General features: G+C 71.3%; 53 protein-coding genes (1 of these 53 only partly in view). 18 read left to right on the top strand and 35 right to left on the bottom strand.

Annotation, left to right across the window (positions count from 1 at the left end):
- Positions 1-79: 79 nt before the first annotated feature.
- The 7 genes from ABZ434_RS26950 to ABZ434_RS26980 all read right to left on the bottom strand — a co-directional run bounded on the left by ABZ434_RS26950 (position 80) and on the right by ABZ434_RS26980 (position 9031).
- On the bottom strand, positions 80-2437 hold the full coding sequence (locus ABZ434_RS26950; protein WP_359142000.1) for a phosphoketolase family protein: 2358 nt from the start codon (positions 2435-2437) through the stop codon (positions 80-82).
- 35 nt (positions 2438-2472) lie between these two features.
- Positions 2473-3885, bottom strand: coding sequence for an NADP-dependent succinic semialdehyde dehydrogenase (locus ABZ434_RS26955; RefSeq protein WP_359142002.1), 1413 nt, complete (start codon positions 3883-3885; stop codon positions 2473-2475).
- A 178-nt stretch (positions 3886-4063) separates the two neighbouring features.
- Positions 4064-4567: an ATP-binding protein gene (locus tag ABZ434_RS26960; RefSeq protein WP_359142004.1), complete on the bottom strand. Its 504-nt coding sequence runs from the start codon at positions 4565-4567 to the stop codon at positions 4064-4066.
- Between the two features lie 190 nt (positions 4568-4757).
- The gene (locus ABZ434_RS26965) at positions 4758-6857 is read right to left on the bottom strand and encodes a xanthine dehydrogenase family protein molybdopterin-binding subunit (protein WP_359142006.1); all 2100 of its coding nucleotides are present in this window, start codon (positions 6855-6857) and stop codon (positions 4758-4760) included.
- Positions 6858-6977: 120 nt separating this feature from the next.
- Positions 6978-7979, bottom strand: coding sequence for a xanthine dehydrogenase family protein subunit M (locus ABZ434_RS26970; RefSeq protein ID WP_359142008.1), 1002 nt, complete (start codon positions 7977-7979; stop codon positions 6978-6980).
- Positions 7976-8542, bottom strand: coding sequence for a 2Fe-2S iron-sulfur cluster-binding protein (locus ABZ434_RS26975; protein ID WP_359142010.1), 567 nt, complete (start codon positions 8540-8542; stop codon positions 7976-7978). The genes ABZ434_RS26970 and ABZ434_RS26975 overlap by 4 nt, the downstream gene beginning before the upstream one ends.
- A 96-nt stretch (positions 8543-8638) precedes the next feature.
- A complete protein-coding gene (locus ABZ434_RS26980; protein WP_359142012.1) occupies positions 8639-9031 on the bottom strand; it encodes a hypothetical protein in 393 nt (130 codons plus the stop codon).
- Positions 9032-9230: 199 nt separating this feature from the next.
- On the opposite strand from ABZ434_RS26980, the gene ABZ434_RS26985 reads away from it, so the two are divergent.
- Positions 9231-9563, top strand: coding sequence for a DUF6479 family protein (locus ABZ434_RS26985; RefSeq protein ID WP_359142013.1), 333 nt, complete (start codon positions 9231-9233; stop codon positions 9561-9563).
- A gap of 167 nt (positions 9564-9730) precedes the next feature.
- Positions 9731-10558, top strand: a complete 828-nt coding sequence (locus tag ABZ434_RS26990; RefSeq protein WP_359142015.1) for a VOC family protein — start codon at positions 9731-9733, stop codon at positions 10556-10558.
- Between the two features lie 12 nt (positions 10559-10570).
- Here the strand turns inward: ABZ434_RS26990 and ABZ434_RS26995 are convergent, their stop codons facing one another.
- The 3 genes from ABZ434_RS26995 to ABZ434_RS27005 all read right to left on the bottom strand — a co-directional run bounded on the left by ABZ434_RS26995 (position 10571) and on the right by ABZ434_RS27005 (position 12159).
- Positions 10571-11086, bottom strand: coding sequence for a DUF6328 family protein (locus tag ABZ434_RS26995; RefSeq protein WP_359142017.1), 516 nt, complete (start codon positions 11084-11086; stop codon positions 10571-10573).
- Positions 11087-11213: 127 nt separating this feature from the next.
- On the bottom strand, positions 11214-11705 hold the full coding sequence (locus tag ABZ434_RS27000; protein ID WP_359142019.1) for a GNAT family N-acetyltransferase: 492 nt from the start codon (positions 11703-11705) through the stop codon (positions 11214-11216).
- A gap of 52 nt (positions 11706-11757) precedes the next feature.
- On the bottom strand, positions 11758-12159 hold the full coding sequence (locus ABZ434_RS27005; protein ID WP_359142021.1) for a DUF1992 domain-containing protein: 402 nt from the start codon (positions 12157-12159) through the stop codon (positions 11758-11760).
- A 238-nt stretch (positions 12160-12397) separates the two neighbouring features.
- Between ABZ434_RS27005 and ABZ434_RS27010 the strand changes: the two genes are divergently transcribed.
- Positions 12398-12973 (top strand): hypothetical protein, encoded by a 576-nt coding sequence (locus ABZ434_RS27010; protein ID WP_359142023.1) that lies wholly within the window; start codon positions 12398-12400, stop codon positions 12971-12973.
- Positions 12970-13536, top strand: coding sequence for a hypothetical protein (locus ABZ434_RS27015; RefSeq protein ID WP_359142025.1), 567 nt, complete (start codon positions 12970-12972; stop codon positions 13534-13536). The genes ABZ434_RS27010 and ABZ434_RS27015 overlap by 4 nt, the downstream gene beginning before the upstream one ends.
- Before the next feature lie 155 nt (positions 13537-13691).
- Here ABZ434_RS27015 and ABZ434_RS27020 read toward each other — a convergent pair whose 3' ends face one another.
- From ABZ434_RS27020 to modA, 4 genes are all read right to left on the bottom strand, one after another.
- Positions 13692-14489: a tyrosine-protein phosphatase gene (locus ABZ434_RS27020; protein WP_359142027.1), complete on the bottom strand. Its 798-nt coding sequence runs from the start codon at positions 14487-14489 to the stop codon at positions 13692-13694.
- A gap of 413 nt (positions 14490-14902) precedes the next feature.
- A complete protein-coding gene (locus ABZ434_RS27025; RefSeq protein WP_359142029.1) occupies positions 14903-15211 on the bottom strand; it encodes an SHOCT domain-containing protein in 309 nt (102 codons plus the stop codon).
- 53 nt (positions 15212-15264) lie between these two features.
- Positions 15265-15693 carry a DUF6325 family protein gene (locus ABZ434_RS27030; protein WP_359142030.1) on the bottom strand — a complete coding sequence of 143 codons (429 nt, stop codon included), beginning with the start codon at positions 15691-15693 and terminating at the stop codon, positions 15265-15267.
- A gap of 100 nt (positions 15694-15793) precedes the next feature.
- Positions 15794-16594, bottom strand: a complete 801-nt coding sequence (gene modA, locus ABZ434_RS27035) for a molybdate ABC transporter substrate-binding protein (RefSeq protein WP_359142032.1) — start codon at positions 16592-16594, stop codon at positions 15794-15796.
- 317 nt (positions 16595-16911) lie between these two features.
- Here modA and mutA point away from each other — a divergent pair, with 317 nt between their 5' ends.
- From mutA to meaB, 3 genes are read left to right on the top strand one after another with little or no spacing between them, the layout of a single operon-like run.
- A complete protein-coding gene (gene mutA, locus ABZ434_RS27040; protein WP_359142034.1) occupies positions 16912-18768 on the top strand; it encodes a methylmalonyl-CoA mutase small subunit in 1857 nt (618 codons plus the stop codon).
- Positions 18768-20969 (top strand): methylmalonyl-CoA mutase, encoded by a 2202-nt coding sequence (scpA, locus tag ABZ434_RS27045; protein WP_359142036.1) that lies wholly within the window; start codon positions 18768-18770, stop codon positions 20967-20969. Before mutA ends, scpA begins: the two co-directional genes overlap by 1 nt.
- A gap of 12 nt (positions 20970-20981) precedes the next feature.
- Positions 20982-21986 (top strand): methylmalonyl Co-A mutase-associated GTPase MeaB, encoded by a 1005-nt coding sequence (meaB, locus tag ABZ434_RS27050; RefSeq protein WP_359142038.1) that lies wholly within the window; start codon positions 20982-20984, stop codon positions 21984-21986.
- 6 nt (positions 21987-21992) lie between these two features.
- Here meaB and ABZ434_RS27055 read toward each other — a convergent pair whose 3' ends face one another.
- A complete protein-coding gene (locus tag ABZ434_RS27055; protein ID WP_359142040.1) occupies positions 21993-22874 on the bottom strand; it encodes a GNAT family N-acetyltransferase in 882 nt (293 codons plus the stop codon).
- Between the two features lie 370 nt (positions 22875-23244).
- Between ABZ434_RS27055 and rho the strand changes: the two genes are divergently transcribed.
- A complete protein-coding gene (rho, locus tag ABZ434_RS27060; protein ID WP_359142042.1) occupies positions 23245-24393 on the top strand; it encodes a transcription termination factor Rho in 1149 nt (382 codons plus the stop codon).
- A 17-nt stretch (positions 24394-24410) separates the two neighbouring features.
- Here rho and ABZ434_RS27065 read toward each other — a convergent pair whose 3' ends face one another.
- The 6 genes from ABZ434_RS27065 to ABZ434_RS27090 form a co-directional block, all read right to left on the bottom strand.
- Complete coding sequence (locus ABZ434_RS27065) at positions 24411-25775, bottom strand: NAD(P)/FAD-dependent oxidoreductase (protein ID WP_359142044.1); 1365 nt, start codon at positions 25773-25775, stop codon at positions 24411-24413.
- A gap of 133 nt (positions 25776-25908) precedes the next feature.
- Positions 25909-26208 (bottom strand): hypothetical protein, encoded by a 300-nt coding sequence (locus ABZ434_RS27070; protein ID WP_359142135.1) that lies wholly within the window; start codon positions 26206-26208, stop codon positions 25909-25911.
- A gap of 74 nt (positions 26209-26282) precedes the next feature.
- Positions 26283-28013, bottom strand: coding sequence for a cytochrome c oxidase subunit I (gene ctaD / locus ABZ434_RS27075; protein WP_359142046.1), 1731 nt, complete (start codon positions 28011-28013; stop codon positions 26283-26285).
- A 332-nt stretch (positions 28014-28345) separates the two neighbouring features.
- Positions 28346-30568 (bottom strand): NADP-dependent isocitrate dehydrogenase, encoded by a 2223-nt coding sequence (locus tag ABZ434_RS27080; RefSeq protein WP_359142047.1) that lies wholly within the window; start codon positions 30566-30568, stop codon positions 28346-28348.
- Positions 30569-30677: 109 nt separating this feature from the next.
- On the bottom strand, positions 30678-31709 hold the full coding sequence (locus tag ABZ434_RS27085) for a glutathione S-transferase C-terminal domain-containing protein (protein ID WP_359142049.1): 1032 nt from the start codon (positions 31707-31709) through the stop codon (positions 30678-30680).
- Between the two features lie 9 nt (positions 31710-31718).
- Positions 31719-33224, bottom strand: coding sequence for an MFS transporter (locus ABZ434_RS27090; protein WP_359142051.1), 1506 nt, complete (start codon positions 33222-33224; stop codon positions 31719-31721).
- A 143-nt stretch (positions 33225-33367) separates the two neighbouring features.
- Here ABZ434_RS27090 and ABZ434_RS27095 point away from each other — a divergent pair, with 143 nt between their 5' ends.
- Entirely contained in the window at positions 33368-33763 is a 396-nt protein-coding gene (locus tag ABZ434_RS27095) for a helix-turn-helix transcriptional regulator (RefSeq protein ID WP_359142053.1), read from the top strand.
- Between the two features lie 83 nt (positions 33764-33846).
- On the top strand, positions 33847-35775 hold the full coding sequence (locus ABZ434_RS27100) for an ABC transporter permease (protein ID WP_359142055.1): 1929 nt from the start codon (positions 33847-33849) through the stop codon (positions 35773-35775).
- 29 nt (positions 35776-35804) lie between these two features.
- Here ABZ434_RS27100 and ABZ434_RS27105 read toward each other — a convergent pair whose 3' ends face one another.
- A complete protein-coding gene (locus tag ABZ434_RS27105) occupies positions 35805-36818 on the bottom strand; it encodes a LacI family DNA-binding transcriptional regulator (RefSeq protein ID WP_359142057.1) in 1014 nt (337 codons plus the stop codon).
- A 186-nt stretch (positions 36819-37004) separates the two neighbouring features.
- Between ABZ434_RS27105 and ABZ434_RS27110 the strand changes: the two genes are divergently transcribed.
- Complete coding sequence (locus tag ABZ434_RS27110) at positions 37005-38942, top strand: discoidin domain-containing protein (protein WP_359142059.1); 1938 nt, start codon at positions 37005-37007, stop codon at positions 38940-38942.
- Positions 38943-38952: 10 nt separating this feature from the next.
- On the opposite strand, the gene ABZ434_RS27115 is transcribed toward ABZ434_RS27110, so the two are convergent.
- Positions 38953-40341: an NAD(P)-binding domain-containing protein gene (locus ABZ434_RS27115; RefSeq protein ID WP_359142061.1), complete on the bottom strand. Its 1389-nt coding sequence runs from the start codon at positions 40339-40341 to the stop codon at positions 38953-38955.
- A gap of 104 nt (positions 40342-40445) precedes the next feature.
- Between ABZ434_RS27115 and ABZ434_RS27120 the strand changes: the two genes are divergently transcribed.
- Complete coding sequence (locus ABZ434_RS27120; protein ID WP_359142063.1) at positions 40446-40811, top strand: metalloregulator ArsR/SmtB family transcription factor; 366 nt, start codon at positions 40446-40448, stop codon at positions 40809-40811.
- A gap of 50 nt (positions 40812-40861) precedes the next feature.
- On the opposite strand, the gene arsB is transcribed toward ABZ434_RS27120, so the two are convergent.
- Entirely contained in the window at positions 40862-41974 is a 1113-nt protein-coding gene (gene arsB / locus ABZ434_RS27125; RefSeq protein WP_359142065.1) for an ACR3 family arsenite efflux transporter, read from the bottom strand.
- Positions 41971-42279: a metalloregulator ArsR/SmtB family transcription factor gene (locus ABZ434_RS27130; RefSeq protein WP_359142067.1), complete on the bottom strand. Its 309-nt coding sequence runs from the start codon at positions 42277-42279 to the stop codon at positions 41971-41973. The genes arsB and ABZ434_RS27130 overlap by 4 nt, the downstream gene beginning before the upstream one ends.
- Positions 42280-42371: 92 nt before the next feature.
- Here ABZ434_RS27130 and ABZ434_RS27135 point away from each other — a divergent pair, with 92 nt between their 5' ends.
- On the top strand, positions 42372-42794 hold the full coding sequence (locus ABZ434_RS27135) for an arsenate reductase ArsC (RefSeq protein ID WP_359142069.1): 423 nt from the start codon (positions 42372-42374) through the stop codon (positions 42792-42794).
- Positions 42795-42805: 11 nt separating this feature from the next.
- Here the strand turns inward: ABZ434_RS27135 and ABZ434_RS27140 are convergent, their stop codons facing one another.
- Positions 42806-43351 (bottom strand): DUF1697 domain-containing protein, encoded by a 546-nt coding sequence (locus tag ABZ434_RS27140; protein ID WP_359142071.1) that lies wholly within the window; start codon positions 43349-43351, stop codon positions 42806-42808.
- A 277-nt stretch (positions 43352-43628) separates the two neighbouring features.
- Here ABZ434_RS27140 and dhaK point away from each other — a divergent pair, with 277 nt between their 5' ends.
- Genes dhaK through ABZ434_RS27160 form a run of 4 tightly spaced genes read left to right on the top strand, consistent with a single transcriptional unit; the run spans position 43629 to position 46261 of the window.
- Complete coding sequence (dhaK, locus tag ABZ434_RS27145) at positions 43629-44621, top strand: dihydroxyacetone kinase subunit DhaK (protein ID WP_359142073.1); 993 nt, start codon at positions 43629-43631, stop codon at positions 44619-44621.
- Between the two features lie 52 nt (positions 44622-44673).
- Positions 44674-45288 carry a dihydroxyacetone kinase subunit DhaL gene (gene dhaL / locus ABZ434_RS27150; RefSeq protein WP_359142075.1) on the top strand — a complete coding sequence of 205 codons (615 nt, stop codon included), beginning with the start codon at positions 44674-44676 and terminating at the stop codon, positions 45286-45288.
- On the top strand, positions 45285-45695 hold the full coding sequence (locus tag ABZ434_RS27155) for a PTS fructose transporter subunit IIA (protein WP_359142077.1): 411 nt from the start codon (positions 45285-45287) through the stop codon (positions 45693-45695). Before dhaL ends, ABZ434_RS27155 begins: the two co-directional genes overlap by 4 nt.
- Positions 45696-45745: 50 nt before the next feature.
- Complete coding sequence (locus ABZ434_RS27160; protein ID WP_359142079.1) at positions 45746-46261, top strand: NUDIX domain-containing protein; 516 nt, start codon at positions 45746-45748, stop codon at positions 46259-46261.
- 111 nt (positions 46262-46372) lie between these two features.
- Here ABZ434_RS27160 and abc-f read toward each other — a convergent pair whose 3' ends face one another.
- The 9 genes from abc-f to ABZ434_RS27205 form a co-directional block, all read right to left on the bottom strand.
- The gene (gene abc-f / locus ABZ434_RS27165; protein ID WP_359142081.1) at positions 46373-48016 is read right to left on the bottom strand and encodes a ribosomal protection-like ABC-F family protein; all 1644 of its coding nucleotides are present in this window, start codon (positions 48014-48016) and stop codon (positions 46373-46375) included.
- A gap of 246 nt (positions 48017-48262) precedes the next feature.
- Positions 48263-48394, bottom strand: a complete 132-nt coding sequence (locus tag ABZ434_RS27170) for a hypothetical protein (RefSeq protein WP_359142083.1) — start codon at positions 48392-48394, stop codon at positions 48263-48265.
- Between the two features lie 28 nt (positions 48395-48422).
- Entirely contained in the window at positions 48423-48737 is a 315-nt protein-coding gene (locus tag ABZ434_RS27175; RefSeq protein WP_359142085.1) for a DUF6191 domain-containing protein, read from the bottom strand.
- A 106-nt stretch (positions 48738-48843) separates the two neighbouring features.
- Positions 48844-49884, bottom strand: coding sequence for an NAD(P)-dependent alcohol dehydrogenase (locus tag ABZ434_RS27180; RefSeq protein WP_359142087.1), 1041 nt, complete (start codon positions 49882-49884; stop codon positions 48844-48846).
- A gap of 62 nt (positions 49885-49946) precedes the next feature.
- Positions 49947-50714 carry an SDR family NAD(P)-dependent oxidoreductase gene (locus ABZ434_RS27185; protein ID WP_359142089.1) on the bottom strand — a complete coding sequence of 256 codons (768 nt, stop codon included), beginning with the start codon at positions 50712-50714 and terminating at the stop codon, positions 49947-49949.
- Positions 50711-51379 (bottom strand): TetR family transcriptional regulator, encoded by a 669-nt coding sequence (locus ABZ434_RS27190; RefSeq protein WP_359142091.1) that lies wholly within the window; start codon positions 51377-51379, stop codon positions 50711-50713. The genes ABZ434_RS27185 and ABZ434_RS27190 overlap by 4 nt, the downstream gene beginning before the upstream one ends.
- Positions 51380-51479: 100 nt before the next feature.
- Positions 51480-52694, bottom strand: coding sequence for a PP2C family protein-serine/threonine phosphatase (locus ABZ434_RS27195; RefSeq protein WP_359142093.1), 1215 nt, complete (start codon positions 52692-52694; stop codon positions 51480-51482).
- Between the two features lie 208 nt (positions 52695-52902).
- A complete protein-coding gene (locus ABZ434_RS27200) occupies positions 52903-53667 on the bottom strand; it encodes a GNAT family N-acetyltransferase (protein ID WP_359142095.1) in 765 nt (254 codons plus the stop codon).
- Positions 53664-54584 carry an NADP-dependent oxidoreductase gene (locus tag ABZ434_RS27205; RefSeq protein ID WP_359142097.1) on the bottom strand — a complete coding sequence of 307 codons (921 nt, stop codon included), beginning with the start codon at positions 54582-54584 and terminating at the stop codon, positions 53664-53666. Before ABZ434_RS27205 ends, ABZ434_RS27200 begins: the two co-directional genes overlap by 4 nt.
- A 613-nt stretch (positions 54585-55197) precedes the next feature.
- Here ABZ434_RS27205 and ABZ434_RS27210 point away from each other — a divergent pair.
- Positions 55198-56496: the 5' portion of an ABC transporter substrate-binding protein gene (locus ABZ434_RS27210; protein ID WP_359142099.1), read on the top strand. Its footprint extends 354 nt past the window's final position; 1299 of the gene's 1653 nt are visible here — the first part of the coding sequence; it begins with the start codon at positions 55198-55200; its stop codon lies beyond the right edge, outside the window.

The following is a 56496-nucleotide window of genomic DNA, read 5'->3' on the forward strand; positions in this document are numbered from 1 at the left end:
GACGCACCGACAAATCCCAAACAAGACAGTCGAAGACGTCAGTCAGTCGGCGAGTCAGACGCATCAGCAGAACCACCACTCACATCATCACTGTCCAGTCGGACACCTCGGGCAGATCCGTCCCGTGGGCGCGGATCCAGTCGTGGTGGCGGGCCCGGGTGTCCGCCATCGCCTGGCGCACCGCCACCGCACGGACACCCAGGCCCGGGACGCGGTCGATGACATCCATGACGAGGCGGTAGCGGTCGAGGTCGTTGCGGACCACCATGTCGAAGGGCGTGGTGGTCGTGCCCTCCTCCTTGTAGCCCCTGACGTGCAGCTGGGCGTGTCCGGTGCGGCGGTAGGCCAGCCGGTGGATCAGCCAGGGGTAGCCGTGGTAGGCGAAGATCACCGGCTTGTCGCGGGTGAACAGGGCGTCGTACTCGGAGTCCGGCATCCCGTGCGGATGCTCGCCATGGGGCATGAGACGCGCCATGTCGACGACGTTCACCACCCGCACGGACAGCTCCGGCAGGTGCCGACGCAGCAGACCGGCGGCCGCCAGGGTCTCCAGGGTGGGTACGTCTCCGGCGCAGGCGAGCACGACATCGGGTTCACGGCTGCCGTCCTCGGTGCCCGCCCACTCCCAGACGCCCGCACCGCGTGCGCAGTGCGCCCGGGCCTGATCGAGGGTGAGCCAGTCGAAGCCGGGCTGCTTGCCCGCCACGATCACGTTCACGTAGTCCCGGCTGCGCAGTGCGTGGTCGGCCACGGAGAGCAGGACGACCTCGGGGCTCTTGTTCAGGATGTGGTCGACGAAGCCCGGGTCCTGGTGCGAGAAGCCGTTGTGGTCCTGGCGCCAGACGTGTGAGGTGAGCAGGTAGTTGAGGGAGGCGATGGGGCGGCGCCAGGGCAGCCGCCTGGAGGTCCGCAGCCACTTGATGTGCTGGTTGACCATGGAGTCGACGATGTGGGCGAAGGCCTCGTAGCAGGAGAAGAGTCCGTGCCGGCCGGTGAGCAGATAGCCCTCCAGCCAGCCCTGGCACAGGTGCTCGGAGAGGACCTCCATCACACGGCCGTCGCGGGCGAGATGCTCGTCCGTCGGGAGCGTGCCGGCCTGCCAGGCCTTGCCGGTGGCCTCGTAGAGGTCGTCGAGGCGGTTGGACGCCGTCTCGTCCGGGCCGACGACCCGGAAGTCCCGCCGGTCGGCGGTGGCGGCCATGACGGCCTCCAGCAGGCCGCCGAGGATCCGGGTGGGTTCGTGGGTGCCGGCTCCGGGCCTGTCCACCTGGACGGCGTGCGCCTCGAGGTCCGGAACCGGCAGATCGCGCAGGAGCAGGCCGCCGTTGGCGTACGGGGTGGCGCCGAGCCGCGCCTCGCCTCGTGGCACGCAGGCGAGGACCTGCTCCGTGGGACGGCCCCCGGCGTCGAAGAGTTCCTCCGGCCGGTAGGAGCGCAGCCACCGCTCCAGCTGACGCAGGTGCTCGGGATTGTCACGGACCCCGGGCAGCGGGACCTGGTGGGCCCGCCAGGTGCCCTCGACGGGCAATCCGTCGACGTCGGCGGGTCCGGTCCAGCCCTTCGGCGTCCGCAGCACGATCATCGGCCACTGCGGGCGCCCGGTGTCGCGGCCCGTCCGGGCGGCTCCCTGGAGCTCCCGGATGCGGTCGACGGCACGGTCCATGGCGGCGGCCATCGCCCGGTGCACGGTGAGGGGGTCGTCCCCCGCCACGTACAGCGGTTCGTGCCCGTAGCCGCGCAGCAGCGCGTCGAGTTCCGCCTCGGGGAGGCGGGCGAGCACGGTCGGGTTGGCGATCTTGTACCCGTTGAGGTGGAGGATGGGAAGGACGGCCCCGTCATGGACGGGATCCAGGAACTTGTTGGCGTGCCAGGAGCCCGCCAGCGGTCCAGTCTCCGCCTCGCCGTCGCCGATGACACAGGTGACCAGCAGGTCCGGATGGTCGAGTGCGGCGCCGTAGGCGTGGGCCAGGGCGTAGCCCAGTTCGCCGCCCTCGTGGATGGAGCCCGGGGTCTCAGGCGCTACGTGGCTGGGCACGCCGCCGGGGAAGGAAAACTGCTTGAACAGCAGCTCCATGCCGGCCTCGTCCCTGCTGACGTCGGGGTACGTCTGCGAGTAGCTGCCCTCCAGCCAGGAGTTGGCGAGGACGGCGGGACCGCCGTGTCCGGGGCCCCAGACACACAGCGCGTCGGTCCCGCGCGAGGCGATGACGCGGTTGAGGTGCGTGTACACGAGGTTGAGCCCCGGCGAGGTTCCCCAGTGGCCGAGGAGTCTGGGCTTGATGTCCTCGGGGACGAGCGGCCGGGTGAGCAGCGGATTGCGCATCAGGTAGATCTGGCCGACAGCCAGATAGTTGGCGGCCCGCCAGTGCGCGTCGAGCGCGGCGATCTCTTCGTCGGTCGGGCCGGTCGTCGACGAGGACGGCGGGGCGTCGCTCATGGTCACCTCTCAGCGGACGGGTGCAGTGGGGCCGGCTACCGCGGGTCGGGGCCGTACCAGACGGTCGTGGCGTTGCAGAACTCGCGGATGCCATGACCGGCGAGCTCACGTCCGTATCCGGAGCGCTTCACCCCGCCGAACGGCAGCGCCGGGTGCGAGGCCGTCATGCCGTTGAAGAACACGCCGCCCGCCTCCAGGTCCCTGATGCAGCGGCGGCTCTCCTCGGGATCGCGGGTCCAGACGTTGGAACTGAGGCCGAACGGCGTGTCGTTCGCCAGTTCCAGGGCCTCGTCGAGGCTCTCGGCCCGGTAGAGGGTGGCCACGGGGCCGAACGTCTCCTCCTGGTGGATGCGCATGGCGGGAGTGATCCCGGACAGGACGGTCGGCGCATAGAACCAGCCCCGCTCCAGTCCGCCGGTGAGCCCCTCGGGCCGGCCGCCGCCGCACAGGGCGGTGGCACCCTGCCGCACGGCGTCGTCGACGAGTTCCTCCAGGTCGGTGCGCCCCTGTTCGCTGGCGAGGGGACCGATGTCGGTGGTCTCCTCCAGCGGGTCTCCGACGGTCAGGTCGCGCATCCCCACGGTGAAGCGTTCGGAGAACTCCTCGTACACCTCCGTGTGCACGATGAACCGCTTGGCCGCGATGCAGGACTGCCCGTTGTTCTGGACCCGGGCGGTGACGGCGGTGCGGGCCGCCTTGGCGACGTCGGCCGAGGGCAGAACGAGGTAGGGGTCGCTGCCGCCGAGTTCCAGGACGGTGTGCTTGACCTCGTCCCCGGCCACGGCCGCCACCGCGCGTCCGGCCGGTTCGCTGCCGGTCAGGGTGGCCGCGGCCACCCGGCGGTCGCGCAGGATCGCCTCGACGGCTCCCGAGCCCACCAGCAGGGTCTGGAAGCAGCCGGCCGGGAATCCGGCCCGGTGGAAGAGGTCGCCCAGGTACAGCGCGGTCTGCGGCACGTTGGATGCGTGCTTCAGCAGACCGGTGTTGCCGGCCATGAGCGCGGGGGCCGCGAACCGCACGACCTGCCAGAGGGGGAAGTTCCACGGCATCACGGCGAGCACGGTGCCCAGCGGCCGGTAATGGACGTAGGCGCGGGACGCACCGGAGTCCTCGACGTCCGCGGGCGAGGGGTGCTCGTCACCGAGGAGTTCCTCGGCATGGGCCGCGTACCAGCGCATGGCCCTGGCGCACTTCGCCGCCTCGGCCCTGGAGGCCTTGAGGGGCTTGCCCATCTCCAGGGTCATCGTGCGGGCGATGTCCTGCTGGTCCTCGTCGAGGAGGTCGGCGGCCCGGTTCAGCAGCCTGGACCGTTCGCCGAACGTGGTGGTGCGGTACTCCCGGAAGGCGGCGTCCGCGGCGGCTAGCCGCCGCTCGATCTCGTCCGCCCCCTGGGCGTCGAACGTTCTGAGGGTCTCGCCGTTCGCGGGGTTGACCGTCGCGATGGGCATGACTGTGGCCTCCTTGCCTCGGTACTTCGACCGTGCCGCGCCGCGAGCGGCGGCGCAACGCGGGCCCCGCCTCCCGCATACCCGACCGGCGCGGACCATGCATGCAAGTGGCATGCGATCCGCGCCGGAAGGGGCAGTGGGGGTGGTACGGGTGCCTGGGGCCGATCCGTGCCGCGCCTCAGACGAGGGCAGGGGCGTCGGTCCGGGCCGGGGGGGCCGTGGGCAGCTCGGCGGCCAGCGCCGGCGTCCGGCGGAACTCGCGGACTCCGGGCAGCGGGGGCAGCGGCACCAGTTCGATGTGCTGGGGCTCCTGCGCGTACCGGGTGAACCAGACGACCTTGCCCTCGGCGGTCCGGCAGGTGCCCCAGCTGTCGCTGAGGGCCATGACCCGGCTCAGGCCGCCGCCCTCGTGGAGCAGCCGCGGCATATCGGATCCGTTGTCGGCGACGGAGACCGTGAGGTGCCGTCCTGACCAGCGGAGTTCGAGGACACAGGTGTTGTCGTCACCGACGTGCCGCTGGACGTTGGTCAGCAGCTCCTCCACAGCGCGGCACACGGGCCGGACGTGGAGTTCGAGACTCCAGTGGCGCAGATGTGCGGCGACTATGCGTCGCAGCTGGGACACACGTTCTGCCGATACCTGGAGTTCGACCAGATAGTGCCGGTCGAGTGGAACGGTCATCGTCGAGGCTCCTCACATCGAGGCCCACATGCTTCGCCCCGTTGAACGAACGACCCCCGAATACGAAGAGTGAGCAGATGTCACTTCTGGGTCACTCCTCAGGGTGAGGCCACAGGGCCGGTTGCGCAACACATCCGGCCGCGCACCCCCGGTGACCGGCCGATATGCGGTCCGGGCAGGTCCACCGGCGTCAGCGCAGGGCGGACAGCAGCCGGTCCGGGGTGAGCGGGAGGGTGCGCAGCCGGATTCCGGTGGCGTGATGGACCGCGTTCCCGAGGGCCGCGGCCGCGCCGACGATGCCGATCTCGCCGATGCCCTTGCTGCCCATGGGGTTGAGGTGCGGGTCGTCCTCGTCGATCCAGTACGCCTCCAGGCCGGTCACATCGGCGCAGGCCGGCACGTGGTAGGAGGCGAGGTCACTCTCGGTGAAGTCGCCGAACTCCGGGTCGAGGGAGCTGCCCTCGGTCAGGGCCATGCCGAGTCCCATGGTCATGCCACCGATGAACTGGGAACGTGCGGTGCGGGCGTTGAGGATGTGACCGGCGGCGAAGACCCCGAGCATCCGCCGCACCCGGACCTCACCGGTCCGGGAGTCGACCGCGACCTCCGCGAAGTGGGCCCCGAACGCGTGCCGTGCACAGGGCGACTCGGCCGCCGTCTCCTCGGTCGTGTCCGCCGTCACGGTCACCCCGCCGGCCGGCAGCGGTCCGGAATGCTCGCCCATCCGCTCCACGAGGGCCTCGGCCGCCTTGTGCACGGACCAGCCCCAGGACGCGGTGCCCGAGGAGCCGCCGGCCAGCGGGGCGTCCGGCAGGTCGCTGTCGCCGATGTCGACCGTCACGTTCTCCACCGGCGTCTCCAGCACGCGTGCCGCGATCTGCGCCAGGACGGTCCGCGCGCCGGTGCCGATGTCGGTGGCGTTGACGGCGATGCGGTAGGAGCCGTCGGGGGCCGCGTGCGCCGAGGCGTGGGAGGCGCTCGCATAGACGGGGTACGTGGCGGCGGCGACGCCCGTACCGAGCAGCAGGGTGCCTTCCCGGCGCACTCCCGGACGTGGGTCCCGGCCGTCCCAGCCGAAGCGTGCCGCACCGTCCCGGAGGCAGGCGGCCAGTCCGCGGGTACTGAAGGGCTTACCGGAGTCGGGCTCGGCGGCAGGATCGTTGCGCAGCCGCAGTTCGACAGGGTCGAGCCGGAGCTCCGAGGCGAGTTCGTCGACGGCTGACTCGAGGGCGTACATTCCGGGCGCCTCGCCCGGGGCGCGCATCCATGACGGGCTCGGGACGTCGAGCGCGGTGACCCGGTGGACGGTCCGGCTGTGCTCGGATCCGTACATCACGCGGGCCGGGACGGCGGCCTGTTCCACGAACTCCTTGACGGTGGAGGTGTGGGTGACGACCTCGTGGGCCACGGCGGTGAGGGTCCCGTCGTTCTCCGCACCGAGGCGGACCCGCTGCACGGTGGGTGCCCGGTGGCCGACGACAGCGGCCATGTGCCGCCGTGGCATGGCCAGTTCCACGGGGTGTCCCGTGTGGAGCGCGGCCATGGCGGCGAGCACGGCCTGGGGGCGTGGAGTGCCCTTGCTGCCGAACCCGCCGCCGACGTGGTGCGACACCACGGTGACCTGGTCCGGCCGGAGCCCGAACACGGTGGCGAGACTGTCGCGCACCTTGGTGGCGCCCTGGCTGGAGTCGTACAGCGTGAGGTGCCCGTCCTGCGACCAGTGGGCGGTCGAGGCGTGCGGCTCCATGGGGTGGTTGTGGAGCGGCCCGGTCGTGTACGTGGCGTCCACCTGTACGGGCGCCGCAGCGAAGGCGCGGTCGAAATCGCCGCGTTCACGCACCGCCGGGTAGCCGCCGTTGGCGGTCTCCGGCGTGTACAGGCCTGCGTGGTCCCCGGTGAGGACGACGTCGTGCTCTTCGGTGGCGTAGGAGATCCGGAGTGCTTCGGCACCTGCCCGCGCGCCTTCGAGGGTGTCGGCCACCACCAGGGCGATCTGCCAGCCCCGGTGCGGCACGTGGTCGTTCTGGAGGACGGCGAGGATCGGGTCGTCCGGCTCGTTGGTCCGCGGCGCGTTCTCGTGGGTGAGGACGGCGCGGACACCGGGGAGGGCGAGGGCGTCGGCGGTTCGGATCGCGGTGACCCGGCCGCGGGGCACGGTGGCGGGCACCGGCCAGGCGTACAGACAGCCGGGCAGATGGCGCTCGGCGGCGTAGCGCGCGACGCCGGTCACCTTGTCCCGGCCCTCGCGGCGGACGACGGGGGCGCCGAGCGGCTGGGGTGCGTGGCTCATGACGGGGTCCTCGGCTCTTCGGGGGCGGTTTCTTCAGGGGCCGGCACTTTCGGAGGCTGCCGTCTTCAGGAGCCGGCAGCCCCAGGCGCCTGGGGCTGCACGGTCGGCGTCCTGAGGGACTCAGGAGCCGTCCTCTTCAGGAGCGTCAGCGAGCGCGGCCAGGGCGTCGACGGCCAGGTGGCGGGCCAGCACCACCTTGAACGCGTTGTCGCGCAGCGGGCGGGCCGCCGCGAGTTCGGCGTCCACCGCGCTCAGGTACACGGCGTCGGCGGCCGGCGCGCCGCGCAGCGCCTCCTCGGCGGTGCGGGCCCGCCACGGCCGGTGGGCGAGCCCGCCGAACGCCAGCGCCGCGTGCTCGATCCTCCCGTCGCGTACGCGCAGGACGGCTGCCACGGAGGCCAGGGCGAATGCGAACGAGGCGCGGTCGCGTGCCTTGCGGTACAGGGAGACGGTGCCGTCGGGGAGCGGAGGCAGGACCACCTCGGTGATCATTTCGTCCGGCCGGATCACGGTGTCCGTGCTCGGGTCGTCCCCGGGCAGCCGGTGGAAATCCGTGACGGCCACACTCCGTTCGCCGTCCGGTCCGTGCAGGAGGACCACGGCGTCGAGGGCGGCGAGCGCCACGGCCATGTCCGAAGGGTGGGTGGCGACGCACTCGGACGAGTGACCGATGACGGCGAGGTCGCGGTGGGCGCCCTCCCTGGCCGGGCAGCCGCTGCCGGGGTCCCGCTTGTTGCAGGGCTTCGACGTGTCCTGGAAGTACGGGCAGCGGGTGCGCTGGAGCAGATTGCCGCCGGTGGTGGCGGTGTTGCGCAGTTGCCCCGAGGCTCCGGCCAGCAGTGCCTGCGAGAGGGCGGGATAGCGCGTGCGCACCGCGGGATGGGCGGCCAGATCGCTGTTGCGGACGGTGGCCCCGATGCGCAGTCCGCCGTCGGCGGTGTCCGTCACCCGGTCCAGGGGCAGCCGGCTGACGTCGATGAGGAGGCCGGGGCTCTCCACACCGAGCTTCATGAGGTCGACCAGATTGGTGCCGCCGCCGAGGAACCGGGAACCGGGACGGTCGGCGCTCTCGCGGACCGCTTCGGCGACCGAGGCTGCGCGCAGATACGCGAAGGGCTTCACGAGGCGACATCCCCGATCGCCTCGACGATACGGGGGTAGGCCCCGCACCGGCACAGGTTGCCGCTCATCCGTTCACGGATCTCCGCGTCGTCGAGGACCACCGGGCCGGCGACGGGCGCGGTGTGCGCCGTGGCGTGGGACGGGAAACCGTCCTGCGCCTCCCCGAGGACGCCGACGGCCGAGCAGATCTGCCCGGGCGTGCAGTAGCCGCACTGGAGCGCGTCACGCTCCAGGAAGGCTTCCTGGAGCGGATGCAGCCGGTCGCCGTCGCCCAATCCCTCGATCGTGGTGATCCGGGCCCCGTCCTGGGCGACGGCCAGAAGCAGGCAACTGTTGGCCCGTCGGCCGTCCACGAGCACGGTGCAGGCGCCGCACTGCCCGTGGTCGCAGCCCTTCTTGGCCCCGGTCAGGCCCAGGTGCAGGCGCAGGGCGTCCAGGACGGTGGTGCGGTGGTCGAGCGTCAGGGTGTGCTCGGTTCCGTTGATGGTCAGGGTGAGGGTGGAATGGTGGCCGGTTGCCCGTCCCTCCCCCTCGCCGCCCCTCCCCCGGCTGGTCGGGTCCACGTGACGGCACCTTTCGAGAGGTAGTTTTGTCTGCTTTCTACCAGTCGGACAACGGCTCCGCGTCATGAAGGGCGGGCAGCCGGCGTAGCGTTCGGCCTACTTGTTCTCCAGCCGTAGCCGGACCTCCTCCTCCTGGTCACCGGAGACGGTGCCGACGACCCGCACGGTGAAGGCACCCGTGAGGCTCTTCCGGAGCCGGTCGACCGCCCAGTAGCCGCCCTGTACGTCAGCGGTGACGGGCTCACCGAGTCGTACCGGGACGGACACCACCCGGGCCTCGGTGACATCGACGGTGACGACCCAGGCCGTGGGCCGCTTCCCGCTGACGTCCTGGGGGACGTCGACCGAGGCCCGGTCGGTGGCGAAGGCGGCCCGCAGCACGTCGAAGACCGTGCGCGCATCGTCCTTCCCGCACCCGCTGATCACGACCGACACCTCGCGGCCGTCCCGGCTTTCCTCGGACTGCTGCTTCTCCTGTGTGCTGTTCACCGCGGTTCCTTCCCAAGGGGTCCCTTCCAGGCTCGCCCCGCAGGCGGTCGCCTGCGACACGGGCGGCCCGGAAGCCCTGCGGGTACCCGTGGAGGGACAGCCCATGTCCTTCCAAACATTTTCGACGGCTATATCCACTTAAAACATGAATTCGATGTCAGAGCTGCGTGAGGTCCTCGCCCTGGGGTATCCGGCAAGCATGGATGTATCGAATGGAGCCCTGAATTCCCTGGCCATCACCCTCGCGGACGGACGGGGCGCGACCGGGGCGGTGATGGGCGTTGTCGGCGTGGTCCTGGTGGCTGTGCTGATCGGCGCCTTCTGGCTGGGCAAGCGGCGGCGCGACCAGGAGCTGCCGCCACCGCGGCCCGAGGAACAGCCGTCGGCGCCGGACCACCGCACACACGTGGAGGAGCGCAACGTCCACGGTGACGACGAATTCCCCGCCGACGGCCGGGGGCTCTCGCCCTACGAACTCGGCGATCACGGGAGCGAGACCATTCACCGGGACAACGACGAGCGTCGCGACTGAACGGCCCCACCGGTTTCCGGAACGGCCTGCCACCGTTCCGGAGACCCCGGGCCCCCGCGGCCGCGTAGCCGCGTGTTGCGGGAGCGGCCCGGCGCGGAGAGGCTGGTGGAGGCCACCGCGGGCCACCGGCACACAGCTGCCGCACCCCCCATGAAGGCAGTAGGACCATGACCGGAAGCACCTCTGGTACGGCATCCGCGCGCGCGCCGCTGACCGGGCCCGCGGCGCCCTGCTGGGTCAATCTGATGACCCGGGACCTGGAGTCCGCCCAGGCGTTCTACGGCCCCGTGATGGGCTGGGCGTTCCGGCCCGGCAAGCTCGGCCAGGAGTTCTCCGTCGCCCGCCGCGAGGACGTGCCCGTGGCCGGGATCGGCGCCGTGGCGACCACCTTCCACGTCGCGGTGGCGTGGACCCCCTACTTCGCCGTCCAGGACGCCGATGCGACCGCCGCCCGGATCCGCGAGCGCAGCGGCACCGTGGCGGTCGGCCCGCTGGCGCTGGGCAAAGGGCGCGGCGCACTCGCCGCCGACCGCGACGGCGCGGGGTTCGGCATCTGGGAACGGACCGCGCCCGCGACGTCGCCACCCGCCCCCGACGGCCATTCGCACGCCTGGCTGCGGCTGCGTACCCGCAATGCCTTCGACGCCGCGATCTTCTACGGCGAGGTCCTGGACTGGGCGAGCGGACGGCCCGGTTCCTGCGAGGTGGGGTACGCGACGGACGAGGTCATCGTGCAGTGCGGCGGGCGTCAGCTGGCCCGGATCAGTTCGGGTGCGGTCGAGGCGGCCCCCGACCCGTTGGTCCGTCCGCACTGGCAGGTGAACTTCCCGGTGGAGGACGTCACCGCCGCTGTCGCGTCCGCGCAGGAGCGCGGCGGTTCCCTGGTCGAGGAGGTGACCCGTCCCGAGGGGCGCGAGGCAACACTGGTCGACCCGGACGGCGGGCTCTTCACGCTCACGGATGTCCACGACGCCGGGGCCGTCGGCAGGCTGTGACTCCGGGTGCCGTCACCTCTCCCCCCGCCGGCCGTGGGAGCGGGCCAGCGCCAGGGCCGGGAAGACGAACCAGCAGACGAGGAACCACAGTGCTATCCCGCCGACCAGCCAGAGGGCGAGGGCGTTGTGCAGTGCCACCCGCAGGATCAGCAGGAGCGCCGAGCACATCGTGCAGAACAGCAGGACCAGCCCGATCACGGTCAGGCGTGAAGCCCAGGTGACCGTCTGGGGCTTCATCCGCCGCCCCGTGAGCAGCCGGTGGTACGACACCGGGCCGATGAGCGCGCCCGCTGTGGCGGAGCCGAACATCACCGTGATCACGTAGATCGTGCGATCGGTGTCGGAGAGGTCCGTGAAGCGCGGCTGGAAGACGACGGCGAGCAGGAAGCCGAAGAGGATCTGCACGCCGGTCTGGGCGACGCGCAGTTCCTGGAGCAGATCGGTCCACCGGCGGTCCGCCCGCTCCTCCTCCGTCTCCTTGCGCCCCCATCCGCGGTCCCTGCCGTGCTCCTCCTCGGATGAGCTCACCGTGGGCCTCCGTCCGGATACGGGCAGTTCCTGTACGTGACGTGCCCTTTCCACACCGTAGACCGGCTGCCGGGCCGGGGCCCCTCCAGCGAGCGGGACGGCTGCCGCGGTGCGCCGGCTCCGCCTCTCAGCCGACCGGCAGCACCAGTTCGGGCCGGTCCCACATCACCGCGGGAGGTGCGGCCCGCACGGTTCCGGTCCGGCGGGCGCCCACACTCGTGTAGAAACCCTCGGCCGGCGGATGCGACACGATGCGCACCTCTGTGAGGCCGGCCCCGTGGGCTTCGCCCACCAGGTGCCCGATGAGCAGACGGCCGATCCCGGCGCCCTGCGCCTCGTCGGCGACGAACATGAGATCCAGCTCGGGCGGTGCGAGGAGCAGGGAGTAGAAGCCGAGCACCCGGCCGGTGGTCGCGCCGACGGCCGCGAAGACCCTGTGGGTCTCGACGTAGTCGTGACCCACCCGGTATCCGGCGACCATGGGTGCGTACGGCCCCTCGTAGGCACGGGAGGTCCGGACCAGGCGGGTCAGGCGCTTCGCGTCCCGTGCACCGGCCCGCCTGATCCCGATGTCTTCCCCCAGCGCCCGGCGCGCGCGCGACGTAATGCCTGATCTCATGTACCGAGTATTACGTACCCGGAAGCGGGCCAAGCACCCACCGCCGGGGGCTTCAGGCAGAGCGGGCCGTCCGCCACTCCTCGACGACGGCCTCGACGTCGAACGGCCGGAGGTTCAGGAGTGGTCCCGGCAGTGGCCGCCTGACAGCCGCGGCGATCTTCTCGTTCACCGCGTCCAGCATCCGCCGCACCTCGGCCTCGGTCCGCGTCCGGGGCACGGCGGCCAGGGTGTCCTCCGCCTCCTTGCGCAGGGCCAGCGACGGCGGGAGCACCGACATGCCCTCACGCTGCATCTTCGCCTTGATCCACCACGCCTCGTCGTACGGACGGTCGAGCCCTTCGAGGGGCTTCCCGAATCCGGGCAGCTGGGAGACGTCACCGCGTTGCTCGGATTCCCGGATCTGTTTGTCGACCCACGATTCGAAGCTGACGTCCGGGGGTTTGCGCTCGGTCACCGTGATGCCCCTCTCGCAGATGCGCGTGATGCAGCCCTTCCACGATACCGAGAGGCCGTGCGGCAGCGGCCGGAGCCCGTCCGGAACAGACCGGCGGCAAAGCTCCGCGCCTTGGATGCCGATGGCGGGGTACACGAGCAGCACGCCCCGGCCGATACGGCGCCGGGGACGATCCGAAGGGGATGGTGAGAGTGGAGCACAGCGACTTGCGGACCGGGAACCGGAAGGAGTGGTGACCATGACGACCGTAGTGATCATCGTCGCGATCGCCCTGGTGGCGGTCTGCGCACTGGCCTTCCTCTACGCACGACGGAGCGGTGGGCAGGGGATGCGGCGCCGCTTCGGGCCGGAGTACGACCGGACCGTCGCGCACCACCACGGCGACGCGAAGGCCGCCGAACGCGAACTGCAGGAGCGGCTGAAGCGGCACCGCTCCCTGCACGAGCGCCCGTTGACGCCCGAGGCGCGCGCACAGTACGCGGACCGCTGGCAGCGGATCGAGGGCGGCTTCGTGGACGCGCCGCAGCAGGCAGTCGCCGACGCGGACGCACTGCTGGCCGAACTGGCCGGCGATCTGGGCTTCCCCGACGGCCGGGACTTCGGCGAGCAGAGCGCTGCGCTCTCCGTCCACCACGCCGAACACGTCAACGGCTATCGCCGGGTGCACGACGCCAAACAGGGCGACGGCGGTACGGAGGACTTGCGGGAGGCACTCCTGGAGGCCCGCGGCCTGTTCAACGTCCTCGTCTCGAACGGCACCGACCGGCCGGTTCACCGGCACCCGCACCACGCGGAAGGAAGTGGCAAGGCATGACACGCGACACCGGATCCATTCCCCGTATGCCCACCGAGGTCCCCGAGGTGGCGAAGAAGCCCCGGGCCGCCGCCCCCGGCCGCACCTCCGACCACCACGTGACGGACTCCCTCGCGGTGGACGCCGGCCCCACGGGCGCCGGAGCAACAGGTACCGGGCGGAAGCCCGACGACCCCCCGGCAGGGCAGCCACACACGAAGACCCCCGCTGCCGCCCCCCTGCCCGGCGACGGCATTCCGGCGGCCCCCGCATCCGACCGCCGGCCGTCCGGGGGAGGCACGCCTGGCGCAACGCGCCCCCTCTTCCCCGGCGACGCCCACGACCGCCTCTCCGAGCGGCTCCAGCACGCGGTGAGCGAGTTCGTCGAGAGCCCCACCCGGGCTGTCGAGGAGGCCGAGAGGACGTTCGACACCGTGGTGGCCGGCCTCACGGAAGCACTCGAGGAGCACCGGCGCTCGCTCGGCACCGCCGGACGGGACGGTGATCCCGCCCTGCGGACCGAGGAGTTGCGGGTGACCCTGCAGCACTACCGCGACCTCACGGAGCGACTGCTGAACGTGTGAGGCGCGCAGTCGCCCACGCAGGCTCACGGGCGGACCTCCACGCAGGGTTACACCCTTCGGCTCTGCCGCAGGCTTCCCTTCTGCCGTCGGCGCACACGCGCGGGCGGCAGAAGGCATGCCGTGATCAGCGCAGACTCCGGCCGCTCGGGCTCAGCTCACCGGGCGGACACCACGAGTTCGCGCAGCCGTAGCAGCGCGGCTTCGGGGATGCGCAGCCCGTCGCGCGCGTACCCCTGGATCCCTCCCCACCGCTCGTCCATGGCGTCCAGCGCCGTATCGAGGTAGCGGGGCCGGACCTCGATGATCGCGGAGGCGATCTCCGGGTCGCCGCCCGCGTCGAGATAGCTCTGCACGGACGGCCGGAAGGCAACCCGCATCACCGGGTTCACCGCGAGGAACTCCTCCCTCACCGCATCACGTGACGCGCCGAGGAGAAGGAGCAGCAGAGCCGCCGCCCAGCCCGCGCGGTCCTTGCCCGTCGTGCAGTGGAAGAGCACGGGGCGCGCGGCATCGTCCGCGGCCGTCTCGAGGAACGCCCGGTAGGCGGCCGCCGCTCGTGGCGAGAGCACCACCTGCCGGTATGTCTCCGCGAACATCTCCTCGGCTTTCCCGCCCCCGAGGAGCCGCTCGGTCTCGACCGGATCCGCGAGCAGCGCACGCAGCCTGGCCGGAGCCACGCCCGGGTCGTCCCCGAGGACGTCGGCGACGAACAGCCGAGCGCCCGGCGGCAGGCGGTCGGGAACCGAGGCCCGCTCGTCCGCGGTCCGCAGATCGACGACGGTACGGATACCGAGCGCTGCCACCGCCGCGTCGTGCACCGGGTCGTGGCCGCCGAGCTGACCGGACCGCAGCACCACGCCCCGCCGCACCTGCCGGCCGGACCCCAGAGCGATGCCGCCCAGATCCCGCAGATTGAGAACAGAGGCTGCCGGGACGGCCCTGGCGGTTTGCACGATGACATTCCTCTTTTCCCGACACGTATCCGAATTGATTTCGGCCTGGCCGGATCAAAAGTCGCATGATGTCGGGAAATCGACAAAGTAAAACGCCGGTGATCATCGAACGGGGGCGGGGCACGCCGAAGGGGAACGCCATGAGAGGCGCACAAGGCATCCGGCCTGATCGCCGCCCCTCCGTACGAGGATGCGGGCCGGGCCCGGCGGACGCCCTGCGGTCCTGCCGTCAGCAGGGGAAACGGGGCCGCACCGACGCGCTGCGGGGAATCCGTCGCCGCAATCCCGGGTATTCATGCGGCGCGGCACGTTCGGCTCGGCGGCGGGGAGGAATCGGCGGGAAGAACGCGACCGGGGAGAATCACGTTCGCATCACCGTTTCCGGGCGGGGCAGGCAGCCCGCCCGGCGAGCATCACTCCGCGAGGAGCTTTGCCTTCTGGGACTCGAACTCGGCATCGGTCAGGATGCCCTGCTTCTTCAGCTCGGCCAGCCGTTCCAGCCGGCTGATCAGATCGTCGGCGGGCGGCTGGGCGGCCTGCTGCCCGGACGCCTGCATCTGCATCTGCTGACGCATCTGCTCGTCGGCCATCTGCTCGGCGTCGTCCTCGGCGAACCTCGCCTGCTGACGTCGCTGGACGCGGCCGCTGACCGCCGAGGCGGTCCCCGCGACGACGGCCGTGCGCGCGGCAGCCCCGAGCAGACCGGGCCCGCGGCGGTTCATTCCAGGTCCTCGAAAGATCGGCATGTCGTACGCCTTTCCGATGCGGTGCGTTGTCAGCGTGCGGAAGCGGCGGCCGCCACTGCGGCCTCCGCGACCTCTGCGGGAATCCGCTCATGGGCGACGAGCTGACCACCCGAAGCGCGGACCGCCTCGGTGAGGGGCAGCGCCCAGAGGTCCTCCCACACGATCAGCGCCGCGGAACTGCCCGGCGGCACGCTCTCCCCGAGGGTCCTGATGTCGTCACTGTTCAGCATGCCGCCGACCTCTCCTTCGACCGGCTGGAAGGAGACGAGGTCGTCCGGGTCGAGGTCGTCCAGTTCGAGGATCTCGATCGCACCGTCCTCGGACCGGTACACGAAGGTGAGGTCAATGATGCGCACCGCCTTCGACGCCACCGCTTCGGCGAGCGCCGGTGCGATGGCTCCGGTGAACCGGCTGCCGGGGAAGGCGACGACGAGGTACTCCACAGGTCCCACAGCCACGGGCGTGTCCTCTCCGGAAGGATGAATTGCCAGCAGCATAACTTCGGACATTTACTGCCGCACTGTGGCAATTGAGAACCGACTGAAGGAGGCGCAGGGGTTACGGCTGCTGGAAACCGGCCTTCGTGAGGATCCTCCGGGCTTCGGGGGTGGTCAGCCACTCGACGAACGCGGCCGCCGCCCGGCTGTTGCCGGAGCTCTTGAGTGTGGCAGCCGGGTAGGAGGCGAGGGCGTTCTGCCCGTCGGGGATGTCCACCGCGTCCACCTTGTCCGTGGCCGTGGCCGCGTCCGTCCGGTAGACGATGCCGGCGTCGGCCTCACCGAGTTCGACCTTGCTGAGGACCGCCCGGACGTCGGGCTCCTCGGAAACCGGCTCGACCGTGAGCTTCTGGGCGTCGAGCACCTGCTTGCTGTAGCGGCCGACCGGCACCTCGGGAGCGGCAAGGACGACCTTCAGCCGGGTGTCCGTCAGGTCCTTCAAACTCCGGATCCTCTCCGGATTACCCTCACCCGTGGCAATGACGAGACGGTTCCCGGCGATGACCGTCGGGGTGCCGGTCTCGCCCTCGAGCCCATCCATCGTCCTGGTGTCCGCGGTGACCAGCGCGTCGGCGGGCGCCCCCTGCTTCACCTGCGCGGCAAGCTGCTGCGAGCCCGCGAAGGAGAAGGTCACGTCCGTCCCGGGGTGCGACTTCTCGTACGCGACGCCGGCGGTCCGGAACACGTCGGTGAGCGAGGCTGCGGCCAAAACGGTCAGTTTCACCTTCGGCGGACCTCCCGCGCTCCCGTCGGCACCCTCCGCCGCGTCGTCACTGCCACAGGCGGCGAGCGGCACCAGCAGGGCGGCGGTCACGGCCGCGGCGGCGGCGGCGGCACGGCGTCGGGCGGGGGTGAGTGCCATCTGAGCGGGACTCCTTCGGACGTACTGCGCGGACATCGGGAACGTCGTCGAAGCGGCCGTCGCACGTGTGGGGCCAAGAGCCGCACCCCCTCCTCACCTACGGCCGCATATGCCACACAATATTCGGTGCCATCTAGCATCTGCAATGTCATTCGCCGATGCATGGAGCAAATGCCAACCACCATGGAGGAACCACCAAGCGTGCGCCGGCCTGGCCGGTTACGCGACCGTACGTAAAGGATCAAGTGCGCGGGGAGAGGGCAAGGTCACAGGTCGAGCCTCTGCTGCCTGTCCGGGAGCTGTCCTAGCATCTGGGCATGACGGTCCAGCCTGCTGACGGGCTTTCGTTGGCCGCCGAATTCCCTGATCCCGCCCACGAGCAGTGGCAGAGCCTCGTCGAAGGTGTGCTGCGCAAGTCGGGCAAGGACGTTTCGGGTTCGGCCGCCGAGGAAGCACTGTCCACCACGGTGGAGGACGGGCTCATCACTCGTCCCCTCTACACCTCGCGCGACGACGCGCCCGATGCCGGTCTCCCGGGCTTCGCCCCCTTCACCCGCGGCAGCACACCGCACGGCAGTGCGGTGGGTGGCTGGGGCGTACGGCAGCGCCACGCGTCGACGGATCCCGTCCGGCTCAACGAGGCCGTGCTCCAGGACCTGGAGAACGGCACCACCTCGTTGTGGCTGACCGTGGGGGGCGCCGGTGGCGTGCCGGTCTCCGGTCTGGCCCGTGCGCTGGAAGGCGTCCACCTCGACCTGGCACCCATCGTGCTCGACGCCGGGGACGAACTGCACGCCGCGGCGACGGAGTTGCTCCGAATCGTCGCGGAGCGTGGCGTACCGGCGGACGCGGTGCGCGGCAGCCTCGGGGCCGACCCGCTGGGTCAGGCCGCCCGCCACGGCGACGAGGCGGACCTGGCATCCGCCGTCCACTGGGCCGAGCACTGCGCGGCCGGGTTCCCCGGGCTGCGCGCGCTGACCGTCGACGCGCTGCCCTACCACGAGGCCGGCGGCTCGGCCGCCCAGGAGCTGGGCAGCTCGCTGGCCACCGGCGTCGCCTACCTGCGGGCGCTGACCGACGCCGGGCTCGGGGTCGAGGAGGCCTGCGCCCAGCTGGAGTTCCGGTACGCGGCCACCGCCGACCAGTTCCTGACGATCGCCAAGCTGCGGGCCGCACGCCGCCTGTGGGCCCGGGTCGCCGAGGCCTGCGGGGCGCCGGAGGCCGGGGCCCAGCGCCAGCACGCGGTGACATCCCCGGTGATGATGACCCGGCGCGATCCATGGGTGAACATGCTGCGGACCACGCTGGCCTGTCTGGGCGCGGGGGTCGGTGGCGCGGATGCCGTGACCGTGCTGCCCTTCGACCATGCGCTGGGGCTGCCCGACGCGTTCGCCCGGCGCATCGCCCGCAACACCTCGACGATCCTGCTGGAGGAGTCCCACCTGGCCCGGGTCATCGACCCGGCGGGCGGTTCCTGGTACGTGGAGCGGCTGACGGACGAACTCGCGGACGCCGCCTGGACCTTCTTCCAGGAGATCGAGCGGGCCGGCGGTCACGCCACGGCGCTGGGCTCGGGCATGGTCGCGGAGCGGATCGCGGCGACCTGGGCCGCGCGCAGCAAGGACCTGGCGAGGCGCAAGGAGCCGATCACCGGCGTCAGCGAATTCCCGCAGCTCGCGGAGCGCGCGGTGGAGCGCGAACCGTTGCCGCAGGACGCGTCGCACGGCGGGCTTCCGGTGGTCCGCCGCGACGAGGCCTTCGAGGCGCTGCGCGCGCGCTCGGACGCCCATCTCGCGGCGACCGGCGCCCGGCCGCGCGTGTTCCTCGCCGCGCTCGGTCCCGCCGCGGCGCACACCGCGCGGGCCTCGTTCGCGGCGAACCTGTTCCAGGCAGGCGGCATCGAAGCCGTCCACGAGCCGGTACAGGTGGACGTTTCATCGGCCGCGGCGGCCCTCGCCGCCGCGGAAACGGACGTGGTGTGTCTGTGTTCCAGCGACGCGCTCTACGCCGAACACGCGGGCACGATCGCCGAGGCGCTGGTCGCCGCCGGTGCGCAGCGGGTGTATCTGGCGGGCCGGCCCGCCGCGTACCCGGGTGTGGACGAGTACGTCTTCGCCGGGTGTGACGTGGTGGCCGTGCTCTCCTCCGTTCTCGACCGTATGGGTGTGGCGTAATGCGGATCCCCGATTTCTCCGACATCGAGCTCGGGCCGGGCGGCGGCGCCGAGGTGACCGAGGAGCAGTGGCGTGCCGCGGTCAAGGAGTCCTCCGGGTCCTCCGACGGCGACCTGCTGTGGGAGACCCCGGAGGGCATCGCGGTCAAGCCGCTGTACACCGGGCAGGACCTGGAGGGTCTGGACTTCCTGGACACGCGTCCGGGGATGGCTCCGTACCTGCGCGGTCCGTACCCGACGATGTACGTCAACCAGCCCTGGACGATCCGGCAGTACGCCGGGTTCTCCACCGCCGAGGAGTCCAACGCCTTCTACCGCCGCAACCTGGCGGCCGGGCAGAAGGGCCTGTCGGTCGCCTTCGACCTGCCGACCCACCGCGGCTACGACAGCGACCACCCACGGGTGACCGGTGACGTCGGCATGGCCGGTGTCGCGATCGACTCCATTTACGACATGCGCCAGCTGTTCGACGGCATCCCGCTGGACAGGATGTCCGTGTCGATGACGATGAACGGCGCCGTCCTGCCCGTCCTCGCGCTGTACATCGTGGCCGCCGAGGAACAGGGCGTCGCCCCCGAGAAGCTGGCCGGGACCATTCAGAACGACATTCTGAAGGAGTTCATGGTCCGCAACACCTACATCTATCCGCCGAAGCCCTCGATGCGGATCATCTCCGACATCTTCTCGTACACCTCCCAGAAGATGCCGCGCTACAACTCGATCTCCATCTCCGGCTACCACATCCAGGAAGCCGGAGCCACGGCCGACCTGGAGCTGGCCTACACCCTGGCCGACGGAGTCGAATATCTGCGCGCCGGACGCGACGCCGGCCTGGACGTCGACGCGTTCGCACCCCGTCTGTCGTTCTTCTGGGCGATCGGCATGAACTTCTTCATGGAGATCGCCAAGCTGCGCGCCGCCCGGCTGCTGTGGGCCAAGCTCGTCAAGGAGTTCGAACCGAAGAACGCCAAGTCCCTGTCCCTGCGCACGCATTCGCAGACCTCCGGGTGGTCGCTGACCGCGCAGGACGTGTTCAACAACGTCACGCGCACCTGTGTCGAGGCCATGGCCGCGACCCAGGGCCACACCCAGTCGCTGCACACCAACGCCCTGGACGAAGCACTGGCCCTGCCCACCGACTTCTCCGCCCGCATCGCCCGCAACACCCAGCTCCTGCTCCAGCAGGAGTCCGGAACGGGCCGGGTCATCGACCCCTGGGGCGGCAGCGCCTACGTGGAGAAGCTGACGTACGACCTGGCACGGCGGGCCTGGCAGCACATCGAAGAGGTCGAAGCCGCCGGCGGCATGGCCAAGGCCATCGACGCCGGCATCCCCAAGCTCCGCATCGAGGAGGCCGCCGCCCGCACCCAGGCCCGCATCGACTCCGGACGCCAGCCCGTCATCGGCGTCAACAAGTACCGCGTCGAGACCGACGAGAAGATCGACGTCCTCAAGGTCGACAACTCCTCGGTCCGCACCCAGCAGCTGGAGAAGCTCCGGCGTCTGCGCGAGGAACGCGACGAACAGGCCTGCCAGGACGCGCTGCGCGCGCTGACGGTGGCGGCCGGGCGGGCCCCGGGCCCCGGGCTGGAAGGCAATCTGCTGGCGCTGGCTGTCGACGCGGCGCGCGCGATGGCAACGGTGGGCGAGATCTCCGACGCGTTGGAGAAGGTGTTCGGCCGGCACGCGGGCCAGATCCGTACGATCTCCGGTGTGTACCGCAACGAGGCAGGGGAGTCGCCGTCCGTGGACCGCACCCGCACACTGGTCGACGCGTTCGAGGAGGCGGAGGGGCGGCGCCCGCGCATCCTGGTCGCCAAGATGGGCCAGGACGGGCACGACCGCGGCCAGAAGGTGATCGCGACCGCCTTCGCCGACCTCGGCTTCGACGTGGACGTCGGCCCGCTGTTCCAGACGCCGGGCGAGGTCGCCCGCCAGGCCGTCGAGGCGGACGTGCACATCGTGGGCGTCTCCTCACTGGCCGCCGGCCACCTCACACTCGTACCCGCGCTCCGCGCGGAACTCGCGGCCGAGGGCCGCGAGGACATCATGATCGTGGTGGGCGGAGTCATCCCGCCCCAGGACATCCCCGAACTGCTGGGGATGGGCGCGGCAGCCGTGTTCCCGCCCGGAACGGTGATCCCGGACGCCGCCCACGACCTGGTGAAGCGGCTCGCCACCACCCTCGGTCACGAGCTGTGAGCCGCTGAACCCATGCCCCCGACGATCGATCTCGACAGCTACGTCAAGGGAGTGCTCGACGGGAAGCGTGCCCACATCGCACGCGCCATCACCCTCGTCGAATCCAACCGCCCCGACCACCGGGCACTGGCCCAGCAGCTGCTGAGGGAGCTGCTGCCGCACTCCGGCAACGCCCGGCGCATCGGCATCAGCGGGGTGCCCGGAGTCGGCAAGTCCACGTTCATCGACGCGCTCGGCACGATGCTCACCGGGCTCGGGCACCGGGTCGCGGTGCTCGCCGTCGACCCCTCATCCAGCCGCACCGGCGGCTCCATCCTGGGCGACAAGACCAGGATGGAGCGGCTCGCGGTGGACCCGGCGGCTTTCGTACGGCCCTCCCCCACCGCCGGCACGCTCGGCGGAGTGGCGAAGGCGACCCGCGAGTCCGTGGTGGTGATGGAGGCGGCGGGCTACGACGTCGTGCTGGTGGAGACGGTGGGCGTCGGCCAGTCGGAGACCGCGGTCGCCAACATGGTCGACACGTTTCTGCTGCTGACGCTGGCCCGCACCGGAGACCAGCTCCAGGGCATCAAGAAGGGTGTGCTGGAGCTGGCGGACGCCATCGCGGTGAACAAGGCGGACGGCCCGCACGAGCGCGACGCCCGGTCCGCGGCGCGTGAACTGGCGGGCGCGCTGCGACTGATGCACCCGGCGGACGCGGCCTGGACCCCGCCGGTGCTGACGTGCAGCGCCCGTGAGTCGAGCGGTCTGGACACCTTGTGGGAGCGGCTGGAGCAGCACCGGACACTGCTGGAGTCGACCGGCCGGCTCGCGGCAAAGCGCCGCGAGCAGCAGGTCGACTGGACGTGGACGATGGTGCGCGACGAGCTGCTGGAGAGTCTGCGAAGCCATCCCGGCGTACGCGCTCTCGCACCGGAGCTTGAACTGCGCGTACGCGAAGGCTCCTTGCCCGCCACACTGGCCGCGGAACAGATCCTGGGGGTCTTCCGGGGGACGGAGCCCGACGACCGGACGTGACGGACCTCAGAGGTCCAGCTGGTACTCGAACGAACGGTGCGTCGGCTCGTACCCGAACGCGTCGTTGATGCGGCGCATGTACGTGTTGCTGTCGGCGGTGTCCGCGAGCAGGCCGCCCAGGTCCGGATGGCGCTCGCGGGCGCCGGCGATGGCCGCGGCCTTCATCCAGCGGGCGAGTCCGTGGCCCCGGTGCTCGGGCAGGACGCCCGTCCCGTAGTGCCGGCCGTCGCCCTGTCCGTCGCCCGGCACGACGAGTTCGGTGAAGCCCGCTATCGACCCGTCGGCCTCGTCGACGGCGACCACCGTGTGCAGGTGGTCGCCGCGGTCCGTGACGGCCCGGGCCACGGCCCTGACCCGGTCGACGTCCCAGAGCACGGTTCCGTAGTCGGTGTCGTCCATGGGCATGTCGTCCATGGCACGGCGCGACGCAGCGAACGTGTGTGCCAACGGGCCCGGGACGATGCCGTCCCAGGACTCCAGCCGGTAGCCCGGATGCGGCTCCCGGGTGACGGCGGTCAGCGCCGCCGTGTCGACCGCTTTCAGCGGCAGCCGGGCGTAGGTCAGCGTGAGGACCCTGCGCAGTCCCTTGGCACGCAGGAACTCATCACCCGGTGTGCCTGCCTCGGTCTGCGCGACGACGGAGCGCCGTCCGTGCTCCCGGGCCGCCCGGACCACAGCGTCGAACAGCTGGGTGCCGGTACCCCTGCGGCGTTCCGCCGGGTGCACATGGAGTTCCAATTCGGCGAGGTGGTCCTGGCCCTCACGGGTGAAGACCCGGAGGAACGCCGAGCCGACGGGTACTCCCGCCTCGTCGGACGCCAGCCACACCAGCCGGTGGCCGGCGGCGCCGCGGTCGGGATCGGTCAAGGCGGTGAGCTGGATCGGCAAGGTGACTCCGCAGTCGGCGAGGGGGAATGGCCCGGAGTACCCAACCACCCCCACTCCCCCACCGCAACGGGGTTACGAGCGCGGACGCGAATGCAGGCCGCACCACATCGGCCACCGGAACCCGGCGGCCGTGCTACATTGCAATCGGTACATGTGCGGGCCTCTTGTTCAGGCTCCGGTACCGATTCACCTTCACCGAGCTGCTGCGCCCGTCCTTTCCGACCGGCGATCCGGCTTCATCACCTTGCTTCTCCAGACCGGCACGAACTCTTTCTGCCGCTCTTCCCTGCCCGTCTTCCGGGGCGTGTTCGCTCCGCCCCTGTCTCTGCCGGGCCCCTTCATTCGCATGTCCGCGAAAGGACCAACCCGCATGACCACCACACTCGAGAACCCCGTACCCACCACCACCCGGCAGGCCGGCGCCGCGTCCGCCGCCGGCATCCTCGACATCACGCAGCAGGGGCAGGGCTCCCTGCGCTCCGCAGGCGGTCACCCCGCCCCGGGCGACGTACAGGTCGCGGCGGCGCTCATCCGCCGGTACGGCCTGCGCAAGGGCGACGCCGTCGAGGGTGTCTGCGAGCGGCCCCGTGCCCTGAGCGCCGTCGCTCGCGTCAACGGGCTGCCCCCGCAGGCACTGCGCGGCCGCCCGCGCTTCGGCGACCTCACCCCGCTGCACCCCCGGCAGCGGCTGCGTCTGGAAACACCGTCCGGCGGCCCCTCGACACGCATCGTCGATCTCGTCGCCCCGGTCGGCAAGGGCCAGCGAGGGCTCATCGTCGCCCCGCCCAGGACCGGCAAGACGGTCCTCCTCCAGCAGATCGCGGCCGCTGTCGCCGAGAACCACCCCGAGGCCCATCTGATGGTGGTGCTCCTCGACGAACGCCCCGAGGAGGTCACCGACATGCGCCGCTCGGTGCGCGGCGAGGTGTACGCCTCGACGTTCGACCGGCCCGCCGGGGAACACATCGCCCTCGCCGAACTGGCCCTCGAACGCGCCAAGCGGCTCGTCGAGCAGGGCCGCGACGTCGTCATGCTGCTCGACTCGCTCACCAGGCTCTGCCGGGCCCACAACAACGCCGCGGGCAACGGCGGACGCACCCTCAGCGGCGGTGTGGACGCTGCCGCGCTGACCGGCCCCAAGCGGCTCTTCGGTGCCGCCCGCCTCACCGAGGAGGCCGGCTCCCTGACCATTCTTGCCACGGCGCTCGTCGACACCGGCTCGCGGGCGGACGAATACTTCTTCGAGGAGCTGAAGGGCACCGGCAACATGGAACTCCGGCTCGACCGCTCACTGGCCGAGAAGCGCATCCACCCGGCGGTGAACATCGCCGCCTCCGGCACCCGACGCGACGAACTCCTGGTGGAGCCGGAAGAGTTGACCGCCGTACGAGGTCTGCGCCGGGCCCTTCACTCCCGGGACGCGCAGACCTCTCTGGAGACGTTGCTGGGCCGGATCCGCAGCACCGGGGACAACGCGGCCTTCCTGCGCCTGATCCGCACCACCGTGCCGTCAGCCTGAGGGAGCCCGGCGCCGTGTCACTGCAGGCGGGCGTTCAGGGAGGCGGTGTGCTCACGGACCTGCTCCGGAGTGAGATAGCTGTCCGTGTACTCGAAGTCCCGCAGTGTCGCGGGCTTGCGGGACTGGAATCCGGTACGGACGAAGTCGTCACCCGCCGCCGCGTTGATCAGCCAGTTGGCCATGACGCGGGCCTTGGCCACATTGGTCCGCAGTGCCGACCAGTGGTAGCCGCGGGCCACGGCCTGCGCCGTCATCCCGTGCATCTCGATGCCGAGGGGCTTGGAGACGGCGTCCTTGCCGCCGAGGTCCACGACGAGTCCGAGGTCCTTGTGGACGTACGGGCGCAGCGGCTGGTGCCGGAGCGTCGCCAGGAGGTTGTCGGCCAGCCTGCGGCCCTGGCGCATCGCGTGCTGGGCGGTGGGCGGGCAGACCGCGCCGTCGCCCTTGACGAGGTCCGGCACGGCCGCCACGTCACCGAGGGCGAACATGCCGTCGTAGCCGGGCAGGGTCATCTCCGGAGTCACCGCCAGCCTGCCGCGCACCGTCTCCGCGTCGAAGGTGGTGACGAGCGGGCTGGCTGTGACACCGGCCGTCCAGATCAGCGTGCGGCAGGGCAGTTCCCGGCCGTCGGTGAACGTCACCTTGTCGACGCCCGCCTCGGCGACGGAGACTCCCAGCGACACCTCGATGCCACGTTCACGCAGCACCTTCAGCGCGCTCTCGCCGAGCTTGTCGCCCAGCTCGGGCATCAGCTTCGGAGCGATGTCGATCAGGTGCCACTTGATCAGCTTCGGGTCGAGCCGGGGGTAGTGCCTCACCGCACTGCTGGTGAGGCGTTGGAGGCAGGCCGCCGTCTCGGTTCCCGCGTAGCCGCCCCCGACCACGACGAACTGCAGGCGGGAGGCCCGCTCCGCCTCGTCGCTGCTGGCGTCCGCGAGGTCGAGCTGGGCGATCACGTGATCCCTGACGTAGGCGGCCTCGGCCAGCGTCTTCATGCCACGGGCGTTGTCGAGCAGGCCGGGGATGTCGAAGGTGCGGGTGACGCTGCCCGGGCTGAGCACGATGTAGTCGTACGGCTCGTACACCACCTCGTCGGTGATCTTACGGATGACGCAGACCTTCGCCTTGGGGTCCACTCCGATGGCCCCGCCGGGAATGATGCGCGTGCGGTGCCGGCTGCTCCTTCGCAGGGACACCGCGACCGACTGCGGGGTGAGGACGCCGGAGGCCACCTGTGGCAGCAGGGGGAGGTAGAGCTGGTACGAGAACGGCGCGACGAGCGCGATGTCCGCTTCACCCGGGCGGAGCCCGCGTTCCAGACGGCGCACGCACTCGACCCCGGCAAATCCGGCTCCGACAACGAGAATCCTGGGTCGTGCCACAGTGTTGGTCCCTTCTCGGGGTCTGCACGGTCATCCGTTCGCCTGCCCCGTCACACGCGCCCGTCACCTCTCATCTTTACGAGACGGGCGCGAGTCCGCCTGCTGGGCGGGCAGAACGGACGACCTCGGCGCGTCATCTGGCCAGGTACGTCCAGGCGGTGCACGCGCCTCCCGCCGTACTCGCGACCACTGCGGCGGCGACGCACCGTGCCCGGAGTCTGCGATACCGCTCGCTGTACTCGCCGCGCAGTTCGGCGGCCCGGACCGAGACCCGTACGAGCATCGCCCGTGAGGCGGCGGCCCGGTCGGCCGTGTAGACCCGCTCCACGTCCTCGCGCTGGGCGGTCGTCAGCCACGGCAGCTCGGCCGTGAAGTGCCGGGCGCGCCGACGCGCCTCCTCGACCTCGGCGTTCCACAGCAGATAGCCCTCCATCTGGGCCAGTCCGCGCGCACTGTCCCTTTCGGGATCGGGACCCACCCGCTTCTCCTCTCCGCCGGCCGTCCTGCTCACTCCTGCTTGTCCCCCGGTGCCACCGTCACGGAGCGGTCGTGGCGATTGGCGGCATCGTCGAGCTCACGCACGGCCGGGTGGTGCAGGTCGAACGCCGGGGATTCGGAACGGATCCGGGGCAGCGTGACGAAGTTGTGCCGCGGCGGCGGGCAGGATGTCGCCCACTCCAGCGAACGGCCGTAGCCCCACGGGTCGTCGACCTCGACCGGCTTCCCGTACTTCGCGGTCTTCCACACGTTGTAGAGGAACGGCAGCATCGACAGGCCGAGCAGGAACGAGGAGATCGTCGAGATCGTGTTCAGCGCGGTGAAGCCGTCACTGGCGAGGTAGTCCGCGTAGCGGCGCGGCATGCCCTCGGCACCGAGCCAGTGCTGCACCAGGAACGTGCCGTGGAAGCCGGTGAACAGTGTCCAGAAGGTGATCTTCCCGAGTCGCTCGTCCAGCATCTTGCCGGTGAACTTCGGCCACCAGAAGTGGAATCCGGCGAACATCGCGAACACCACGGTGCCGAAGACGACGTAGTGGAAGTGCGCGACCACGAAGTACGAGTCGGAGACGTGGAAGTCCATCGGGGGCGAGGCCAGGACGACACCGGTCAGACCGCCGAAGAGGAACGTGACGAGGAAGCCGATGGACCAGAGCATCGGTGTCTCGAAGGACAGCGAGCCCCTCCACATCGTGCCGATCCAGTTGAAGAACTTCACTCCGGTGGGGACCGCGATGAGGAACGTCATGAAGGAGAAGAACGGCAGGAGCACGCCTCCGGTGACGTACATGTGGTGCGCCCACACGGTCGCGGACAGTCCGGCGATGGCGATCGTCGCCCCGATCAGGCCGATGTAGCCGAAGATCGGTTTGCGGCTGAAGACGGGGATGATCTCGGTGACGATCCCGAAGAACGGGAGCGCGATGATGTACACCTCCGGATGGCCGAAGAACCAGAAGAGGTGCTGCCACAGGAGCGCGCCGCCGTTGGCCGCGTCGAAGACGTGGGCTCCGAACTTCCGGTCCGCCTCCAGCACCAGGAGCGCCGCGGCAAGCACCGGGAAGGCCAGCAGGACCAGGACGCCGGTCAGCAGGACGTTCCAGACGAAGATCGGCATGCGGAACATCGTCATGCCCGGTGCGCGCATGCAGACGATCGTGGTGATGAAGTTGACCGAACCGAGGATCGTGCCGAAGCCGGAGAAGGCCAGCCCCATGATCCACATGTCTCCGCCGATCCCCGGCGAGCGCACGGCGTCCGTCAGCGGGGTGTAGGCGAACCAGCCGAAGTCGGCCGCACCGTTCGGTGTCAGGAATCCGGCCACCACGATGAGCGAGCCGAAGAGGTACAGCCAGTACGCGAACATGTTCAGCCGCGGGAACGCCACATCGGGCGCGCCGATCTGCAGCGGCATGATCCAGTTGGTGAATCCGGCGAACAGCGGCGTCGCGAACATCAGCAGCATGATCGTGCCGTGGATGGTGAACGCCTGGTTGAACTGCTCGTTCGACACGAGCTGGGTGCCCGGACGGGCCAGCTCGGCGCGCATGACGAGCGCGAGCAGGCCGCCGACGATGAAGAACCCGAACGAGGTGACCAGGTACAACGAGCCGATCGTCTTGTGGTCGGTGGTGGTCAGCCACTTGACGACGACGTTTCCCGGCTCCTTGCTGCGTACCGGAAGCTCGTTGGCGTACGACTCCTCTTCGTCCGTCGGCTCTGCTGTGCCCGTCGTCGTCACTGGGACGCTCCTTCGGTTGTCATCCGCGGGTGGACTGCGCACCCGGCGTGGCGACGCTCCAGCGGGTCGGCCGAACGGCCCTCCCCGCGCGTCGCGCGTGTCTCCGGATGCAGCAAACCAGCCACGGGCCCTTCGGGAGCGGCCCGGCGCCCGCCACGGCGCTACTTTCACCCGTCAGGGCGTCCCCCGGTCCACCGGCGGCCGGGCCGCGCGGGGACCCCGTCGAAAACAGCTCCGCCCCGGCTCGACACGAGGTCGGCCGGGGCGGAGCTGGCACAGGGCGTACGGGTCGGGCACGGGCGCGGGCCCATGCCCCGTTCGCCCGTGTCACATCAGGCGAGGCTCGCGATCGCCTGGTTGAAGGTGACCGACGGGCGCATGACGGCCGCGGCCTTGGCCGGGTCGGGCTGGTAGTAGCCACCGATGTCGGCCGGCTTGCCCTGGACCGCGATCAGCTCGCCGACGATGGTCTGCTCCTGCTCGGCCAGCGTCTTGGCGAGGGGGGCGAACGCCGTCGCGAGCTCGGCGTCGGCGTTCTGCTTCGCCAGCTCCTGGGCCCAGTACAGGGCGAGGTAGAAGTGGCTGCCGCGGTTGTCGATGCCGCCGAGCTTGCGGCTGGGCGACTTGTCCTCGTTCAGGAACGTGGCGGTCGCCCGGTCCAGCGTGTCGGCGAGGACCTGGGCGCGCGCGTTGTCCGTGGTCTGCGCGAGGTGCTCGAAGCTGACCGCGAGGGCGAGGAACTCGCCCAGGCTGTCCCAGCGCAGGTAGTCCTCCTTGACGAGCTGCTGGACGTGCTTGGGGGCGGAGCCGCCGGCGCCCGTCTCGAACAGACCGCCACCGTTCATCAGCGGCACGACGGAGAGCATCTTCGCGCTGGTGCCGAGTTCCAGGATCGGGAACAGGTCGGTGAGGTAGTCACGCAGCACGTTGCCGGTCACCGAGATGGTGTCCTCGCCGCGGCGGATGCGCTCCAGGGAGAAGGCGGTGGCCTTCTCCGGGGTCAGGATCTCGATCTGGAGACCGTCGGTGTCGTGGTCGGCCAGGTAGGTCTTGACCTTGGTGATGAGCTGAGCGTCGTGGGCGCGGTCCTCGTCGAGCCAGAACACGGCAGGGTTGCCGGTCGCGCGGGCGCGGGTGACGGCGAGCTTGACCCAGTCCTGGATCGGCAGGTCCTTGGTCTGGCACATGCGGAAGATGTCACCGGCGCCGACGGCCTGCTCCAGGACGGTGTTGCCGGTGGTGTCGACGACCCGCACCGTGCCCGTGGCGGGAATCTCGAAGGTCTTGTCGTGGCTGCCGTACTCCTCGGCCTTCTGCGCCATCAGACCGACGTTGGGCACCGAGCCCATGGTCGACGGGTCGAAGGCGCCGTGCGCACGGCAGTCGTCGATCACGACCTGGTAGACACCGGCGTAGCTGCTGTCCGGCAGGACGGCGATGGTGTCGGCCTCCTGGCCGTCCGGTCCCCACATGTGGCCGGAGGTGCGGATCATGGCCGGCATGGAGGCGTCGACGATGACGTCGCTGGGGACGTGGAGGTTGGTGATGCCCTTGTCGGAGTCGACCATCGCCAGGGCGGGGCCCTCGGCGAGTTCGGCCTCGAAGGACGCCTTGATCTCGTCGCCGATGTGAGGCACCGACTCGAGGCCCTTGAGGATCCCGCCGAGGCCGTCGTTCGGGGTCAGACCCGCGGCGGCGAGGACGTCGCCGTACTTGGCGAAAGTGTTCGGGAAGAACGCACGGACCACGTGGCCGAAGATGATCGGGTCGGAGACCTTCATCATCGTGGCCTTGAGGTGGACGGAGAACAGCACGTCCTCGGACTTGGCCCGGGCGATCTGCGCGGTGAAGAACTCACGCAGCGCCGCGACGCGCATGACGGCCGCGTCCACGACCTCGCCGGCGAGTACCGGTACGGACTCGCGCAGCACCGTGGTGGAGCCGTCGTCACCCACGAGCTCGATGCGCAGCGAGCCGGGCTCGGCGATCACGGCGGACTTCTCGGTGGAGCGGAAGTCGTCGACGCCCATGGTGGCGACGTTCGTCTTCGAGTCGGCGGTCCAGGCGCCCATGCGGTGCGGGTGGGTCTTGGCGTAGTTCTTGACCGACGCGGGGGCACGGCGGTCGGAGTTGCCCTCGCGCAGGACGGGGTTGACCGCGCTGCCCTTGACCTTGTCGTAACGCGCGCGGACGTCCTTGTCCTCGTCGCTCTGCGGGTCGTCCGGGTAGTCCGGAAGCGCGTAGCCCTGCTCCTGGAGCTCGGCGATCGCGGCCTTCAGCTGCGGGATCGAGGCCGAGATGTTCGGCAGCTTGATGATGTTCGCACCGGGAGTGGTGGCCAGCGCGCCCAGCTCGGCGAGAGCGTCGTCGATGCGCTGGTTCTCCTGGAGGCGGTCGGGGAAGCTGGCGATGATCCGGCCCGCCAGGGAGATGTCACGGCTCTCCACGGTGACCCCGGCCTTCGAGGCATAGGCCTCGACCACGGGCAGGAACGAATACGTCGCCAGGGCCGGGGCCTCGTCGGTGTGTGTATAGATGATGGTCGAGTCAGTCACCCTGTGCTCCGCTCCACGTCTGCAACATTGCTTGACATCAAGATATCTCGTGATCGCCACCGACTCGACAGGGCCCTGCCCCCTCCGGTCCGGAACCGGCCGTACCGTTTCAGGGCCGGTGCCGCGGGGGGACCTGCTCGCCCGTGGGCACCGGACCGGGCGGGGTGCCGTCGCCGAAGGGCCGGCCGCCGAGCTGCTCGCGGTGGTGCGGGGTCAGGAACCCCGACAGGTCGGGCCCGGCGGGCACGATGCCGGTGGGATTGATACCGGTGTGGACGCGGTAGTAGTGCTGCTTGATGTGGTGGAAGTCGACGGTGTCCCCGAATCCGGGGGTCTGGTAGAGGTCCCGGGTGTACGCCCACAGGACCGGGTCCTCGGCCAGTTTCGAGCGGTTGCACTTGAAGTGGCCGTGATACACGGCGTCGAAGCGCACCAGGGTGGTGAAGAGGCGGATGTCGGCCTCGGTGATCGTGTCGCCGACGAGATAGCGCCGGTCGGCCAGCCGTTCGGACACCTGGTCCAGGCGGCCGAAGAGCGCCTCGTAGGCACTCTCGTACGTGCTCTGGCCGTCCGCGAACCCGGCCCGGTACACGCCGTTGTTGACGTCCCGGTAGATCCCTTCCATCACCTCGTCGATCTCCTCCCGCAACGGCTCCGGGTAGAGGTCGGGCGCTCCGGGGCGGTGCAGCGCGGTCCATTCCGTGGCGAGGTCCAGGGTGATCCGCTGGTAGTCGTTGGTGACGAGCCTGCCGCTCGGGATGTCGACGACCGCGGGGACGCTGACGCCGCCGGGGTAGCCGCGCTCCCTGGCGTCGTACGCCTCGCTCAGATAGCGGATGCCGAGCACCGGGTCCCGGCCGTCCGGGTCCAGGGTGAAGCGCCAGCTGCGGTCGTCCTGCAGCGGATCGGCCACGGCGAGCGAGAGGGCGCTCTCCAGGCCCAGCAGCCTGCGGGAGACCAGGGCGCGGCTCGCCCAGGGGCAGGCGCGGCTGACGACGAGGCGGTAGCGGCCCGCCTCGACGGGCCAGCCGTCGCGCGCGTCGGCGGTGATCCGGTCGGCGAAATGACTGCGGGACCGCTTGAAGGGTTTGTGCCCGTAGGAACTGTTGCCGTCCTGCGCGTCGCCGTCGCTGTCGTTCATCGCGTCTCCTTAGTGGTCCGCCGGTGAGGGTGCGGACTGCTGTGTACGGCTTCTGCCCCGCCGGGCCGCGCCCACGTCGGCCAGCGCCGCGAGGAGCCCTGCGAGCACGAAGGCGACGGAGACGATGAGCCCGTGGTCGTAGGCGGTGGACCAGGCCTCCGAGCCGACCTGCGCGAAGAACACCGAGCCCACGGCGGCGATCCCGATCGCGGAGCCGACGCGCTGGCCGGTCTGCAGGGTGCCTCCGGCGCTGCCCGCGGTGGCCACCGGCACCTGCGACAGGGTGAGGGTCTGGTTGGGCGCGATGACCAGGCCGCTGCCCAGTCCGGCCACCAGCAGCGGGGCGGCCATCGCCCATCCCGCGCCCCTGCCGGGCACCAGGTGGACGGCGAGTGCGGTGGCTGCCAGCCCCACCGCCACGGTGGCCATGCCCACGACGACGAGAGGGCGTCCGTACCGGCCGACCATCCTGCCGCCGGGGCCCGCGGCCACGGCCGACCCCAGCGCGAACGGGGTGATCGCCAGGCCGGCCTGCAGGGCGGTGTAGTGGAGCCCGCTCTGCAGGTAGAGCGTGGTGATGAAGAAGATCGAGGTGAATCCGGCGAAGTACAGCAGGATCAGCAGGCAGCCCAGCCAGTAGGAACGGACCCGGAAGAGTCTGAGGTCGACGACCGGCTGGGTGCCGCGGCGCCCGCAGCGGGACTCCCAGCCGACGAACGCCGCGAGCAGTGCGGCGGCGACCAGCAGGAGCAGCCACTTCCCGTTGCCCGGCCACTGGTGGGCCTGGACGAACGGCAGCAGCAGGGCCAGCACGCCCGCGCCCAGCAGCAGGATTCCGAGAGGGTCGAGGTCCCGCGGGCGTACGGGGCCCGCGGAGGGGGTGTCCGGCAGGAGCCGCCGCGCCAGCAGAAGGCAGACGATCCCGAGGGGCAGGTTGACGTAGAACACCCATCGCCAGCCCTCCTCGGCCCCGGCCGCCTGGATGAGCAGTCCGCCCAGCAGCGGGCCGACGGCGGTGGAGATGCCGACCACCGTGCCGAACATGCCGAACGCCCGGCCCCGCTCCCGTCCCGAGAACATCTGCTGGATCAGGGCGGAGATCTGCGGCGAGACCAGCCCGCCGGCCAGTCCCTGGACCAGTCGGGCGATCACCAGCCAGGTGCTGGACTGGGCGGCGCCGCAGGCCGCGGACGACAGGGTGAAGAGCACGAGCCCGATCATGAACACCTGGCGGCGCCCACGGGCGTCGCCGAGGCGCCCGGCGGGAATCAGGAAGAGGCCGAAGGCGAGCGAGTACCCCGAGAGCACCCACTGCAGGTCGGACTCAGGGGTGTGCAGCCCTTCCCTGATGGACGGGAGGGCCACGTTGACGATGGACACGTCCAGAAGGGTCATGAAGCCCGCGACCAGACAGACCGCGAGCGCCTTCCACCGCCGGGGGTCGGGGGCGTCCGGTCCGGCGGCGGAGCCCGCCTCCCGCCCCGCAGAACCCCGGTACCCCGCACTCTCTGCCATGGCTCGCACCCTAGGGCGCACGCCCCGATTCCTCATCCCGGCAGGGCCACCCGGCCCACCGGCCGGGCGCGCACATCGCAGACACCAATATTTCCGCCGATAAAGCTTGCATGTGCAACTTTATTGGCCCTAAGGTGCGGCATATGCAGTCCTACACCATCGGGCAGGCCGCCCGTCTGCTGGGCGTCAGCCCGGACACCGCACGGCGCTGGGCGGATGCCGGCCGCGTCGCCACCCATCGCGAGGAGGGCGGCCGTCGTCTCATCGACGGCCGCGACCTGGCGGCGTTCTCCGTCGAGGTCGCACAGAACGGCACGGGCGAGGAGGAGGTGTCGTACACCTCCGCGCGCAACGCCTTCCCGGGCATCGTCACCGCGGTCAAACTCGGGGACGTCGCGGCGCAGGTGGAGATCCAGGCAGGTCCGCACCGGCTCGTGTCGCTGCTGACCCGGGAAGCCGTCGAGGAGCTCGGACTGGAGGTCGGCATGACCGCGACAGCCCGTGTGAAGTCGACCAGCGTGCACATCGACCGCACCTGAAACACCCTCCCGTCCGGCCCGCCGGGCACCACCGTACGTGCGTCGCGGCGGCGACCCGTACGCCGAAGCACCAGGGACCCACGATGAAACGTCTCCGCGGCCGCCCGGCGGGCCCCCGCACGCCCATCGCCCTGGCGATCCCGGCGCTGCTGGCCATCGCCTTCCTGATGATGCCGCTGATCGGGATCCTCGTCCGTACCTCGTGGGGCGAGGTGGGGAACCATCTCGGCAGCCCGGGCACGACCGAGGCACTGAGGCTCTCCCTCCTTGTCTCGTTCTGGTCGCTCGGCCTCTCCCTCGTCCTGGGTGTCCCGCTGGCCTGGCTGCTGGCCAGGACGGAGTTCCCGGGCAAGGCCTTCGTCCGCTCACTCGTCCTTCTGCCGATGGTGCTGCCACCGACCGTTGGCGGTGTCGCCCTCCTGCTGGCCTTCGGCCGCCGCGGCCTCCTCGGCCCGTGGCTGGAGGACACGTTCGGCATCACCTTCCCGTTCCACACCTCCGGTACGGTCCTCGCGGCGACCTTCGTGGCGATGCCGTTCCTGATCATCAGCCTCGAAGGGGCGCTGGGCGGACTGCACTCCCGGTACGAGGAGACGGCCGCCTCCCTGGGGGCCTCCCCGTTCCGGGTCTTCCTCACGGTCACCCTGCCCATGGTGGCGCCGGGGCTGGCCGCCGGAGCCGCTCTGACCTGGGCCCGGGCGCTCGGCGAGTTCGGTGCGACCATCACTTTCGCGGGCAACCTCCCCGGGACCACCCAGACCCTGCCGCTCCAGGTGTATCTGCTCCTCCAGGAGTCGCCGGAGGCCGCCACCTCGGTGTCACTGCTGCTGCTCGCCATCGCGATGGTGGTGCTGATCGCGCTGCGCGGCCGCTGGGCGGGGACACCGGCCCGCCGCGCCCGCCCCACCGGGCCCGTCACCGAGGAACCGGCACCGGTCACCGCCCACGCGGCCCCCGGCGTCGCGGCGGTTCGGGAGGAGTGGCCGCTGCACGCGGAGGTCACCGGGTTCAACCGGCTGACGCTCACCGCGGGCCCCGGTACCACCATCGCCGTCGTCGGGCCCAACGGTGCGGGCAAGACCACCCTGTTGCGGGCACTGCTCGGCCTCACTCCGCGCTCCCGCGCCCGGCTGCGCCTCGGGGACGCCGACGTGAGCGACCTGCCCCCGCACCGCCGCGGCGTCGCCTGGGTCCCGCAGGACGGCGCGCTCTTCCCGCACCTGTCTGCCCTCGGCAACACGGCGTACGGGCTCCGCGCCCGCGGGGTTTCGCGTCACGAGGCCCGCCGCCGCGCCCAGGAGTGGCTCGACCGGCTCGGCGTCGGCCACCTCGCCGCGCGCCGCCCGTCCCAACTCTCGGGCGGACAGGCGCAGCGGGTCGCCCTGGCCCGCGCCCTGGCCGCCCGGCCCCGGCTGCTGCTCCTGGACGAGCCGCTCGCCGCCCTCGACCAGACCACCCGCGCCCAGGTACGGCACACGCTGCGAGCCCATCTCGACGGCTTCGGCGGCGTCTGCCTCATCGTCACCCACGACCCGGTGGAGGCGGTGTCCCTCGCCGACCGCGTCCTCGTCCTCGACGAAGGGCGCGCCCTCCAGGACGGGCCGCCGGCCGAAGTGACCCGGCATCCCCGCTCCCCGTGGGTCGCCCGGATGCTGGGCCGCAACGCCTGGCCGGGCACCGCCACCGAGGAGGGCCTCGACCTCCCGGGCGGCGGCCGGCTCGTCGTTGCGGAACCGCTGCCCGCCGGCACGCCGGCGCTCGCGGTGATCGCCCCGGAAGCGGTCTCCGTCCACCGTGAGAAGCCGGGCGGCAGCCCCCGTAACGTCTGGCCCGGAACGGTCCGGGAGATCACGTCGAGCGGCAGCCGGCTGCGGGTTCTGATCGCCTCGGAGCAGGCGCCCGACCTCGTCGCGGAGATCACGCCGCAAGCAGCCGCCGAACTCGGCCTCGCAGACGGGGTTTCGGTGTGGACCGGGGTCAAGGCCACCGAGACGACCGTGGTCCCGCTGTGAGCGGGAGTGCGGCGGGGGCGGCGCCGTGGTCAGGCCGGCGCCGGCCCGGTGGAGTCCCGGACCACCAGCTGGGTCGCCAGCTCCACGCGGGGGGTGCCCACCGGGTGCCCGTCCAGCAGCCGCATCAGCAGGGACACCGCCATCCGCCCCAGTTCCTCCACCGGCTGACGGACCGTCGTGAGCCGGGGCACGGTGCTGCGGCCGAGATCCGTGTCGTCGAAGCCGGTGACCGACAGATCCTGCGGCACGCGTAGTCCGCGTTCGTAGGCCGCCCGCAGTGCGCCGACCGCGGCCTTGTCGTTGAACGCGACCAGCGCGGTCGGGCGTTCGGGCAGATCCAGCAGTTCGCCCGCCGCCACGTACCCCCAGTCGGCGGTCGGCTCGATGCTGCGCAGCAGGCCGGGGTCGTGCAGCACGCCCACATCGGCCAGCGCCGACCGGTGGCCTGCCAGCCGCGCCTGGCAGGCGAGCCATTCGGCCGGGCCGCCGATGAACCCGATCCGCCGGTGCCCCAGACCGGCCAGGTGCGCGGTCACGTCCCTGGCGCCGGCCAGATGTGCCGCGGAGACGGAGACGATGTCGCCGGGCGGCGCGGTGCGGGGATCCACCACCACGAACGGCAGGCCCTGACCGCGCAGCGCCTCCAGCTCCACACCGGGCTCCGGCGGCAGGATCAGCAGCGCGCCGTCCACGGCCGGGTCGGCCGCCAGTCCGGGAAGCACGGAACGCTCCCGTGCGGCGTCGCCCGCGCTGAGCACCAGCCTCCTGCCGTGCACGTCCAGGGCCTCCGCGATCGAGGAGACGATCACCCCGAAGTAGTCGGTGAGCACATAGGGGCAGCGCACGAAGACAGCGCCCTCCGCACTGCCGCGCCGCGCCGGCGGCTCGGCCCCCAGCCGTTCCGCGGCCGCACGGACGCGCGCCTGCGTACCGGGCGCCACCCGGGCCTGCCCGCTCATCACACGTGACACGGTCGCGATCGAGACGCCCGCCTCGGCGGCGATCATCCGCACGGTCACCTGGGATCCCACCGGCCTAGCCACGTGTTACAGAATTCCGTTTCATGTGCGCACCCTATCGCGGCTGCCGCGCTTTCGAAGAGGAACCTTGACAACCCTGGAAGGCGGGGCTTTCCTGTGAGGCGCCGCGTTTCCCATCTGTTTCATTCCGTTTCATCGAAGGTGGATCCCGGCGCCGCCGCAAGCGAAACGTCAGCGAGGAGAACCACCATGAGACGCACCCTCGGCGCGTCGGCCGTCACGGCCGCCGCACTGTGCCTGGCCTGTCTGCCCGCCACCGCGTCGCCGGCCCGCACACCCTCCCCGCACCCTGCCCCGCAGGCGCAGGTGTGGGTGACCTCCGCCGACGGTTCCGAGCACATGCAGGGGCGGACACCGGTCGCCTTCCACGCCGGCGGTTCCGACCGGACCACCATCACCGTGGACCCGACGCAGAGCTACCAGCGCATGGACGGCTTCGGCGGCGCACTCACCGACTCCTCGGCCGCGGTGCTGAGCAAGCTGCCGGTCCGCGACCGGGACGCCGCCATGCGCCGGCTCTTCGACCCGGAGCAGGGCATCGGTGTGAGCTTCCTGCGTCAGCCGGTCGGCTCGTCCGACTTCACGGCTTCGCCCGACCACTACACGTACGACGACATGCCCGCCGGGCAGACCGACTTCGCACTGAGGCACTTCAGCATCGCCCATGACGAGCGGCAGGTCCTGCCCCTGCTGCGGCAGGCACGGAAGCTGAATCCGCAGCTGACCGTGATGGCCACCCCGTGGAGTCCGCCGGCCTGGATGAAGGACAACGACTCCCTGGTGGGAGGCCATCTCAAGGACGACCCGGCCGTCTATCGCGCGTACGCACGCTACCTGGTGAAGTTCGTGCAGGCCTACGCCGAGGCAGGCGTGCCGATCGACTACCTGACCGTGCAGAACGAACCGCAGAACCGCGCTCCCAGCGCCTACCCCGGCACCGACATGCCCGTCCGGCAGGAGGCGCGGATCATCGAGGAGCTCGGCCCGCTGCTGCACCGGGCCAGCCCGCGCACCAAGATCCTCGCGTACGACCACAACTGGAGCACCCACCCGGACGACATCGCCACCGCCGAGCGCCTCGGAGAGGATCCGGAAACGGACTACCCGTACCAGCTGCTGGACGACCCCGCAGCCAAGTGGATCGCGGGTACCGCCTATCACTGCTACGCCGGGGACCCCTCCGCGCAGACGGCTCTGCATGACGCGCACCCGGACAAGGGCATCTGGTTCACCGAGTGTTCGGGCTCGCACGGAGCAGCCGACACGCCCGCCCAGTTCTTCCGCTCCACCCTCACCTGGCACGCCCGCACGATCACGGTCGGCACCACGCGCAACTGGGCCCGGTCGGTCGCCGACTGGAATCTCGTGCTGGAGGCCGACGGGGGCCCGCACAACGGCGGCTGCGACACCTGCACGGCGCTGCTCACCGTGCAGCCCGACGGCACCGTGACACCCAACGCCGAGCTGTTCACGATCGGCCATCTGTCGAAGTTCGTGAAGCCCGGGGCCACCCGTATCGCCAGCACCAACTACGGCACCACGGGATGGAACGGGCAGCTGACAGATGTCGCCTTCCGCAATCCGGACGGGTCCACCGCCCTGGTCGTCCACAACGAGAACGACGCCCCTCGCTCCTTCACCGTGGCCGTCGGCGACCGGTCGTTCGACTACACCCTGCCGGGCGGGGCACTGGCGACCTTCACCTGGCCGAAGTCGGTGACGCCCCGCGGCTTGCTGCACGCCGTGCCGCTGGATCACGCCACCGCGACGGCGCGGCCTGCCGGCGAGGGCGATGCCGGGCTCGCCACCGACGCCGACGGCACCACCCGTTGGAGCGCCGGTGCGGCTCAGGCCCCCGGACAGTACGTGCAGCTCGACCTCGCCCGGCGCACCACGTTCCGCCGGGTGGCGATCGACAGCGGGGACAACCTCGGCGACTACGCGCGCGACTGGCAGCTGTCGGTCAGTGACGACGGCAGGCGCTGGCGGACCGTGGGCAGAGGTACGGGCACCGGCCAGCTCACCACCGTCGACCTGCCGCCCACCAGCGCCCGCTTCCTGCGCGTGACGCAGACGGGCACCTCCGACAGCTGGTGGAGCCTCGCGGACGTGCGCCTGTACCGCTGAGAGAGATCCGTCAGGCTCCGCAGCAGCCGTCGGCCGCTTCGGCGGGCCCGCCCGGGGCGGTGCCGGCGATCTGCAGCAGCGCCGGAGCGGGTGCTGCGCAGCAGCCGCCCCCGTCGCCGGTCCCGCCGGCGGCGGGGTCCTCGAAGAGTCCGGCGCCCCCGCAGACCCCGGTCTCGGGAAGGGTGAGCTCTACCCGGTCGGCGGCTTCGGTGTCGCCCGCGAGGGCGGCGGTGACGGAGCGGACCTGTTCGTAGCCGGTCATGGCGAGGAAGGTCGGGGCGCGGCCGTAGGACTTCATGCCGACGAGGTAGAGGCCCTGCTCGGGGTGGGACAGTTCGCGGTGGCCGTGGGGGTAGACAGTGCCGCAGGAGTGCTGGTTCGGGTCGATGAGCGGGGCGAGCTCCACCGGTGCCTGGAGACGCTCGTCCAGAGCGAGGCGGAGCTCGGACAGGAAGGACAGGTCCGGGCGCAGGCCCGTGAGGACGATGATCTCGTCCACCGGGTCGAGGCGTCGGCCGTCCTCACCGACGAGTGTCAGGCGGTCGTTCCCGGTGGACTCGACGGTCTCGGTGCGGAAGCCGGTGACGGCGTCCGCGTAGCCGTGATCGACGGCGGCCTTGGCGGCCAGGCCGAGCGCGCCCCGGGCGGGAAGCTGGTCGGCGGAGCCGCCGCCGAAGGTGGAACCGCTGATGCCGCGACGCAGAATCCAGACCGCGTGGGTGCCCGGTTCGTCCTTCGCCACGTCGGCGAGGGCGGCCAGGGCCGTGAACGCGGAGGCCCCGGAGCCGATGACAGCCGTGCGCCTGCCCGCGTACCGCGCGCGGACGGCTGGGTCCCTGAGGTCGGGTACGCGGTAGGAGACCCGGGCGGAGGCGGCGTGTTCGCCGAGGGCGGGGAGTCCGTCCGCGCCGATCGGGCCGGGGGTGGACCAGGTGCCCGACGCGTCGATCACGGCCCTGGCCAGGAGGCGCTCCTCGGTGCCGTCGGTGCGCGTGAGACGGAGGGTGAAGGGCTGCTCTTCCCGCTCGGCGTCGACGATCCGGTCACGGCCGAGACGGGAGACGCCGGTCACGGTGGCGCCGTAGCGCACCTTGTCCCCGAGGACGTCGGCGAGAGGCTGCAGGTACCGCTCGGCCCAGTCCCCGCCGGTGGGGTACGTGTCCGCGTCGGGCTCGGTCCAGCCGGTCGACGCGAGGAGCTTCCCGGCGGCCGGGTCGATCAGCTCGCTCCAGGTCGAGAACAGCCGTACGTGGGCCCAGCCGCGCACCGCGGTGGCGGCGCTCGGTCCGGTTTCCAGGACCAGCGGTTCGATGCCTCGGCCGATGAGGTGCGAGGCTGCCGCCAGCCCGGTCGGGCCGGCGCCGATGACGACGACGGGGAGGTCTGCGGTGATGGTCATGGCGTTGAGGCCCTCCGGGACGGGCGACCGTTCCCGGCCGCTGTTTCGACTGTCGTCTATATCCAAAGCTTGCACCCGGTATCGACGAGTGTCAACATAGACGTATGTCGAATTCAGAGGTCGTCGAGGCGCCCGCACCGGCCGCGGGTGTCGAGGTGCCGTGCTGCCCGCCGATCACCGCGGGAGAGCTGTCGCAGAACGACGCGGAGAAGATGGCCGTGATGTTCAAGGCACTGTCCGACCCGGTTCGGCTGCGCCTGTTCTCCAAGGTCGCCTCGCACCCCGGCGGCGAGGCGTGCGTGTGCGACATCTCCGATGTCGGCGTCTCCCAGCCGACCGTGTCGCATCACCTGAAGAAACTGCGCGAGGCCGGGCTGCTGACCTCGGAGCGGCGCGGCACCTGGGTCTACTACAGGGTCGCCCCGACTGCCGTGGCAGCCATGTCCGCCATGCTCGACCTGCGCACCTGAGGCCGCGCCGATGCCCCCGCCCGCCGCGCAAGCGGGGGCGGGGCATGGCGTCAGCCCTCCCGCCCCGGGGTGACGGGCGAGGCGAACCTGTTGCGCCAGGCCAGCGCGACGTGGACCAGCCCGATCAGTACCGGAACTTCGATCAACGGGCCGACGACCCCTGACAGGGCCTGACCGGAGGTGACTCCGAAAGTGGCGACGGCGACGGCGATGGCCAGCTCGAAGTTGTTGCCCGCCGCGGTGAACGCCAGCGTCGCGGTGCGGTCATAGGCCAGCCCGAGGGCCTTGCCGAGCACGAACGTGCCGAAGAACATGATCGCGAAGTAGACGAGCAGCGGCAGTGCGATGCGGGCGACGTCCAGCGGCTGCGAGGTGATGGTCCTCCCCTGGAGCGCGAAGAGGATGACGATCGTGAAGAGCAGCCCGTACAGGGCCCAGGGGCCGATCCTCGGCAGGAACTCCGCCTCGTAGGGCCGGCGGCCCATCCTCCTCTCACCGATGCGGCGGGTGAGGAAGCCGGCGAGCAGCGGGATGCCGAGGAAGACGATGACGTTGAGGGCGATGTGCCAGACGGGCACGTCGAGACCCTGCCCGTCACCGAGGCCGAGCCACCGTGGCAGAAGGTCGAGGTAGAACCAGCCGAGGGCTCCGAACGCGATCACCTGGAACACGGAGTTCAGCGCGACCAGCACAGCCGCGGCTTCGCGGTCGCCGCACGCGAGGTCGTTCCAGATGATGACCATGGCGATGCAGCGGGCGAGGCCGACGACGATCAGCCCCGTGCGGTACTCGGGCAGGTCGGGCAGGAAGATCCAGGCGAGGGCGAACATCACCGCCGGGCCGACGATCCAGTTGACGACCAGCGAGGACACCATCAGCTTGCGGTCACCGGTGACGGCGTCGAGCCGGTCGTAGCGGACCTTGGCGAGCACCGGGTACATCATGACGAGCAGGCCGAGCGCGATCGGCAGGGAGATGCCGCCGACCTCGATCTTCGCGAGACCGTCGTCCAGCCCGGGAATGATCCGCCCCAGGCCCAGACCGACGGCCATGGCCAGCAGGATCCACACCGCGAGGAAACGGTCGAGGGTCGAGAGTTTTCGGACGACGGACTCGTCCCGGGCGGAACGGACCGCAGGGGTGACGGGCTCGGCGGGGATCACGGGCAGGCCCGCTTGTTCCCGGCCGCCGTGCGCGCCGACCCGGCCAGCGCCGCGAACTGCCCGGAGAGGCCGGCGAGGACCTCGGGGCGCAGCTTGTAGTAGGTGAAGCGGCCGCACGGCTCGGTCTCCACCACGCCCGCCTCGCGCAATACCTTCATGTGGTTGGAGAGGTTGGTCTGCTTCGCGCCGGTCTCCGCGACCAGGTGCGTCGTACAGAGTGTCTCGCGCGCCAGCAGGGTCACGATCCGGAGGCGGAGCGGATCGCTCAGCACCCGCATCAGATCAGCATCGACTGAAGTCAGCATGCGCTGATACTGTCACATCAGCGCCCACTGATACCAACTGGGCCGATTCATCGACGGCTGGTTCCGTCACGCGACGAAGGGGCACGAACACCATGGCCGATCCCGGCGCCAAGCCGTCCGTCCTCTTCGTCTGCGTGCACAACGCCGGCCGCTCCCAGATGGCAGCTGCCTGGCTGGCCCACCTGGCCGGAGACCGTATCGAGGTCCGCTCCGCCGGTTCGGCCCCGGGCGACCGCGTCAACCCCGCCGCCGTCGAGGTGATGGCGGAGGCCGGAATCGATATGTCCGGGCAGACGCCGAAGATCCTCACGGCCGACGCCGTCCGGGAGTCGGACGTGTGCGTCACCATGGGCTGTGGCGACACCTGCCCCGTCTTCCCCGGCAAGCGCTACCTCGACTGGGAGCTGGACGACCCGGCCGGACAGGGCGTCGAGGCCGTGCGCATCGTCCGTGACGAGATCAGGGCACTCGTGGAGGGCCTGATCGCAGAGATCGCCCCGGCCACCACGGCCTGACGAGCCGTCCGTCAGGCCGCGCCCTTCTTGGCCGCGGCGAGGATCTTCACGACGGTGTGGAAGAAGCGCGTCGTCGCGTCGTGGCCCAGGACGCGCTCCTGAAACCCCTTCGCGGCGGGCGCCTTCCCCTTGATGAGGTACCAGACGACGAACGCGTCGTACCCGGTGGTGCCGATGATCTCCATGTCCTTCTTCGGAGAGAGCATCGGCAGCGGGAGTTCCGGGTCGATCCGCTCGGTCGTGAACACCACACAGCAGCGCAGGTCGTCGGTGACCGTGACGTCCTTGAACGGGTCGAGCGCGATCAGCGCCTCCAGTTCCGGCACCGTACGCAGGCAGACCGCGACCTCGTAGCCGAGCGCCTGGGCGAGCTGGTCGCCGATACGGGCGCCGAGCACCGCCCGGTCCGTCTCGTCGGACTCGAAGAAGACGTTTCCGCTCTGGATGTAACTGCGCACGGAGTCGAACCCCATGTCCGTGAACAGGCCGCGCAGGTACTCCATCTTCACCGAGCGGCCCGGCACGTTCATTCCACGCAGGAATGCGATGTACAGCAAATCAGATCACCTGTCCGCAAGGGGATGTCCGCAGGAGGAGGGGTGCCACGGCCGGCGCCCGACAGCGTAGCCCGCGCGGCGCCCGGCAAGGGGCCGGCAGGTCCGCGCGCTCCGGCGGAGTCGCCGCCGGGGCACGCGTCGGGGCGCCGAGGGGCCCCGGCATTCTCCGGCCCCACCGGGGCGTCGCGCACAAGCGGACACGTGCGGTTCTTCGCACGGGACGTCCGGGCGTTTTACGGTGGTGGTCCAGCGTCGACAGCCTTCCTGGGAGATTCCGTTGCGCATGCTGATCAACGTCCCCGAAACCGTGGTCGCCGACGGGCTGCGCGGCATGGCCGCCGCCCACCCCGAGCTGACCGTGGACGTCGAGAACCGTGTCGTCGTACGACGTGACGCACCCGTGGCCGGAAAGGTCGCCCTGGTCTCCGGCGGCGGGTCCGGGCACGAACCGCTCCATGCCGGGTTCGTCGGTCCGGGCATGCTCTCGGCCGCCTGCCCCGGTGAGGTGTTCACCTCGCCCGTGCCGGATCAGATGGTGCGGGCCGCCGCCGCCGTCGACAGCGGCGCGGGCGTGCTCTTCGTCGTGAAGAACTACACCGGCGACGTGCTCAACTTCGAGATGGCCGCCGAACTCGCCGACGAGGAGGGCGTGCAGGTCGCCCAGGTGCTCGTCGACGACGATGTGGCGGTGACCGACAGCCTCTTCACGGCGGGGCGACGGGGCACAGGAGCGACCTTGTTCGTCGAGAAGATCGCCGGCGCCGCGGCGGAGGAGGGCGCACCGCTGGACCGGGTGGCGGCCCTGGCGCGGCAGGTCAACGAGGCGTCGCGGAGTTTCGGGGTGGCGCTGACCTCGGTCACCACACCCGCCAAGGGCTCCCCCACGTTCGATCTGCCGCCCGGCGAACTCGAACTCGGCGTGGGGATCCACGGCGAGCCGGGGCGGGAGCGGCGCGCGATGATGACCTCGCGGGAGATCGCCGACTTCGCGGTCGACGCGGTGCTGGAGGACCTCCGGCCGACGGGGCCGGTCATCGCCCTCGTCAACGGGATGGGCGCGACACCGTTGCTGGAGCTGTACGGCTTCAACGCCGAGGTGCAGCGGGTGCTTTCCGAGCGCGGCGTGGTGGTGGCCCGTACGCTCGTGGGGAACTATGTGACCTCGCTCGACATGGCCGGCTGTTCGGTGACGCTCTGCCAGGTGGACGAGGAGCGGGTACGGCTCTGGGACGCGCCGGTGCAGACACCCGCGCTGCGCTGGGGCCGTTGACCCGACCGCCCCCGCGGCGATGCCCATTCATCCGACGCACAGAGGAGCGCATGTGCTCGACGCCGATTTCGTCCACCGCTGGATGACCACGACCGCTGCCTCGGTCGACCGTGAGGCGGCGCATCTGACCGACCTCGACTCCGCGATCGGGGACGCCGACCACGGCAGCAATCTGCAGCGCGGGTTCGGCGCGGTCTCGGCCGCGCTGGACAAGGAGCCGCCGCGGACGCCGGGCGCCGTACTGATGCTGGCCGGGCGGCAGTTGATCTCGACCGTCGGCGGAGCTTCGGGGCCGCTGTACGGGACGCTGCTGCGGCGCACGGGCAAGGCGCTGGGGGACTCGCCCGCCGTCAGCGACGAGCAGCTGGCAAAGGCGCTCGGGGAGGGAGTGGCAGCGGTCGCCCAGTTGGGCGGGGCCCAGGCCGGTGACAAGACGATGCTCGATGCACTGCTGCCGGCCGTCGAGGCCCTGGCGACGTCGTTCGAGGCGGGAGCGGAGGCGGCCCGGGCGGGCGCGGAGGCGACCGTCCCCCTGCAGGCGCGCAAGGGCCGGGCGAGTTATCTCGGCGAGCGGAGCATCGGGCATCAGGATCCGGGGGCCACGTCGGCCGCGCTGCTGATCGCCGCGCTCGCCGCGACGGCCGCCGAAACGGGAGGTGGCGCGTGAGCGCGGGCAAGCAGGTCGGAATCGTGCTGGTGTCGCACAGCGGTCCGGTGGCCGACGCGGTCGCCGAACTGGCGAAGGGACTCGCGGCCGGCGGTGCCACGGCGCCCGTGGCCGCCGCAGGCGGTACGCCCGCGGGCGGGCTCGGGACCAGCGCGGAGCTCATCTCGAAGGCGGCCCGGGCCGTCGACGGCGGTGCCGGGGTCGCGGTCCTCGTCGACCTGGGCAGCGCCGTGCTGACGGTGAAGGCGATGCTGGCCGAGGGGGACGAACTCCCGGAGGGTGCGCGGCTGGTGGACGCGCCCTTCGTGGAGGGCGCGGTGGCCGCGGTGGTCACGGCGTCGGCCGGCGGCGACCTCGACGCGGTGGCGGCCGCCGCCTCGGAGGCGTACGACTACCGCAAGGTGTAGGACGGCCTGTCGTCCGGGCCTTCGGCGGTGGCGGTCCCACACTTGACGGTATGGCACCCCACGCAACCGCCAGGCGCAGCGCCGGTCTCCTCCTGTTCCGCCGTCGCGGCGCCTGCTTCGACGTCCTCATCGGGCACATGGGCGGGCCGTTCTGGGCTCGCCGGGAGAGTGCGGCGTGGTCGGTGCCCAAGGGCGAGTACGGATCCGAGGAGGAGGCGGAGGCGGCGGCCGGGCGGGAGTTCGAGGAGGAGTTCGGGCACCCGGTCCCGGACGGCGCCTGGCTGCCGCTGGGCGAGTCGCGTCAGGCCGGCGGCAAGACGGTGACGGTGTGGGCCGTGGAGGCCGACCTCGATCCGGCGACGGCGGTCCCGGGGACGTTCACCATGGAGTGGCCGCGGGGATCCGGTGTGCAGCGGGAGTTCCCGGAGATCGACCGCTTCGCCTGGTGTGCGCCGGAGGTCGCGGCCGAGCGGCTCGTGAAGGGGCAGCGCGTCTTCCTGGACCGGCTGCGCGACCGCCTGACGGTCGGGGAGGGCCCCGCCGCGCGCGGCGACGGGGCCCGATGACGGGCGGGCGGAGTCCTGGGCGCGCACGGCGACGGGCCTGATGGCGGGGGCCCCGCTGCGCACGGCGCCGGGAGCCTGATTCCACGGCCCCCTCGCCGTGCGTGGCCGTGTTCAGGTGCGGGCGACGGGTTTCCCCCCGTGGAGCTCCAGCCGGTCGCCGGTGAAGCGGCCGCGGAAGCTGCGGTCGTGCGAGACGACCACGACGGCGCCCTCGTACGCCGCCAGCGCCGCCTCCAGTTCCTCCACCAGAGCCAGGGCGATGTGGTTGGTCGGCTCGTCAAGGATCAGCAGATCGGCGGGCCGGGTGACCAGCCGGGCGAGCGCGAGTCTCCGCTGCTGCCCGGCGGAGAGCGCGGCGACCGGGACGGACAGGTCGTCCGGGCGGAAGAGGCCGAGCGCGAGGAGCATGTCGATGTATTCCTCCGCGTGACCGGTCCGCCCTGCCGCGAACGTCGCCAGCAGGGTGCGACGGGTCGGCCGGGCAGGGAGCTCCTGAGGAAGGTAGCCGATCCGGGCCCGGCGGCGTACCGTGCCGGCGTCCGGGGCGAGGTCACCTGCCAGGACCCTCAGCAGGGTCGACTTCCCGGCCCCGTTGGGTCCGCTGACCAGCAGGCGATCCCCGCCGTCCACCCGGAGCGCCGGCATGTGCAGCCGGTCGCCGACGGATACGGACGCGAGCTCGACCAGTGGCCCCGGTGGCCGGTCGCCGTCGGTGGCCAGGATCGGTCCGGCGGAGAACCGCAGCGGCTGGGGCGGAGCCGGTACCGGCGCCCCGCGCAGCCCTTCCAACCGCGTTCTGGCCGCCCTGACCTGACCGGAGAGCTTCGCCTCGTGCGACCGGCGGTGCTTGCCCCAGCCCTCCCCCGGGTCCTTACCGGTGGCGGCGAGCCGTTGTCCTGCGGCGTTCACGAGCTCCTCGGTACGCGCCAGCTCGTCCACCCACTCCTGGTGTTCCTGCGCCCAACGGCGGCGGGCAGCGGCCTTCGCCGTGCGGTAGCCGTCCCACCCGTCCCCGTACCGGGCGACGCTGCGCAGGTCCCGGTCGACCTCGACGATGACGGTGGTCGTCCGCTCCAGGAACGCGCGGTCGTGGGTGATCACGACGAGGGTGCCGCGATGGGCGCGCAACTGATCCTCCAGCCAGGTGACCGCCCGGAGGTCGAGGTGGTTGGTCGGCTCGTCGAGGAGGAGGAGTTCGGGGCCGGACGCCAGGACGCAGGCGAGTGCGAGCCTGGACAGTTCGCCCCCGGACAGGCTGCCGAGCACGCGGTCCCGGGTGAGGTGTGCGAGTCCGAGGCCGTGCAGTGCGGCGTCGGTCCGGGCGTCGGCCCGGTAGCCGCCGCGCTCCTCGTACTCCGTCAGCAGGTCTCCGTACGCCTCCAGTTGTGCATCATCGGCGCCCTTGGGGTCGGCGAGTGCTGCTTCGGCGGCGCGGATCCGCCGTTCCAGTGCACGCAGCTCGGCGAGAGCGGCGTCGACGGCGTCCTGGACGGTGCCGGCGGGGTCGAGGGCGAGCGTCTGGGAGAGGTAACCGGTGCCGCCGTGGAAGCGGACGGTGATGTCGCCGCTGTCCGGCGTCTCGGCACCGGCGATCAGACGCAGGAGGGTGGATTTCCCGGATCCGTTCTCGCCGATGACACCGACGTGGTCGCCGGGGCGGACGGTGAGGGACACCTGGTCGAGAACGGCTCGCTCACCGTAGGCCTTGGAGACGTCCTTCATGGTCAGCTGGGCGCGGTCGTGCGGGAGGGGCATGGTGGTTTTCCCTGATGGGTGCGTGCCTCGGCGGCCCATGACAGGGCGCGGCGGGCGGGGCTTCCGGACGGTCGGGGGAGGGGCACGCGGCGCGGCCTGAGCGTCGACGGACGACGGCTCGGTGCGGGGCGGCGGCGTCCCTGCCCGGAGTCAGCGGAAGAAGTAGTACGAGTACGAACCCATGAGGCGAGTGTAGCGGGGGGGCAGCGCAGAAGCTGTCAGGTTTTCGCCGAGCCGGACCGGGCCCTACGGGCTCTCGCCCTGAGCGATCTCGATGCTGCTGTGCAGGCCGTACAGGGCATCGAGCGCGGGCGGCCCCGAAACGACCAGGCAGGCCGGCAGGGCCGCGGCCGCGGCGCGGCCGACGCGCGGGCGCACGAATAGCGCCCTGCCGGACGCTGACTCCTCACCGCTGCCGCAGGCGGACGACCGCCAGACCGCCGTCGAGGTCCACGGTGGAGCGGTGCGGCGGGGCGCCGTCCTCCTCGTCGTCGCGCAGCAGCAGGGCGCTCTGGCGCTGCTTGAGCTCGCTCTGCTTGCCGGGTGAGAACGTCGCGTGAAGCTGTTCGAAACCGGTCGCCGAGATCTGGCCCTGACGGGCGCTGTTGCGCCACGGCAGCAGACCTGCCCGCCCTGCCCGGAGCAGCAGCTGGTCGAGGAAGGCGGCGACGGTCAGTCCGATCACCAGCGCGGGCAGCGTCATCATGGCGGCGAATTCCATGCGGTCAGTATCCGTCCGGGGTGGTGCGCAGGCATCGGCCCCGGGTATGACGATGCGGGCCGACGCCTGTGCGACGGCCCGCAGGGTCGTGGGGGGCAGGGCTCGGTCAGCCGTGGGGAAGAATGACCGCCCGGCCGTTGATCCTGCCGTCGTGCAGCCGCTCGTACGCCAGCGGGGCCTCGTCCAGCGAGTACGTCTCGACATGGACCTTCACCGCGCCCGAGCGTGCCAGGTCGAGGACTTCGGCCAGCTCGGAGCGGGATCCCCAGTAGGGGGCGGTCACCGTCGTGCTGAAGGGCAGGGAGCCGAAGCCCACCGGAAGACTCCCGCCGCCGATCCCGACGATCGTGACGTCGGAGTCGATGGCGGCCGAGGCGCCGGCCGTGGCGACGGTCGCGGGTGCTCCGACGAAGTCGAGGACGACCTGGGCCCCGACGCCACCGGTGAGTTCGCGGATCCGGTCGGCGGCGTGCCGGTCGGAAACGACGGTCTCGTGCGCGCCGACCTCACGGGCCAGGGCCAGCTTGTCCTCCGTGACGTCGAGGGCGATCACCCGCACCGCCGTCATGGCGCGCAGCAACTGGATGGCGACGTGGCCCAGACCGCCGGTACCGATGACGACGGCGGTCGCGCCGGGCACCAGCTTCGGCAGGGAACGCTTGATCGCGTGGTACGGAGTGAGGCCGGCGTCGGTGAGCGGCACGGCCTGCACCGGGTCGAGGTCGCCGAGGGGGACCAGATGGCGCGGGTCGTCGACGATCATGTACTCGGCCATGGCGCCGGGCGAACCCAGGCCGGGCGGGTTGATGCCGAGCTCGCTGGCCCGCAGGCAGTAGTTCTCCTTGCCTTCGGCGCACTTGATGCACGTACCGCAGCCCCACGGGCCGTAGACCGCGACGGACTCGCCGAGCGCGAGACCACTGACGCCGTCGCCGAGTGCGGCGACGGTGCCGACACCCTCGTGTCCCAGGGTGAGCGGCAGCGGGTAGGGGAACTCGTCCGCGGGCCAGCTCATCACGGCGATGTCCGAGTGGCAGACGCCTGCCGCGGTGACCTTCAGCAGCACCTGCCCGGGGCCCGGCTCCGGGTCGGGCACGGTGACAACCTCGGGCGCGGCGCCTACTTCGCGGTACTGAACGGCTTTCATGGGGTCCTCCTCGACCTCGTTCGGCTCTGTTGTTCCGTCCCCCCTTGCCCCCCGTCCTGTGCTCAGGAAGCGGAGTAGCCACCGTCCACCAGGTGGTAGCTGCCATGGATGAAGGACGCGCGGTCGGAGAGCAGGAAGGCCGCGAGTTCGGCCACTTCCTCTGCCGTGCCGAGGCGTCCGGCCGGGTGCAGCGAGATCAGGTGGTCGCGGGCCGGGCCCTCGGTGTTGCGCAGCAGCGGGGTGTCGATGAAGCCGGGGCCGACCGCGTTGACACGGACGTTCTGCGCGGCGTATTCGAGGGCCGCCGTCTTGGTGAGGCCGACGACTCCGTGCTTGGCGGCGACGTACGCGGGCGAGCCGGCGAAGCCGTTGGTGCCGAGGATCGATGACATGTTGACGATCGCGCCGCCGCCCGCGGCGACGATGGCCGGAAGCTCGTGACGCATCGAGTAGAAGACGCCGCTCAGGTTGGTGGCGACGACGCGGTTCCAGTCCTCGACTGCGTAGTCGCCGGTGGGGCTGCTCGGTCCGCCGATGCCTGCGTTGTTCACGGCGAGGTGCAGGGCGCCGAACGTGTCGACGGCGAATCGCACACCCGCTTCGACAGAGGCGGGGTCGGTGACGTCCATGGCCACGGCGGCGGCCCTGGCTCCGGCGCTCTCCAGGTCGGTGACCGCCTTGCGGGCGTTCGCCTCGTCGTAGTCGGCCACGACGACGGACGCGCCGGAGGCGGCGAGCCGGTGGGCGAGGGCCAGGCCGATGCCGGAGGCTCCTCCGGTGACGAGGGCGGTACGGCCGGCGAATTCCTGCTCGGCGGGGATGGTGCTCATGATGTTCCGTTTCCTTCCGTGGTGCTGTGTGACACCGGTCCGGCGGGCTCCTGGACGAGCTCGCCCGACAGGGCGTCGAATGCCAGCTCGACGAGTCGGGGCAACTCGTCGGGGCAGCCCCCGCGCACCCAGGCGGCCTGGGCGGCGAGCAGTGCGCCGGCTCCGGCGGCGACCGTGACGGCGGGACGGATGTCCTGGCGCGGGTCGACCCCGAGCCGGTCCGCGACGATGACGAGCGAGTCCTCCTGGGCGTCCACCCGGATGTGGTGGAACGCCGCGTAGAGGGTCGGCTCCCGCTCGGCGAGGACCAGCAGTTCGAAGATCCTCGGGCGGCGGTGCCAGGCCTCCGCTCCGGGATCCGCCAGCCAGTCGAGAACCGCCCGGCGGTAGGCGGTGAGCGGGGGTTCGCCGACGGGCCGGGCCCGCAGTGCGTCGTTGATCCGGTCGCCGTCGCCCCGGACCGAGTCCAGGACGGCAGCCTCCTTGCTGGTGAAGTACCGGCTGAACGTACGGCGGTCGACGTCGGCGCGTTCCGCGATCTCCTCGACCGTGACGTCCCTCAGACCCCGCTCGAGCACGAGCTCGATCGCGGCCTGGGCCAGTGTGTCCCGGGTCCGGCGCGCCTTGCGGCTCCGCCTCTCCGGGGTCTTCGGTTCCCGGTTCATACATGCACCGTACACCCAAAAATGTCCCGACGCGACAAAAGTCGCGTCGGGACATGAGCACCCGGTCACGGGAGCGTGTGCGGAGCCGGTCCGCTCGCTGCTACCGGCCGCTGAACGCCTCTGCGGCCCGCCTCGCGCCGTGGCCCGCCGACGCGGTCCGGCGAGGGTTGCCGGACGATGTCCGTCCCACGGCGAGCACGGCGATGTCGTCGCGGCGCACCCCCCCGGAGAACTCCTCCAGGTCACGGTGGAGCGCGTCGAGCAGCTCCCGGGGGGCGAGGTGTGCCCAGTGGCCCAGCCGGCTGTCCAGCGGGTAGAACGTCCCCGCGGCGTCCCGGGCCTCCGTCACTCCGTCGGTGAACATCAGCAGCGTCGCACCCGCCGGGAAGTCCAGCCATTCGGTGACGCGTGCCTCGTTGCTGAGTTCCGCCATGCCCAGCGGCACCGATGTACGGCGCAGCGGGACGGGGCAGGCCACACGGTCGTGCAACAGCCGGGGCGGCAGATGCCCGCAGTTGACGGCCTGGACGCGTCCGTCGCCGTCGAAGCCGAGCACCAGTGCGGTGACGAAGCGCTCGATCTCGCCGGTCTGGGCGGAGAAGGCGTTGTGCCGGGCCACCGCGTCCTCCAGGGCGTCGACGACCCCGGTCAGGGAGGGCTCACGGATCGCCGCCTCGCGGAACGCGCCGAGTACGGCGAAGCCCGCCCCGATCGCGGCGAGCCCCTTGCCCTGGACGTCCCCGATGATCACCCGGGTCCCGTAGGGCGACGACACGACCTCGTAGATGTCACCGCCGACGAGGCGGTCCTCCTCGATCGGCGCATAGGTGCCGTGGGCGACGACCTGGTCGGTCACGATGGGCAGCGGGCGCAGGATCTGGCGCTGGAGGGCGACGGCGGCGGAGCGGAGCCTGGCTATCTCGGTCGCGTGACGGATGCGCAGTGCGCAGGCTCCGACACCGAGGAAGGAGGCCACAACCGTGAAGATGACGCTGCTGGTGATGTCCCAGAACGTTCCGCCGGTGACGAGACGCGAGGTGACGGCCACCACCATGATCCAGGAGGCCACGCCCACCGTCTGCCGGATCGTCCCGAACACGGAGACGAGGGCGGGCACGACGACCAGCAGCGGCACGAGGCGCAGGTCGTCGCCGGACCACATGTCGAGAAGGACGATCACGGTGGTCAGCAGCGCCAGACCGCCGAACAGCGCCCTGTTGCCGACCCTCGGCGCCCGTACGGCCGCCTCGCCCGTCTCCGTACCCGTGAGCGCTGCTTCGCGCGTCGTCGACAGGTGCTGGAGCCCGATCGTCACAGCCGTCTCCTCCCGGGGTCTGCCGGCCCGGCGCCGGCGTTCCCTACCAGTGCACCGGAGTCGCGACGGGCGGCACACGAGGCTTACGGCCTCACCCACCGCGCCGAAGGTCCCGTAAACCGTGCCGGCAAGGGCCTTCGGCCCGCGGTGCACGGGCCGAAGGCGGGGGCGGTGGACCGTCCACGCCCGCAGGGCCCGGGGCCTGCGATCAGCGCGTGGCCGCCTTCCGGACGTCGCCCCGGGCGGTGCCGGTCACGCGTACCTGCGACTGCTCCGGGACGAGCGCCGAGAGGAACGGCGTGCGGCGGCGGAGTGCGAAGCCCAGTTGCTCGTAGAGCCGGACGGCGTCGGTGTTGGCGGCGGCGGCGTGCAGGAACGGGGTTTCGCCGCGCTCCCGGATCTCGTGCGCGACGGCCCGCACGAGCCCGCCGGCGAGCCCCTGCCCGCGTACCGACTCGTCCGTGCAGACGCCGCTGATCTCGCTCCAGCCGGGAGGGTGCAGGCGTTCCCCGGCCATCGCTACGAGCACGCCGTCACGCCGTACACCGAGATAGGTGCCGAGCTCGATCGTGCGGGGTTCGAAAGGGCCCGGTCGGGTTCGGGCGACCAGGTCCAGCATCTCCGGCACATCGGCGGGACCGAGCCGGACGGCCTCCGGATACGGAGCCGCCTCGACCCCCGCGTCGACGAGCTGGACGCCCTCGGCGTCGAAGACGACCTCCCAGTCGTCCGGGGGCGGCTCATGGAACGCCGTGATGGTGACGTTGCCACCGGGTCCTGCGAGCGCGGCCGCATCGGCCCAGTCGGCGGCCTCCGGCCTGTCCGGAAGGGCGACCCAGGGGGTGACGGCCGACGGATAGCGCAGGATGCGGCCGCGGCGCTCGGCGAAGTGGGCGTGCGGCCCGCGCAGCGCGGAGCCCACCGGGTCGTCCAGGGGGTGCGACCCGGCGTCGGGTGTTGGGGAGCCGGTCACGCGATCACCTCGATCACGGTCTTTCCGAGAGCGTGACCGTCCTCCACCAGGCGCAATGCCTCACCCGCCCCGGCGAGCGGGTACGTCCGGGTGACGTGGGTGCGCAGGACGCCGGTCACGACCAGGTCCGCCACCGCGTCGAGTACCGCGGCGGTGCGGGCCCTCTCGACGGGCGCGCCTCCGAGCTCGGCCACGAGCGGCTTGTCGCCCGCGCTGATCAGCGCGGCCGGGCCGGCGGCCAGCGGGGCCACTTCGCGCAGCGTGTCGCCGCCGGCCAGATCGAAGACCGCGTCGATGCCCCCGGGCGCCGCCGCCCGTACCCGCTCGGCGAGTCCCGCGCCGGATTCCACGTGCACCGCACCCAGTGACTCGACGAACTCCTTCTTGGCCGCGCTCGCGACGCCGATGACGTGGACGCCCGCGTGACGTGCGAGCTGCACCGCGGCGCTCCCCACCCCGCCGCCGGCCCCCGTGACCAGCAGTGCGGCCCCCGGGACCAGACCGAGCTGGCGCACTCCGTCGTACGCCGTGGCCGCCGCGACCGGCAGCACCGCCGCGTCGTTGAACGGCAGCCCGGCCGGCTTGTGCGCGGTCACGGCCACGGGCAGCAGGGTGTGTTCGGCGTACCCGCCCGTCACCGGGCTGCCGAAGACCTCGTCCCCGGCCGCGAATCCCTCGACCCCCGGGCCGACCGCCTCGACGATGCCGGCGACCTCGCTGCCGAAGACGGCGGGGAAGGGCTGCGGCGCACTGCCGGGCCGGGTGTATCCGGTGCGCAGCTTCCAGTCCACGGGGTTGACCCCGGCCGCCCGGACGGCGACGAGCAGTTCCCCGGGGCCGGGCACGGGCGTGTCCTGGTCGACGAGGGCCTCCACCTCCGGTCCGCCGTTGCGGGTGAACACGTACGCCTTGGACATCGGATCCCTCTCTGTTCACGGCACGGGCACGCGGGCCGGTCGCCGGGTGCCCCAGGAGCAGGAAGTCCGGTCGCCGCGCACGTATTCCCCGGGAGCGGAGCGTTCACCGGTCCGCAACGAATCAGTGGGCAGCGACGGGCCCGGCCCGAAGTCAGCCGGATGCGGGGCGCGGCACCAGTGTCACGAAGCCCCAGGTCTCCCGGCAGACCCGCGTCGCCGCACGGCGCTGCGTGGTCCGGGAGCCTGTTCACCGATTCCACGTCGAGCGGAGCCTCGACCGGGCGGTCGGCATGGGCAAGGGCGGAGATCCGGTCGCGGTTCACCGGCGCAGCGTGACAGCTTCGCCCGTCGGTGCGCACGTCGGTCTTCGGCGCCGCCCGGATCCTCGGGCGCCCGGGGCGGCCCCTGGATTCGCACTGCGCCTCGAGTCGGCAGGGGTATCCACCTGTCAAGAGCACGCCGCACCTTTCATCCACTTACACGGCATACACCCCCACCCGATGTCCACCCCCTGGACGGTTATTAGCCACCCTTTGACGCCCCCAAAGCGTTCGGATACTGTCCACGCCCAGTTGGGCAGCAACAGTGGACAAAGTGAAATGGATGGTTCCCGATGACCTCGGAACCGGGTGGCAACCTCAGCCGACGCCGACTGCTGCGCCTCGCCGGCGCCGGCATGGGCGTCCTCGCCGCGTCCGGTGTGCTGGCCGCGTGTGCGCCCCCGCCGGCGAAGGACTCCAGTGGCGGCGCCAGTGACCCGGGGACCGCAGCGCAGGGCGCGGACGTCCCCATCAGCACGCTCACCCTCGCGCTGCCCTCCTCCCTCTCCAGCCTCGACGTGGGCCGGGAGTCCGGCGTCCTCAACTACCTGGTCGCCGTGCTGGCCCAGGAGTCCCTGCTCTCGGTCGACCCGTCCGGGAAGCTCGGCCCCGGGCTCGCGTCGTCCTGGAAGCAGCCCGACGCGAGGACGTACGTGTACACCTTGCGCCGCGGCGTCACCTTCACCGACGGAACGCCCTTCACCGCGGACGACGTGGTGGCGTCCGTCGAGGCGATCCGGGACCCGAAGAACGGCTCGGCCCTCGGTTACGCGTACGCGGGCGTCGAGTCCGTGAAGTCCACCGGCGACCACGAGGTCACGATCCGGCTGAAGGCCCCCGACGCCATGTTCGCCTGGACGACCAGCGCCGGCGGACTCCTCGTCAGCAGCCGCGCCTTCCTCACCCGCAACAGGGGCCGGATCGGTACGCCGAAGACACTGCTGCTCGGCACCGGCCCCTACCGGATCACCGAGTTCGCGGCCGACGACCATGTGCTGCTGGAGCGCAACGACGCGTGGTGGGGCGAGAAGCCCGCCGTGCGGAAGCTGAAGCTCTCCTTCGTCCCCGACGCCGGGACACGTCTGGTCGCGCTCAAGTCCGGTGCGGTGGACGGTGCCCTGGGCCTTGCGTCGGACGAGGCCCGCGGGTGGGAGTCGAGTGCACGCGTCACCTACACCGGCGACCGTTCCGTGGTGTCGCTGGCGTTCGACACCGCCGAGGCGCCGTTCGACGACATCCATGTACGCCGTGCCATCGCCCACGCGGCCGACCGCGAGGGCATGGTGAACGGCATCCTGCACGGCAAGGCAGAGGTCGCCGACGCACTGCCCTCCCGGGAGATGTGGGGCGATCTCATGCCGGCGGACGAGGTCCGTTCCGGCTACGACGCCATCCCCGCCCTCTCCTTCGATCTGGACGCCGCCCGGGCCGAGCTGGACAGGTCCTCGGTGAAGGGCGGTTTCACGGCCGAACTGCACTACCCCAACAGCGGTCCTCAGCTGGGCAAGGCGGCGCTCGCGCTCGCCGCTTCGCTCAAGAAGATCGGCATCACGCTGAACGTCAAGGAGATCACCCTGGAACAGTGGGTGGCG

The sequence above is a fragment of the Streptomyces sp. NPDC005761 genome (genome assembly GCF_040630635.1).
Lineage (GTDB): Bacteria > Actinomycetota > Actinomycetes > Streptomycetales > Streptomycetaceae > Streptomyces.

Excerpts from the sequence above, each read along its gene's own strand:
- ABZ434_RS27090 (WP_359142051.1), bottom strand. The coding sequence starts at position 33,224 with ATGGCAGAGAGTGCGGGGTACCGGGGTTCTGCGGGGCGGGAGGCGGGC.
- ABZ434_RS27000 (WP_359142019.1), bottom strand. The coding sequence starts at position 11,705 with ATGAGATCAGGCATTACGTCGCGCGCGCGCCGGGCGCTGGGGGAAGAC.
- ABZ434_RS27185 (WP_359142089.1), bottom strand. The coding sequence starts at position 50,714 with ATGAGCACCATCCCCGCCGAGCAGGAATTCGCCGGCCGTACCGCCCTC.
- ABZ434_RS27110 (WP_359142059.1), top strand. The coding sequence starts at position 37,005 with ATGAGACGCACCCTCGGCGCGTCGGCCGTCACGGCCGCCGCACTGTGC.
- ABZ434_RS27120 (WP_359142063.1), top strand. The coding sequence starts at position 40,446 with ATGTCGAATTCAGAGGTCGTCGAGGCGCCCGCACCGGCCGCGGGTGTC.
- ABZ434_RS26965 (WP_359142006.1), bottom strand. The coding sequence starts at position 6,857 with ATGAGCCACGCACCCCAGCCGCTCGGCGCCCCCGTCGTCCGCCGCGAG.
- mutA (WP_359142034.1), top strand. The coding sequence starts at position 16,912 with ATGACGGTCCAGCCTGCTGACGGGCTTTCGTTGGCCGCCGAATTCCCT.
- rho (WP_359142042.1), top strand. The coding sequence starts at position 23,245 with ATGACCACCACACTCGAGAACCCCGTACCCACCACCACCCGGCAGGCC.
- ABZ434_RS27070 (WP_359142135.1), bottom strand. The coding sequence starts at position 26,208 with ATGGAGGGCTATCTGCTGTGGAACGCCGAGGTCGAGGAGGCGCGTCGG.
- ABZ434_RS26955 (WP_359142002.1), bottom strand. The coding sequence starts at position 3,885 with ATGCCCATCGCGACGGTCAACCCCGCGAACGGCGAGACCCTCAGAACG.
- ABZ434_RS26960 (WP_359142004.1), bottom strand. The coding sequence starts at position 4,567 with ATGACCGTTCCACTCGACCGGCACTATCTGGTCGAACTCCAGGTATCG.
- ABZ434_RS27190 (WP_359142091.1), bottom strand. The coding sequence starts at position 51,379 with ATGAACCGGGAACCGAAGACCCCGGAGAGGCGGAGCCGCAAGGCGCGC.
- ABZ434_RS27025 (WP_359142029.1), bottom strand. The coding sequence starts at position 15,211 with ATGAACCGCCGCGGGCCCGGTCTGCTCGGGGCTGCCGCGCGCACGGCC.
- ABZ434_RS27085 (WP_359142049.1), bottom strand. The coding sequence starts at position 31,709 with ATGAACGACAGCGACGGCGACGCGCAGGACGGCAACAGTTCCTACGGG.
- ABZ434_RS27115 (WP_359142061.1), bottom strand. The coding sequence starts at position 40,341 with ATGACCATCACCGCAGACCTCCCCGTCGTCGTCATCGGCGCCGGCCCG.
- scpA (WP_359142036.1), top strand. The coding sequence starts at position 18,768 with ATGCGGATCCCCGATTTCTCCGACATCGAGCTCGGGCCGGGCGGCGGC.
- ABZ434_RS26990 (WP_359142015.1), top strand. The coding sequence starts at position 9,731 with ATGACCGGAAGCACCTCTGGTACGGCATCCGCGCGCGCGCCGCTGACC.
- modA (WP_359142032.1), bottom strand. The coding sequence starts at position 16,594 with ATGGCACTCACCCCCGCCCGACGCCGTGCCGCCGCCGCCGCCGCGGCC.
- ABZ434_RS27180 (WP_359142087.1), bottom strand. The coding sequence starts at position 49,884 with ATGAAAGCCGTTCAGTACCGCGAAGTAGGCGCCGCGCCCGAGGTTGTC.
- abc-f (WP_359142081.1), bottom strand. The coding sequence starts at position 48,016 with ATGCCCCTCCCGCACGACCGCGCCCAGCTGACCATGAAGGACGTCTCC.
- ABZ434_RS27175 (WP_359142085.1), bottom strand. The coding sequence starts at position 48,737 with ATGGAATTCGCCGCCATGATGACGCTGCCCGCGCTGGTGATCGGACTG.
- ABZ434_RS27205 (WP_359142097.1), bottom strand. The coding sequence starts at position 54,584 with ATGTCCAAGGCGTACGTGTTCACCCGCAACGGCGGACCGGAGGTGGAG.
- ABZ434_RS27100 (WP_359142055.1), top strand. The coding sequence starts at position 33,847 with ATGAAACGTCTCCGCGGCCGCCCGGCGGGCCCCCGCACGCCCATCGCC.
- ABZ434_RS26985 (WP_359142013.1), top strand. The coding sequence starts at position 9,231 with ATGGATGTATCGAATGGAGCCCTGAATTCCCTGGCCATCACCCTCGCG.
- ABZ434_RS27135 (WP_359142069.1), top strand. The coding sequence starts at position 42,372 with ATGGCCGATCCCGGCGCCAAGCCGTCCGTCCTCTTCGTCTGCGTGCAC.
- ABZ434_RS27160 (WP_359142079.1), top strand. The coding sequence starts at position 45,746 with ATGGCACCCCACGCAACCGCCAGGCGCAGCGCCGGTCTCCTCCTGTTC.
- ABZ434_RS27010 (WP_359142023.1), top strand. The coding sequence starts at position 12,398 with ATGACGACCGTAGTGATCATCGTCGCGATCGCCCTGGTGGCGGTCTGC.
- ABZ434_RS26950 (WP_359142000.1), bottom strand. The coding sequence starts at position 2,437 with ATGAGCGACGCCCCGCCGTCCTCGTCGACGACCGGCCCGACCGACGAA.
- ABZ434_RS27095 (WP_359142053.1), top strand. The coding sequence starts at position 33,368 with ATGCAGTCCTACACCATCGGGCAGGCCGCCCGTCTGCTGGGCGTCAGC.
- ABZ434_RS27130 (WP_359142067.1), bottom strand. The coding sequence starts at position 42,279 with ATGCTGACTTCAGTCGATGCTGATCTGATGCGGGTGCTGAGCGATCCG.
- ABZ434_RS27015 (WP_359142025.1), top strand. The coding sequence starts at position 12,970 with ATGACACGCGACACCGGATCCATTCCCCGTATGCCCACCGAGGTCCCC.
- meaB (WP_359142038.1), top strand. The coding sequence starts at position 20,982 with ATGCCCCCGACGATCGATCTCGACAGCTACGTCAAGGGAGTGCTCGAC.